A 57,671-nucleotide genomic window follows, 5' to 3' on the forward strand; every position below is an offset into this window, starting at 1 on the left:
AACCAGGGAATGCCGGTATCAAAAACCGGTGCCTTACCGCTTGGCGATACCCCAACAAAAAAACTTTTACTTACAACGCGAACAAGTAAATGGTGCGGGAGGCGAGACTTGAACTCGCACACCTTGCGGCGCCAGAACCTAAATCTGGTGCGTCTACCAATTTCGCCACTCCCGCAAAAAAGATGGTGGCTACGACGGGATTCGAACCTGTGACCCCATCATTATGAGTGATGTGCTCTAACCAGCTGAGCTACGTAGCCATCTTTTTTTTCGCGTTACCTTATCGGCGTTGCGGGGCGCATTATGCGTATTGAGCTTTGAAGCGTCAACCTCTTTTTCATTGAAAATGGGCTGAAAGTAACTGTTTGGTTAGGTTGCGAACAGCGTGGCGCAATAATCGGCAATTATTGCTTATTTATCGTTTTTAGCGGCTTAAATAAGGCTCAAAATAAAAACGGACTCCGAAGAGTCCGTTTGGCAAAAAACGAGGCTTAGTAGGCCGACTGGTGTACGCCCACCGCGCGTCCGGACGGATCGTTCATTTTTTTGAAAGATTCATCCCACTCGATCGCTTTTGCGGAGGAGCAGGCGACGGACGGGCCGCCAGGCACGCATTCTGCGGCGCTCGGTACCGGGAACAGCTCTTCAAAGATCTCACGATACAGATAGGCTTCTTTCGACGATGGCGTGTTGTACGGGAAGCGGAAGCTGGCCGTTTCCAACTGCTGATCGGAAATTTGTTCAGCGGCCACCTCTTTTAAGGTGTCGATCCAGCTGTAACCGACGCCGTCAGAGAACTGCTCTTTCTGCCGCCAGGCGACGCTTGCTGGCAGATAAGATTCAAAACATTCGCGCAGAATATGTTTTTCCATTTTACCGTTGCCGCACATTTTATCCTGCGGGTTGATACGCATTGCCACATCAAGGAACTTCTTATCGAGGAACGGCACGCGGGCTTCAACGCCCCAGGCGGACATCGCCTTGTTCGCACGGGCGCAGTCGAACATGTGCAGCGCCTGCAGTTTGCGTACCGTCTCTTCATGCAACTCTTTGGCGTTTGGCGCTTTATGGAAATAGAGATAGCCGCCGAACACTTCATCAGAACCCTCGCCGGAGAGCACCATTTTGATGCCCATCGCTTTGATTTTACGCGACATCAGATACATCGGCGTCGAAGCGCGGATGGTGGTGACATCGTAAGTTTCAATGTGATAGATAACATCGCGAATCGCGTCCAGCCCTTCCTGGACCGTAAAGTGGATCTCGTGATGCACGGTACCCAGATGGTTAGCCACTTCCTGCGCGGCTTTCAGATCGGGGGCGCCTTCCAGCCCAACGGCGAAAGAGTGCAGCTGCGGCCACCAGGCTTCGGATTTTTCCTGATCCTCGACGCGGCGGGCGGCAAATTTCTTGGTGATAGCGGAAATTACCGATGAGTCCAGGCCGCCGGAGAGCAGTACGCCGTACGGAACATCGGACATCAGGTGGCTTTTCACCGACTCTTCCAGCGCCTGACGCAGTTCGTTTTTGTCCGTGACGTTGTCTTTCACCGCGTCATAGTCGAACCAGTCGCGCTGATAGTACTGGCGAATTTCGCCATCTTTGCTCCACAGGTAGCTGCCTGCCGGGAACTCTTTAATCGTGCGGCAGACCGGTACCAGCGCTTTCATTTCCGAAGCAACGTAGAAGTTGCCGTGTTCGTCGTGGCCCATATACAGCGGGATAATCCCGATGTGGTCGCGACCAATCAGGTACGCGTCTTTTTCACTGTCGTAGAGCGCGAAAGCAAACATTCCCTGCAGATCGTCGAGGAAGTCCGGACCTTTTTCCTGATACAGCGCGAGGATGACTTCGCAGTCGGAACCGGTCTGGAAGGCATAGCGATCGCCGTATTCCGCGCGCAGCGCCTGATGGTTGTAGATTTCCCCGTTGACGGCGAGCGCGTGCGTTTTTGCGGCATTATACAGCGGCTGTGCGCCGGCGTTCACGTCAACGATTGACAGGCGTTCATGCGCCAGAATGGCTTTATCGCAGGCATAGACGCCGGACCAGTCCGGGCCGCGGTGGCGCATCAGGCGGGAGAGCTCCAGTGCCTTTTTACGCAGCTCGCCTGCGTCAGTTTTAATATCCAGTACGCCAAAAATCGAACACATAGCCTTCTCCGTTACCCTGTCTTATTTGATGTTGTGCAGGCTTCGTCTCGTTGCGAAGCCCTGGTGCGTGCTTAAGAAAATGCCGCAAAGGGGCGGAGGGCGCAAGGGTTTTACGGCTGGAAAAGGAAATAATGCAATGACGATTGCTGGATAGTGAAAAAAGAGCATGTTTTAAGCGCTTTCATTGAATGATATCTAATAATGAGGGTTTTTTATTAGATGAAGGGCTTTTTTGGGGCTTTAAAAGAGAAAAACCACGTCATGAGACGTGGTTTTATTCAGAAAATATCAATTTCCGCAACGGAAGGGTAAATCCATGAGGGGCGGAACGGCATGCTGTCGATATCATCGAGCGTGGCAACGCCCGAAAGCACCAGGATAGTTTCCAGACCGGCCTGGAAGCCCGCCAGAATATCCGTGCGCAGATTATCGCCGACGATAACCGTTTGTTCCGAATGCGCCTGCATTTTATTCAGCGCGGAGCGGATGATCCACGGGCTTGGTTTACCGACATAGAACGGCTTACGCCCGGAGATTTTCTCGATGCCGGCGCACAGCGCGCCGCAGGCTGGATAGTAGCCGCGGCCGTGCGTATCCGGGTTAGTGGCGATAAAGCGCGCGCCGTTGGCAACAAAAAACGCCGCTTTATGCATCATCTCCCAGTTAAAGGAGCGGGTCTCACCGACGATAACGAAATCAGGATTGACGTCAGTGATGGTAAAGCCGGCTTTGTACAGTTCGTGAATCAGCGCGCCTTCGCCGACCACATAGGCTTTTTTACCTTCCTGACGGCGCAGAAAATCCGCCGTGGCCATCGCTGAGGTATAAAAGGCGGTATCAGGGACATCAATTCCGGCGGTCGCAAAGCGGTTCGCCAGGTCCTGGCCGGTCTGCGAAGGGTAGTTAGTCAGCATCACCAGCGGCATCTCTTTTTCGAGAATGCGCTTGATGAATTCGGCGGCGCCCGGTACGGCCACATTGTCGTGCATCAGCACGCCGTCAATATCACAAATTACGTTTTGAATGGTCATGGACTGTCCGACATCGTTAAAGAAAGGCGAAACTATAAAGCGGCTTTAGCTTTCCAGCAAACGCTGGAGCAGGATCCCGTTAAGCATCGCGCGCTTGACCAGAGCAAAAGCGCCGATGGCAGAACGATGATCGAGCGTAGAACGGACCACCGGCAGATTTTTACGAAATGCCTTCAGCGCCTGGGTGTTAATGCAGCCTTCAATAGCCGGCAACAGCACTTTTTCCGCTTCGACGATCTCACCGGCAATCACCACTTTTTGCGGATTAAACAGGTTAATGGCGATGGCGATAGTTTTACCCAGATGACGGCCAACGTGCTCGATCACCTCGCAGGCCAGCGCATCGCCTTTATTCGCGGCTTTACAGATCGTTTTGATCGTACAGTCATCGAGGGAGATTTTGCTCTGATAACCCTGTTCCAGCAGATGACGAACGCGATGTTCAATTGCCGCGTTGGCGGCGACGGTCTCCAGACAACCGAAGTTACCGCAGTGGCAGCGCTCGCCTAGGGGGTCGACCTGAATATGGCCGATTTCGCCGACGTTACCGTTACGGCCAATAAAAATCCGCCCGTTGGAGATGATCCCCGCGCCGGTTCCGCGGTGTACGCGCACCAGAATGGAGTCTTCGCAGTCGTGGCTCGCACCGAAGTAGTGCTCCGCCAGCGCGAGGCTACGGATATCGTGACCGACAAAACAGGTGACCTTAAACTTTTTTTCCAGCGCTTCGACCAGACCCCAGTTTTCAACCTGGATGTGCGGCATGTAGCGAATGACGCCGCTTTCCGGATCGACCAGTCCCGGCAGGATCACCGAGATGGCGATCAGTTCGCGGATTTTACGCTGGCAGCGCTCCATAAAGGCGGCAATGATATTTAGCAGCGCGTGTTCCAGGGTTTCCTGGGTTCTTTCCGGCAGCGGGTAGTGCTCTTCTTCAAGCGTTTTGCTGCTCAAATCATAGAGCGTCAGGGTGGCGTCATAGCGGCCCAGGCGTACGCCGATGGCGTGGAAGCTGCGGGTTTCCGCAACGATGGAGATAGCGCGGCGGCCCCCGGTGGAGGCCTGCTGATCGACTTCTTTGATCAGCCCGCGTTCAATAAGCTGACGCGTAATTTTCGTTACGCTGGCAGGGGCAAGCTGGCTTTGTTCCGCAATCTGGATACGCGAGATGGGGCCGTGCTGATCGATGAGCCGATAAACGGCCGCGCTGTTCAGCTGTTTTACGAGATCGACGTTACCAATTTGAGCCTGTCCGCCTGCTGTCATACTTTACTTACTCAGTGACGACCTCGTTACCATTAACGATGGTCTTGGTGATTTTATAGTCGCGGGTAAATGCGGTCAGGTTAGCGACCATCCCCGGGGCAATGCAGCCCAACTGTTTGTCTACGCCAATCGCACGGGAAGGGTAGAGCGTTGCCATACGTAACGCTTCGTCCAGCGCGATGCCGCAATGCTCAACGAGGTTACGCACCCCTTCAATCATGGTCAATGAAGACCCGCTGAGGGTACCGTTCTCATCTACGCACAGGCCGTTCCGGTAGTATATTGTTTTACCAGCAAAAATGAACTGCTCAATATTGGCGCCTGCCGGAGCCGTTGCATCAGTAACGAGACACAGCTTATCGCCTTTCAGGCGTTTAGCGAGGCGAACGTTAGCGTAATCGACGTGCATACCATCGACGATAATACCGCAGTAGACATCCGGCTCGTCGAAAATCGCGCCGGCGAGACCCGGTTCGCGGCCGGTGATATACGGCATGGCGTTAAACAGATGGGTAGCGAAAGTGATGCCGGAGCGGAAGCCGACTTTTGCTTCTTTGAGCGTCGCGTTGGAGTGACCGGCGGAAACGATGATGCCTGCCGCGACCAGTTTACGGATAACTTCTGGTTCCACGCGTTCCGGCGCCAGGGTGATTTTGGTGATGACATCCGCGTTTTGACACAGGAAATCGACCAGCGCGGCATCCGGCTTACGTACGTAGTCCGGATTGTGGGTGCCTTTTTTAACAATATTCAGCCACGGGCCTTCAAGATGCAGACCCAGGGCCTGGTGAGGATGTTTTTGCAGGTATTCACGCATCACGCGCACGCCCTGTTTCATCAGATCATCGCTGGCGGTAATCAGGGTGGGCAAATAGCTGGTGCAGCCGGAGCGTTCATTGGCTTTCTGCATAATTTCCAGCGTTTCAACGGTCACCGCGTCCGCCGTGTCGTTAAACTGCACGCCGCCGCAGCCGTTAAGCTGGACGTCGATAAAACCGGGGGCAAGGATTGCACCATCAACCGAGCGCTGTTCGATACCGGTTGGCAGCTCTGTTTGAGGACAGATACGTTCGATAAGGCCATTGGCGATAACAATCGCATGGTCATCCAGAATTTCATGACCGGTATAAATCCGGCCTTGGGTTAATGCATACATTACGACCCCCGGTTATCAAAAATGATTGTCCCGCGGGGGCAGCCGCGGGACGAGACTACATTACAGACCTTTGATGTTTTCAGCTTCTAATTCGTTGAAATATTTCAGGGTCTTAACTTTTAGTTCCATGGTGGACGGCTCATCGCAGACCACAACGGCTTTCGGATGCAGCTGCAGACAGGTAATAGTCCACATATGGTTAACGTTGCCTTCAACCGCCGCCTGCAGCGCCAGCGCTTTCTGATGGCCCAGTACCAGAATCATCACTTCTTCCGCGTCCAGCAGGGTGCCCACGCCAACGGTCAGCGCGTACTTCGGCACCTGATCAACGTCGCCGTCGAAGAAGCGGGAGTTCGCTACGCGAGTATCGTGGGTCAGGGTTTTAATACGCGTGCGTGAAGCCAGAGAAGAGGCTGGTTCGTTAAAAGCGATGTGGCCATCGTTACCCACGCCGCCCATGAACAGGTGGATTTTACCGTAAGAACGAATTTTTTCTTCATAACGACGGCATTCTGCATCAATATCCGGCGCGTTACCATTCAGCAGATTAATATTTTCCGCCGGGATATCAACGTGATCAAAGAAGTTGCGGTGCATAAAGCTATGATAGCTTTCCGGGTGATCTTTCGGCAGACCAACGTACTCATCCATGTTGAAGGTCACAACATGCTTAAAACTAACCTGGCCTGCTTTGTGCATCTCAACCAGCGCTTTATAAGCGGTCAGAGGCGTACCGCCGGTAGGCAGACCGAGGACAAACGGACGGTCTGCAGTCGGTTTGAACGCGTTGATGCGGTTAACGATATGCCGGGCAGCCCATTTACCGACTTGTTCAGCAGTTACCAGGGGGATCAGTCTCATTGTTCACCTCAATAGTTAAATTAGAACCTGGCGGATTGGCGCCAGCATACTAGTAAGAGTATTGCAGTTACTGCGCCGACCGGGGTCAATCCGTGTTGATTTTTTGAATGATAAAATAAGTTTTCGTTGTTAGCCAGTCAAAGGCGGAGGTGAATACGATATTTGGTGACTATTGTCACAAAAAATAGCCATTTAATTTGCGAGACGAATTAATTTTTCAGACACTTTGCAGGTAAGTTAAAAATTTAACCAGGTTACACAATAATAAAGTGGCTTTAATGAGCCTCAACGGGGTCTCATAGGGGGAATAAGATGAATATTTTAGGTTTTTTCCAGCGACTCGGTAGGGCGTTACAGCTCCCTATCGCAGTGCTGCCGGTCGCGGCGCTGCTGCTGCGATTCGGGCAACCCGATCTGCTTAACATTTCGTTTATCGCGCAGGCGGGCGGGGCAATCTTTGATAACCTGGCGCTGATTTTCGCTATCGGTGTTGCATCCAGCTGGTCAAAAGACAGCGCCGGTGCCGCAGCGCTGGCGGGGGCGGTAGGTTACTTCGTATTGACTAAAGCGATGGTCACCATCAACCCGGCCATCAACATGGGCGTCCTGGCAGGTATCATTACCGGTCTGGTCGGCGGCGCCGTGTATAACCGCTGGTCGGGCATCAAACTGCCTGACTTCCTGAGCTTCTTCGGCGGCAAACGCTTTGTGCCGATCGCAACCGGCTTCTTCTGTCTGGTACTGGCAGCCATCTTCGGCTACGTCTGGCCGCCGGTGCAGAACGCCATCCATGCTGGTGGTGAATGGATTGTCGGCGCGGGCGCGCTCGGCTCCGGTATCTTTGGTTTCATCAACCGTCTGCTGATCCCGACGGGTCTGCACCAGGTGCTGAACACCATCGCCTGGTTCCAGATTGGTGAGTTCACTAACGCTGCTGGGGCGGTATTCCACGGTGATATCAACCGCTTCTATGCCGGTGACGGCACCGCGGGGATGTTCATGTCCGGCTTCTTCCCGATCATGATGTTCGGTCTGCCGGGCGCGGCGCTGGCGATGTACTTCGCGGCGCCTAAAGAGCGTCGTCCTATGGTCGGCGGTATGCTGCTGTCGGTTGCCATCACCGCATTCCTGACCGGTGTGACTGAGCCGCTGGAATTCCTGTTCATGTTCCTGGCGCCGCTGCTGTATCTCCTGCACGCTATCCTGACCGGCATCAGCCTGTTCGTTGCGACGGCGCTGGGTATCCATGCGGGCTTCTCTTTCTCTGCAGGCGCTATCGACTATGTTCTGATGTACAGCCTGCCGGCAGCCAGCAAGAACGTCTGGATGCTGATTGTGATGGGTGTTGTCTTCTTCGTTATCTACTTCCTGCTGTTCAGCGCGGTAATCCGCATGTTCAATCTGAAAACGCCGGGTCGTGAAGATAAAGTGGATGATGTGGTCACTGAAGAAGCCAACAGCAATACCGAAGAGGGCTTAACCCAGCTGGCGACCAACTACATTGCGGCGGTTGGCGGTACTGATAACCTGAAAGCGATCGATGCCTGCATTACCCGCCTGCGCCTGACCGTTGCGGACTCCGCGCTGGTAAACGATGCGGCCTGTAAGCGTCTCGGTGCTTCCGGTGTGGTTAAACTGAACAAGCAGACCATCCAGGTTATCGTCGGTGCGAAAGCCGAATCCGTCGGTGATGAAATGAAGAAAGTGGTTGCCCGCGGCCCGGTTGCCGCAGCAGCAGCGACTTCAAACAGCGCGCCCGCAGCCGCTCCGGCCGCTAAACCGCAGGCCGTCGCTAACGCGAAAACCGTCGAAGCGCTGGTTTCGCCGATTACTGGCGACATTGTGGCCCTGGAGCAGGTGCCGGATGAAGCCTTCGCCAGCAAAGCTGTCGGCGACGGCGTGGCGGTGAAACCGACCGATAAGATTGTTGTTGCGCCGGCAGCGGGCACCGTAGTGAAGATTTTCAACACTAACCATGCTTTCTGTCTGGAGACGGAAAACGGCGCGGAAATCGTCGTCCATATGGGTATCGATACCGTTGCGCTTAACGGCCAGGGCTTTAAACGCCTGGTGGAAGAGGGCGCGGAAGTGAAAGCGGGTCAGCCGATTCTGGAACTGGATCTTGAGTTCCTGAACGCTAACGCACGTTCGATGATTAGCCCGGTCGTATGCAGCAACAGCGACGACTACAGCGCGCTGGTTATCCAGGCAACCGGCAAGGTTGTAGCGGGCCAGACGCCGTTGTACGAAATTAAAGGCAAATAAGACTCCTGAGTGGCGTTTATGCCTCGGCGGCGCAGCGAACCTGCGCCGCTTTTTTTTACCGCAAACAACCCCATAATCTCCTTCTGATACGTATTTTGCGTAACTAATAGTTGTCTCTACGCCCTGCTTGTAAGATCATGTGCCGTTATACGTTGTTTACGCTTTGAGGAACCCACGATGAGTGAGGCAGAAGCCCGCCCGACTAACTTTATTCGTCAGATCATTGATGAAGATCTGGCTACTGGTAAGCACACCACCGTTCATACCCGTTTTCCACCGGAACCGAACGGCTATCTGCACATTGGCCACGCAAAATCTATTTGCCTGAACTTTGGTATCGCTCAGGATTACCAGGGCCAATGCAACCTGCGTTTCGATGACACCAACCCGGTGAAAGAAGATATCGAATACGTTGAGTCGATTAAAAACGACGTGCAGTGGTTAGGTTTCCACTGGTCCGGGGATGTTTGCTACTCGTCCGATTATTTCGATCAGCTGCACCAGTATGCGGTTGAATTAATCAATAAAGGCCTGGCCTACGTTGATGAACTGTCAGCGGATGAGATCCGTGAGTACCGCGGCACCCTGAAAGAGCCGGGTAAAAATAGCCCGTATCGCGATCGCAGCGTGGAAGAGAACCTGGCGCTGTTTGAAAAAATGCGTAGCGGTGGATTTGCCGAGGGTAAAGCCTGCCTGCGCGCGAAAATCGATATGGCTTCGCCGTTTATCGTGATGCGCGATCCGGTACTGTACCGTATTAAGTTTGCCGATCACCATCAGACCGGAAGCAAGTGGTGCATCTACCCGATGTACGACTTTACCCACTGCATCAGCGATGCGCTGGAAGGAATTACCCACTCTCTGTGTACTCTCGAATTTCAGGATAACCGCCGCCTGTACGATTGGGTGCTGGATAACATCAGCATTCCCGTGCATCCGCGTCAGTATGAATTCTCGCGCCTCAACCTTGAATACACCGTGATGTCCAAGCGTAAGTTGAATCAGCTGGTGACGGAAAAACACGTCGAAGGCTGGGATGACCCGCGTATGCCGACCATTTCCGGCCTGCGCCGTCGCGGCTATACCGCAGAGTCTATCCGTGAGTTCTGCAAACGCATCGGCGTGACCAAGCAGGACAACACTATCGAAATCGCTGCCCTGGAATCCTGCATCCGCGAAGATTTGAACGAAAATGCTCCGCGTGCCATGGCCGTTATCGACCCGGTTAAGCTGGTGATCGAAAACTATCCGCAGGGCGGCAGCGAAATCGTCACTATGCCGAATCATCCCAATAAACCGGAGATGGGCAGCCGCGAGGTGCCGTTCAGCGGCGAAATCTGGATCGATCGCGCCGATTTCCGCGAGGAAGCGAACAAGCAGTACAAGCGTCTGGTGCTGGGCAAAGAAGTTCGCCTGCGCAATGCTTACGTCATCAAAGCGGAGCGCGTGGAGAAAGATGCGGAAGGCAATATCACCACGATTTTCTGTACCTATGATGCCGACACCCTGAGCAAAGATCCGGCCGACGGCCGCAAGGTGAAGGGCGTGATTCACTGGGTGAGCGCGGCGCACGCGCTGCCGGTCGAAATCCGTCTGTACGATCGCCTGTTCAGCGTACCGAACCCGGGCGCGGCGGAGGATTTCCTCACGGTGATGAACCCGGAATCGCTGGTTATCAAACAGGGTTTTGCCGAGCCAAGCCTGGCGCAGGCGCAGCCGGAAAAAGCGTATCAGTTCGAGCGCGAAGGGTATTTCTGCCTGGATAGCCGCTATGCAACCGCAACCAATCTGGTGTTTAACCGCACCGTCGGTCTGCGCGATACATGGGCAAAAGCCGGCGCGTAATTCTCCGCCGCGAATGACAACGCCGCTTACAGCGGCGTTTTTTTTATTCAGAATCAGAGAATTAAAATCTCATATTTTCGCGATGCGAATTAATCTTGTTTACAGATTGTAATAAACGCGATTTTTAACCCTTTCTCTTTATCCCCTGGAAATATGTAATCGCTTCCATTTCTCTTAATTTTGTCAGTTTTTGCAAGCACTTCCCCCGCTAAATGTGTGACTTCTAAGACTGAAACAAAAAGACATAAATTATGTGCGCTTTGTCATAATCTTCATCTTTGGTCGGCGAAAGAGATTGATAATTCGCGTCACGAAAAATAGTCTATAGCCAGTGGTTATGCGAATTTTTACCGCACCACTTTTAAAGTATTTTTATTTTATTTTTTGCGTGTTGCCCCTGGTAACCGCACTTTTAAAACGTCAAAGAGGATATGCATATGCGTACGTTTAGTGGCAAACGTAGTACGCTGGCGCTGGCTATTGCCGGTGTCACAGCCCTGTCAGGATTTGCAATGGTGCCGGATGCAAAAGCAGAAGGGTTCATTGATGATTCAACGTTAACCGGCGGCATCTATTACTGGCAACGTGAACGCGACCGTAAAGATGTCACCGACGGCGACAAATATAAAACTAACCTGTCGCACTCTACCTGGAACGCCAACCTCGACTTCCAGTCCGGCTACGCCGCCGATATGTTCGGCATTGACGTTGCTGCCTTTACCGCCATCGAAATGGGCGAAAGCAGCGAGAGCGGTCACCCGAACGAAATCGCTTTCTCCTCGCGCAATAAAACCTACGACGAAGACTATTCCGGCGATAAGAGCGGGATCAGCCTGTATAAAGCTGCCGCAAAATTTAAATTTGGTCCGGCGTGGGCGCGCGCGGGCTATATTCAGCCAACCGGCCAAACGCTGCTGGCTCCGCACTGGAGCTTTATGCCCGGTACCTATCAGGGCGCGGAAGCCGGCGCTAATTTTGACTATGGCGACGCGGGCGCGCTGAGTTTCTCCTATATGTGGACGAACGAGTATAAAGCGCCGTGGCATATTGAGATGGATGAGTTCTACCAGAACGATAAGAAAACCAAGGTGGATTACCTTCACTCTCTCGGCGCCAAATATGATTTTAAAAACGACCTGGTGCTGGAAGCGGCATTTGGTCAGGCCCAGGGTTACATCGACCAGTATTTTGCCAAAGCCAGCTATAAATTTGATGTTGCAGGCACGCCGTTAACCACCAGCTATCAGTTCTACGGCACCCGCGATAAAGTCAGCAACGGCGGGGCTAACGATATTTATGACGGCACCGCGTGGCTGCAGGCATTGACCTTTGGCTATAAGGTGGCCGACGTGCTGGACCTGCGTCTGGAAGGAACCTGGGTTAAAGCTGACGGCCAGCAGGGCTACTTCCTGCAGCGTATGACGCCAACCTACGCCTCTTCTAACGGTCGGCTGGATATCTGGTGGGATAACCGCTCGGACTTCAACGCCAACGGTGAAAAAGCGGTGTTCTTCGGCGCGATGTATGACATGAAGAACTGGAACATGCCGGGGTGGGCCTTTGGCGCATCCTATGTCTATGCCTGGGATGCGAAGCCGGGCAGAATGTCCTCGCCTGATGCCTACTACAACCCGGATAAACGCCTGGAAGAGTCCGCCTATAGCCTGGACGCCATGTATACCGTTCAGGAAGGGCGCGCGAAGGGCACGCTGTTCAAACTCCACTTTACGCAATACGACAACCACTCTGATATCCCGAGCTGGAGCGGCGGTTACGGCAACATCTTCCAGGATGAGCGCGACGTGAAGTTCATGGTTATCGCACCGTTCACCATTTTCTGATGCCTGAGCGGCGGGCGTGAGCCTGCCGCAATATCCCGAGGTTATTTATGAAGAAGTTACTGCTTGTCGCCATTATGGCAACAGGCCTGGTTGCCTGTACGCAGTCGCCAGCGCCGAAAGAAGACTCAAAGTTGAGAGACGCCTACAGCGCCTGCATTACTAGCGCGGAGGGGAACCCGGATAAGGTTGAAGCCTGTCAGAGCGTACTGAACGTGCTTAAGCAAGAGAAACAGCACCAGCAGTTCGCCACCCAGGAAAGCGTGCGGGTGCTGGACTATCAACAGTGTATCCAGGCGCGCAAAACCGGTAACGATCAGGCCGTGCAGGCGCGCTGCGACCAGCTCTGGAAAGAGATCCGCAGCAACAATACGCCTCGTTAATCCAGGCGGAGACGGGCAAAGCGGGCGGAGCGTAAACTCCGCCCGCGGCTATTTTAGCGGGGTATTTCTGCTGGCTGATAGCTGCGGCTCAGGCGAGTAAAGAGCATGGCGGTTGCGGCAAGTCCGCATAGCGCAGCGCACATCAGCCACCAGCCCGGCGAGCTTTTATCCCCGGTGATCTCGACCAGCGCGGTGGAAATAGCCGGCGTCAGGCCGCCAAAGATAGCGGTGGCGAGGCTAAAGGCTAACGAAAAGCCCACGGTGCGGACGTAGACCGGCATCACTTCGGTCAGCGCCGCGACCATCGCGCCGTTATACATACCGAAGAAAAACGAGAACCAGAGCAGGACCAGCGTCATACGGGTAAAATCCGGCGCGGCGGTGAGCCAGTGCATCACCGGCCAGGTGGTAAACAGCGCCAGCAGGGTGATGCCCATCAGCACCGGACGACGGCCTATTCTGTCAGAAATTGCCCCGCCAATCGGTAACCAGATAAAGTTAGAGATGCCGACCAGCATGGTAACCAGCAGGCTATCGCGAGCGCTCAGATGCAGCACGGCTCTCCCGTAGGTTGGGGTATAAACGGTAATAAAGTAAAAAGTGGTCGTGGTCATCGCCACCAGTAAGGTGCCCGCCGAGATGATGCGCCAGTTTTTTACAATCGTGCTCAGGATTTCTCGGGTATCAGGACGATGTTTACGCTGCAGGAAAGCTTCGGTTTCCTGTAGCGAACGCCGCAGTACAAAAATCAGCGGAATGATCAGACAACCAATAAAGAAGGGGATACGCCAGCCCCATTCGGCGATCTCATCATGGCCAAGCGTTTCGTTTAGCGCGTAGCCAATCAGCGCCGCGACCACGATAGCCACCTGCTGGCTGGCGGATTGCCAGCTGGTATAGAACCCCTTTTTCCCCGGGGTGGCGATTTCCGACAGGTAGACCGACACGCCGCCGAGCTCTACGCCCGCTGAGAATCCCTGCAGCAGACGGCCGACTAATACCAGAATGGGGGCGAGAACGCCGATGGTGTGATAGCCGGGGACCAGTGCTATCAGCAGCGTCCCGCAGCCCATAATCGCCAGCGTCACCATCAGCCCTTTACGCCGCCCGATTCTGTCGATATAGGCCCCCAGCACTATCGCCCCGATAGGGCGCATCAGGAAGCCCGAACCAAACACGGCGAAGGTGAGCATTAACGCCGCAAACTCACTTTCCGCCGGAAAGAACGTTCTGGCGATGTAGGTGGCGTAAAAACCGAACAGAAAAAAGTCGAATTGCTCGAGAAAATTACCGCTGGTCACGCGGAGAATAGCGCCGAAGGTACCGGCGCGCGATGATGATTGCGTCATAGGGGTTGCTCTCCATTGTCTTTATCTTGTTTTTATAGAGGTAAGAGGAGCGGACTAGTCGCCTGCGACTGCCGCCTGTTTTCCGCGCCGTTTCTCAATTGCCCACTTGAGTAACGCCGCACAGCGATAAAATCCGTGGGCAAATTTTCCGTATGGCAGGGTTAAAAACAGCGCCATCACAACGCCGAGATGAATGGCGAGCAGGACGCCCATCCACGAGGTATCGCGCCCTGCCAGCAGGGCCAGTCCGGTCAGGCTGGTCAAAAACAGCAGCAGAATAAAGCCGCGATCCATCGGCTTTTGCCGCGCATCGCCGTGCAGCGGCGAGCGGCGCAGGTTTAGCCATAGCAAACCCGCCGGGCCGACCAGCAGGCCGATACCGCCGAGCGTGCCCAGTACAACCGGTACGCTGAAGAAAGGGTAGGGGGCCTCCCAGCCGGCGATATAGTGATAACCCGTAGCCACCACGGTGGCGGCGAAACAGAGCAGAAAACCGTAGAAGGTAAAGTGATGGAAACGGCGGCGCATCAGGGTAAACGCGTCATCAGCCTCGTTGCAGCCTTTACCGTGCCCGCCGTCGAGATACTTCAGCGTGAGCGCATTATGCGAGGCTGTAGCGATGTCGATAGCCTGAGGCTGACCCGGTGAAATCTCGCGCCAGAAGCGGATCACCCCGCTCATCAGTAACCCTATGGCCAGAATGAAGACCGAGCCAAACATCCAGGCCAGCAGGTTATGGGGAAATATCCGGTAAAAATCGCCGGCCAGCGGTGGATGAAGCAGCGAGCCATTGAGCCCCATCGCCAACAGCAAAAAGAGGATCAAACCGGCGACCAGCGCCAGCACCGTGGTCACGCCGGCCCGACGGTAGAGGCTGCTGAAAGCCGCGGGCTGGGCATAGTGCTGATAGGTTTCCAGGCGGACTTCCGCCATCGCTTTCGGGACATTAATGGCAAACTCATGCGGCGGCGCATACTGGCAGGCATGCAGGCAGGCGCCGCAGTTGTGGCACAGGTTGGCCAGGTAGTTAATATCCGCTTTACCAAAAGCCAGGCGCTGAGTCATGGCCGGAAACACGGCGCAAAACCCTTCGCAATAGCGGCAGGCGTTACAGACCTGCATCACCCGTTCAACTTCTGCTTCCGGCTCGGTAATGATCTGCGCGTCGATAACCAACTTTTCAAGCGACTTCATGATGTATCTCCTGCTGTGCCGCACGGGCGGCCTGCTGGCCGGCAATGCGGCCGAACGTCGTACCAATCGACATGCCTACGCCGGCGGTATAGCCTTTGCCCAACACGTTGCCGGCCATCATTTCGCCAGCAACGAACAGGTTACGGCTGGGTTTGCCCGCAAAATGGACGGCGGCGCGTTCATTGACGTACAGTCCGAGGTAGGTGAAAGTGATCCCCGGGCGCAAGGCGTAACCGTAGTAAGGCGGCGAATCGATGGGCCGCGCCCAGTGGGTTTTCGGTGGGGTCAGGCCTGATGTTGCGCAGTTATCAAGGCAGGTATGATCGAACTGGCCCGGCACGCAGGCGGCGTTATAGTGCGCGATGGTTTGCGCCAGACGCGCCGCGTCCAGCCCCAGCTGGCGAGCCAGTTCTTCGATAGTATTGGCCTGGGCGCCGGGAAAAACCGGCGGCATAAAGTGACCGATCGCTTTGCTGTCGATAATTGAATAGCCGATTTGTCCCGGCTGGTGGGCGACCAGCCGCCCCCAGATGGCATAACGTTTGGGCCAGAAATCTTCCCCTTCATCATAAAAGCGCTCGGCGTCGCGGTTTACGACCACGCCCAGCGATACGCAGTCCACGCGGGTGCAGATCCCGCCATCATAGAGCGGTGCCCGGGCGTCAATGGCGACGCAGTGTGACTGCGAGGGATCGCCGATAACGTCAGCCCCGGCGTCGATCATATATTTCAGCAGCACGCCCTGGTTAAAGCGGGTTCCGCGGATGAGAAAGTTATCGGCTGGCCATTCGCCACGATCGTTCTGTCCCCACGCTTCGCGCAGCCACTCGCGGTTAGACTCAAAGCCGCCGGCGGCGAGGACGCAGGTTTTCGCGGCAATCCTTTCTTCACCCGCCAGCGCGGCGACGAATTCGCCGTTATACAATTCGAGCGCCTGGACCGGGGTGTTGTAGCGGATCTGTACACCCATCTGCTCCGCGCTGCGGTAATAAGCATTTATAAGAGCCTTGCCGCCGCCCATGAAAAAGGCGTTGGTGCGGGCGACGTGCAGTGCGCCGGAGAGCGGCGGCTGAAAGTTAACTCCGTGCTGGCGCATCCAGTCCCGGCACTGTGATGAGGTACGGATCACCAGCCGCGCCAGCGCTTCGTTGGTATTACCCTCGGTGACGCGCAGCAGATCCTGCCAGTACTCTTCTTCCGGATAGCTGTCGACCAGCACATCCTGCGGAGCATCGTGCATACAGCGAAGGTTCCGCGTGTGCTGAGAGTTTCCGCCGCGCCATTCTTTCGGCGCGGCCTCCAGCAGCAGCACGGACGCGCCGGATTCCCGGGCGGTCAAGGCGGCGCATAGCGCAGCGTTGCCGCCGCCAATCACCAGTACATCCACCATTTTTGGCTCCATTACGGTTTGCTTTATTGTTAAATTTGTAATGGAAATGTATGCGTTCAGGGCGGCAGGACGCTATGGCGTATTGCTAAAGAGGGGTTTAGTGTGCGTAAAGGCTGGCGCCAGGCCAGCGGCCAGATTCGACCAGCTGACGCATGACTTTTGCCAGTATGACTCGCGCGGCGAGACCCGATGGGGTCAGTTCATCATCGGAAAGACTGACGAGAAAATTAGGCCGACTGAGTATCGGATTGTTGATGCCGATCACTCTCAGGGGGTCGCCATCGAGATGAGAAATCGCTGCTCCCGGCTGCAAAGTGGCGCCGAGGCCGTCGCGCACGGCGCGCATCAGCAGGGCCAGACCGTCGATTTCAGCGACCACATCGACATTAAGCGCATGCTCCTGGCGCATCGCCTCCAGCCTGCCGCGCAGCCCATGCCCCAGGCTTGGCATAATCAGCGGGACAGCGGAAAGCTGGTCCGGCGAGATACTATCGTCGGGAAGGGGAGCCAGTACCTTATGGGTGCCAATCAGAAACAGACGCTCTTCAAGAATCGGCCTGGCGCTCCAGCGCACAAGCTTCTCCTTCTGGAACACAATCGCTAAATCGAGCTGACGGGTGTTGATCATGCGTTCAAGGTTGCCGGAGAGACTTTCTACCAGATGCAGGCGGACGTCGGCATAGCTTTCGCGCATCGCGTTGATAAAGGGTACGCCGAGCACAGAGGCGGTGCTGGGGGCCATGCCGACGCTGACGTGGCCAGATAGCCGCGCCTCGCGCGCAGCAAGAACCGCATCATCAGCGTGGCGCAGCGCCAGCTGCGCCTGTGAATAGAAGGCGAGGCCAGCGCTGGTGGGCATTACGCCGCGAGACGTCCGTTGTAGCAGGCGAATGGCGAGTTCATTTTCCAGGCGCGCCATTTGTTGGCTAAGCGCGGAGACGCCGATATTCAGGTCAAGCGCGGCACGGCCCATACTGCCGGTTTCAATAATGCGCACAAAATAGCGTAGCTGGCGAAGCTCCATAAGCACTCCGTATAAAGCAGGATGCACCGACAGTAAACGTATTCAGGCGCGAGAGGAAGAGGCGGCAGATGGCGGGCAAAAAAAAGCCAACCCGCAGGCTGGCTTTGGCTGATAAACGATGCGGTGATTATTTCTCTACCGCGTCGTGGGCATGTTCATCTTCGCGGCAGTCGCCTTCTGCACAGTGGCCGTACAGGTACAGACTGTGGTTGGTGAGGCGAATACCGTGTCTGGCGGCAATCTCACGCTGGCGCGCTTCGATGGAATCATCGCTAAACTCGATCACTTTGCCGCAGTCCAGGCAAATCAGATGATCGTGATGGTGCTGCTGCGTCAGTTCAAAAACGGATTTACCGCCTTCGAAATTATGACGGGTGACGATACCGGCGTCGTCAAACTGGTTCAGTACGCGGTAGACGGTGGCCAGGCCAATCTCTTCACCCATATCAATCAGGCGTTTGTATAAGTCTTCCGCACTGACATGATGGTTATCCGGTCCTTGCAGCACTTCCAGGATTTTTAATCTCGGAAGCGTCACTTTCAGGCCAGCTTTCTTTAATGCGGTATTGTTGTCAGTCATGCGGAATCTGTCCTGTTGCTAAACGATCTACTTCCATCAGCGGAAGTAATACAGAGAATCACCCGATGTAATGCGTCTCATTATAGAACTGCCATGGTGAAATGAAAACTGCAAGCATCGGGCCTTGTATGCTGTCAAAAACGAGGCACTCGCTACAAAGTGCTTCACGCGACCCCGTTAAATCAGAGGACATTGTACAGATATGTGATTAAAAGTTAAAAACTTGTAGCTATAACTTTGATTGCTTTTATCTATCAATTCGGCGAAATATGGTGATTACGCCGTTTAGACTCAGGCATTCTTGATTTCTTCGAGGTGCAGCTCCTCGGAAATCTGTTTTACCCATTTTTCGACGCGTTCGTTAGTCAGTTCAGGCTGACGGTCTTCGTCGATAGCCAGACCGACAAAATGATCGTCATCGGCCAGGCCTTTAGAGGCTTCAAAATGGTAGCCAGCGGTCGGCCAATGGCCAACGATAGTTGCGCCGCGCGGTTCGATGATATCGCGAATGGTGCCCAGCGCATCGCAGAAGTATTCAGCATAGTCTTCCTGGTCGCCGCAGCCAAAGAGGGCTACCAGTTTGCCATTAAAATCGATCTCTTCCAGCGTCGGGAAGAAATCGTCCCAATCGCACTGGGCTTCACCGTAGTACCAGGTTGGGATGCCGAGCAGCAGGATATCGTGAGCTTCCAGATCCTCTTTGCTGCTTTTGGCAATGTCGTGAACATCAGCAACATCTTTACCAAGCTGCTTTTGAATCATTTTTGCAATATTTTCGGTGTTGCCGGTGTCGCTGCCAAAAAAGATGCCGATGATTGCCATGAGTAAAATAACCTCTTGAAACTTAATGATGTGGTAGTGGCGTAATGCCCGCAGATAGGGGCAATGATAGCAGAACTGAGAAGGGCGCGGAAACAGCAATCACGCCCAACTGCACACTCTGCTACATGAAAGCTTATTTTTTGAGGGTTTTAGGCTTTATCCTGGCCGCGCAGGGCTGCCAGCTGGGTCATCAGCATCTCTTCGATCAGATCGCTGCGGTTCATGTTACGGGCTTCGGCCAGCTCATTGAGCGCATCGACCGCATCGGCATTGAGCTTAAGCTCCACGCGCTTCAGGCCGCGGCTCTTGTCGCGTTTAAGCTGATTGCGTTTGTTGATGCGCAGCTGTTCATCGCGCGAAAGCGGATTCGTTTTCGGTCTTCCCGGCCGACGCTCAGTTGCGAACAAATCTAATGTCGTACGGTCCGTTTGTTCTTTTGCCATGATTCAGAGTGACTTCGGGGGAAACAAGCTATCGGGCATAGCCGACGCAGACAGCGCGCCATAATACATCAGGCGGCGGGCTGCGCCAACGGCCGCGGACATTAAGCCGCGCGGTCGAGTATATTTTAGGCAGTTACGCGGCGATAGAGGTCAAATAACGGCGAATGGCGCGGATCACAGCCTCCGGTTTTTCAGCATGCACCCAGTGTCCGGCGCCGGCGATAACGTGCGCCCGAGCTTCGGGAAACTGCGCCAGCAGCGCGTCACGACAGGCATCGGTCACGTAAGGGGAGTTGCCGCCGGGGATAAACTGCGCCGGATGCGGCCATGCCGGGACGGTTTGCCAGCCGACGATGTTGTCGTACTGCTCCCACAGCACCGGTACGTTAAAACGCCACTGGCCATCCACAAAGGATTTCAGCAGAAACTGAACCACGCCCTCTTCATTAAGGTGTTGACGCATGACCGTCGCTGCCTGCTGACGCGTAGCGGCGCGCGCATCGGTAACGGCGTTGATGGCAGCAAAAATTTCATCATGGCGGCGGACGTGATAATCCACCGGGGCGATATCAATAGCTACCAGGCCTGCGATGCGCTCTGGCGCCAGCGCGCTCAGCGCCATCACCGCTTTGCCGCCCATAGAGTGACCAATAAAGGTGGCTTTCTCAATCTGCGATTCATTGAGAGTATCAAGCAGATCCTCAGCCATCGCGGCGTAGGTCATCTCCGGCGCGCGCGGGGAGAGACCGTGGTTTCGCATGTCGACCTGCACCGTATCGTGATCGACAACCAGATCGCGGGCGAGGATCCCAAGGTTGTCCAGGCTGCCAAAAAGGCCGTGGACCAGGACGATAGGGGGATTATTGTGCTGATTCTGTGCAGATTGCGCTCGGCTATTTAATTTCATGGCAAAGTTCTTTTTTTCGCTCCGTCGGGTTAGGGTATTATGTTGAACATTCTGCCATCCGGCTGCAAGACCCGGAAGATTTCTGAGTTTTGCCGTCATCCTGGTTTGACGCTATCCGCGGTTGGGATTTGTCCCTATAATCCCGACAACTTGTATTCAGAAAAAGATATCGCACTGGATTAAGATGAAAACAATTGAAGTTGATGATGAACTCTATAGCTATATTGCCAGCCACACCAAGCATATTGGCGAGAGTGCATCCGACATTTTACGGCGCATGTTGAAGTTTTCCGCCGTTTCCCAGCCCGCCGCACCGGTAGCGAAAGCCGCTCCGGCACCGGCGCCAACGCCTGTCGTTGACGTGAAGCCCGCTAATCCTCTGAAGGATAAAGTTCGCGCGATGCGTGAGCTGCTGTTATCTGATGAGTATGCCGAACAAAAGCGCGCGGTAAACCGATTCATGCTGGTTCTGACTACCCTCTACACCTTAGACAGCAAAGCGTTTGCCGAGGCCACCGAGTCTCTGCACGGGCGCACCCGCGTCTATTTCGCTGAAGATGAGCGCACGCTGCAGAAAAACGGTAATCAGACTAAGCCTAAGCAGGTCCCCGGTACGCCGTGGTGGGTTATCACAAATACCAATACCGGTCGCAAATGCAGCATGATCGAACACATCATGCAGTCCATGCAGTTCCCTGCGGAATTGATCGAAAAGGTTTGCGGTACGATCTAGTCATTTAACTTTTGCACCAGAAGGATCAGGCAATGGCAATCGATAAGCGCGCAGGTCAACCTGCGCAACAGAGTGATTTGATTAACGTCGCCCAACTGACTGCCCAGTACTATGTGCTGAAGCCGGAAGTAGGCAATGCGGAACATGCGGTGAAGTTTGGCACCTCCGGCCATCGCGGCAGCGCGGCGCGCCATAACTTCAACGAGCAGCATATTCTGGCGATTGCCCAGGCAATTGCTGAAGACCGCGCGAAGAACGGGATCACCGGCCCATGCTACGTCGGGAAGGACACCCACGCGCTCTCCGAACCTGCCTTTATTTCCGTACTGGAAGTGCTGGCGGCGAACGGGGTTGACGTTATCGTGCAGGAAAACAACGGTTTCACCCCGACGCCGGCGATTTCCAATGCGATTCTGGTGCACAACAAAAAGGGCGGCCCGCTGGCTGACGGTATTGTTATTACGCCGTCCCACAACCCACCGGAAGACGGCGGTATCAAATACAACCCGCCGAACGGCGGCCCGGCTGATACCAACGTCACCAAAGTGGTAGAAAACCGCGCCAACGAACTGCTGGCGGCGGGCCTGCAGGGCGTGAAGCGTATGACGCTTGATGCGGCGCTGGCCTCCGGTCACGTCAAAGAGCAGGATCTGGTGCAGCCGTTTGTTGAGGGATTAGCGGATATCGTCGACATGGCGGCGATCCAGAAAGCCGGACTGACGCTGGGCGTCGATCCGCTGGGCGGCTCCGGTATCGAATACTGGAAGCGTATCGCCGAGCATTACAACCTAAACCTGACTATCGTGAATGACCATGTGGATCAGACTTTCCGCTTTATGCACCTCGATAAAGACGGCGCAATCCGCATGGACTGCTCCTCCGAGTGCGCGATGGCGGGCCTGCTGGCGCTGCGCGACAAGTTTGACCTGGCTTTCGCCAACGACCCGGATTACGACCGCCACGGTATCGTCACGCCGGCCGGGTTAATGAACCCGAACCACTACCTGGCGGTGGCGATTAACTACCTGTTCCAGCATCGCCCGCAGTGGGGCAAAGATGTTGCGGTGGGTAAAACCCTGGTCTCCTCGGCGATGATTGACCGCGTAGTCAACGATCTGGGCCGCAAGCTGGTGGAAGTACCGGTTGGCTTTAAGTGGTTCGTTGATGGCCTGTTCGACGGTAGCTTCGGCTTCGGCGGCGAAGAGAGCGCGGGGGCGTCGTTCCTGCGCTTTGACGGGACGCCGTGGTCCACTGACAAAGACGGCATCATCATGTGCCTGCTGGCGGCGGAAATCACCGCGGTGACCGGGAAAAACCCGCAGCAGCACTACGACGAGCTGGCAGAGCGCTTCGGCGCGCCAAGCTACAATCGTCTGCAGGCTTCCGCGACTTCAGCCCAGAAAGCGGCGCTGTCTAAGCTCTCTCCGGAAATGGTGAGCGCCAGCACCCTGGCAGGCGATCCGATTACCGCGCGTCTGACTGCGGCTCCGGGCAACGGGGCGGCGATTGGCGGTCTGAAAGTGATGACCGACAACGGCTGGTTCGCCGCGCGTCCGTCAGGTACCGAAGATGCCTACAAAATCTACTGTGAAAGCTTCCTCGGCGCTGAACACCGTCAGCAGATTGAAAAAGAAGCGGTGGAGATTGTCAGCGAAGTGCTGAAAAACGCCTAATCTCCCTCATGATAATCAGGCCCGTTTCAGGGCCTGATTTTTTTTCGCAAGGCAGCGATGAAACTAAAACGTAAACACGTCTTCCGGTTCTGGGGCGGGATGGATCTCTTTTATCTCATCCAGTTTCTCGGCTGGAATCTTTACCATCAGCGCCTGCCTTTCTACGACGACATCCTCTCTTATCTCCAGCTTGTACCCACCCTTGGCCTCGCGGCCGCCTGGCTGTTCCCGCTGAATGTGCTGCTGATTGTCTCTATTCCCGTGTCGATGGTTCTCCTCTGGCGGCAGAGCCGCTATGCCCTGCGGTTGGCCTGTGCGCAAACGCCCCTGCGGCTGGCCTTTATGCTGCCCTCACTTTCGCTGGTGCTATGGGGCGCGCAGGTCCTGGGAGTTAAAGGCGCGGCTTTCTTTATCGCTCTGCTGCTGGTCTCTGAGGCGGCAAAATTGATGACGTTATGGCGATGGCGAAAGATTTAACTTTTCGCGTTATCTTCACGGGGCAGGGGTATCCGGTAACACGGTGACCGAATCGGGCATAAACGGGTATCAGGTCGTTGACCGGGTTTGCCCGTTTTGCCGAATTAACTACCGGAGCAGGTGAACAATCACGGCTAATTCTGCGATTTTAGTCACAAATTTATCGTGATTAAAATGAAATTTCCCATATATATATGATCTACTTCAAATTAAAAAAAGCTAAAAGCTTGTTTTGATTTTGTATGATTTATGTCACTTACTGATATGGATGATTTTGTTATATTTATGTCATTAAATCCTGGATGCTTTCTTGAGAACTTATATGTTACAAGTTAAACGTCACTCATTAATTGTGGAATATGTCGTAGAAAAGGGATGTGCCAGAGTTAATGAGCTGTCGCGATTATTTGGCGTATCTCCGGAAACTATTCGACGTGATTTAACTGCGCTGGCCAGGAATAAGAAACTAGTGCGCAGCTTTGGCGGCGCAATGATTTCCGAAAATACGGCATCGTTTTTAGCTGCCGATATGCCGGCAAATAACGGAAACTTTGTCGATAAAGCCGAAGCCTTTATTAAGCGCACGAAAGAACAGCCAGAACGTAAGATGCGCATCGCCAAAGGCGCGCTGCAATTTATTCATGAGCATGAGTGCATCATTATGGATAATAGCAGCTCCTGCTGGTTTTTAGCCCGTCAGCTACCTGACATTGAATTGACCGTTATTACTAATTCTTTGAATATTATTCAAACCTTAGCCTGTCGCAAAAAAATAAGAATTGTCAGCGTTGGTGGTGAATATTCTGAGCGTCACGGTGACTTTCACGGTCCGGTTGCTGAGTTCATTATCAACAATTTTAAGGTCAATAAGCTGTTTTTCTCCTGTCAGGGCCTGGACTCCGGTCTGGAAATTAAAGACAGTAATGAAGTCAACGTCCGGCTAAAGCAAGAGATGCTGAAAGTTGCCGATCAAAAAATTCTGATGGTCGATAGCAGTAAATTTGAACGCTATTCGCTTTATAAAATATGCGATCTGGCGGATATTGATATCTTGATCACTAATGAGTTACCCGGCGATATCTATCGCCAGCATCAGGTACATATTGTAGAGACCAAATAAGGCTCTGAATAATAATCTAATTGCATCATCATTTAATCGCTCTGTACCAGTTGGAGGAGTATTGCATTAGCAATACTGTCCCTCTTCATTATTTATCCGAAAAAGAGGTTTACGATGGAACAATTACCTGAAGATATGAAAGCGGTTGTCTGCCACGGTCCCCAGGATTATCGCTTTGAGAAAATTCGCCGCCCGATCGCCAAAGAAAAGGAAGTGGTCATTAAGGTTGACGGCTGTGGAATATGCGCCGGTGATTGCAAGGCCCAGGACGGTGCGCCGATGTTCTGGGGTGATAATCCGTGGGTAAAAACGCCGGTAGTGCCCGGCCATGAGTTTTACGGTCGGGTTGCTGAATTAGGCCCGGGTTCCGCTGAAAAATATAAATTAAAAATTGGCGATCGCATTCTCGCTGAACAGATTGTTCCCTGCCATGAGTGCCGTTTCTGTAAAACCGGAAAATACTGGATGTGTGAAACCCATGATATTTACGGCTTCCAGAAAGATGTCGCCGATGGCGGTATGGCTGAATATATGCGTTTCTCCGAACGCGCGATTATTCATAAAATTCCTGAATCATTAAGTGAAGAAGATGCGGCGCTGATCGAACCTATGGCCTGTGCAATCCATACGGTACGCCGCGGGGATATCGAACTGGATGATGTGGTCGTTATCGCCGGCGCCGGGCCGCTGGGGCTGTGCATGGTGCAGGTCGCTCATCTTAAGACGCCGAAGAAACTGGTGGTCATCGATACCATGGAAGATCGCCTGGCGCTGGCTAAAGCGTTTGGCGCCGACGTGGTCATCAACGCGGCGAAAGAGGACGCCGTCGCCATCGTTAAATCCATGACGGACGGATACGGCTGCGACGTTTATATCGAAGCGACCGGCGCGCCTGTTGGCGTGACTCAGGGGCTGGAGATGATACGCAAGCTGGGGCGCTTCGTTGAATTTAGCGTGTTTGGGAAAGAAACCACCGCCGACTGGTCGATCATCGGCGACCGCAAAGAGCTCGATATTCGCGGTGCGCATCTCGGCCCCTACAGCTATGAAATCGCTATCGATCTTTTTGAGCGTGGCCTCTTGACCGCCAAAGGCGTGGTAACGCATTTCTATTCTATCGATGAGTGGAAAGCCGCTTTTGAGATGGCCAAATCGCTGGATTCCATCAAGGTCGTTATCAAGCCATAAATTTATCATCATTCACTCGCGTCATTTATATTTATTGTTCTGCACTTTCATAAATGGCTGCTAAATCAATACTGGATTTCTTCAATCATGGGGATTGCTGAGATAAATGTCGGTAGCCTCTGCTAATTACCAGTGGTGAATTTATTGCTCAGTAAATCAGGCAACATTAGTACCATGAAAACGCTGCTGAATAATTTATATTCCGCAGCGCACAACTCAATAAGGAGATATTGAATGCCTGTAAAATTTAATACCAAAGCATTACTCTCAGGACTTCTGGCTATGAGCATGGTCGCCTGCGTTAATGCTAAGCCTTTGACTATCGGCATGTCCTTCCAGGAATTAAACAACGAATATTTCGTGACCATGAAAGAGTCGCTTGAACAGTCGGCAAAAGATATTAACGCGACCGTCTATACTGCGGATGCGGCGCATGATGTCTCCAAGCAGATTAGCGATGTTGAGGATATGCTGCAAAAGAAAATTGATATTTTACTGATTAACCCGGCAGATAGCGTTGGCGCGGAAACCGCCGTCCTGGCCGCCAAAAAAGCCGGCGTGGTGGTGGTGGCGATAGATGCTCAGGCTAACGGTCCGATTGATTCTTTTGTGGGTTCAAAAAACTATGATGCGGGCTTTATTGCCGGAGAGCATTTAGCCAAAGCGCTGGGAGATAAAGGCAACGTGGCGATTCTCGACGGAATTCCGGTGGTGCCTATTCTGGAGCGCGTGCGCGGCTTTGAAGATGCGATGAAAAAGCATCCCAATATTAAAGTGCTTACCAAACTGAATGGTAAACAAGAGCGCGATACCTCCATGAGCGTGACGGAAAATATGCTGCAATCCAACCCGACGCTCAACGGTATTTTCAGCGTCAATGATGTTGGCTCACTCGGTGCCCTGGCGGCTATTCAGTCATCTGGACGCGATGTCAAGCTGGTCAGCGTCGATGGTTCTCCGGAAGCGGTGGCTGAAATTGCCAAAGGTAATACGCCGTTTATTGCTACCGCAGCACAGTTCCCGCGCGATCAGCTGCGTATTGGCTTAGGTATTGCCCTGGCAAAACACTGGGGGGCGAATATTCCTAAAGAGATTCCTGTTGATGTGAAGCTTATCGATAAAAACAACGCCAAAGATTTCCACTGGTAATCGCGTTATTACGCCACAGCGGCTCTCGCTTATTCAGGTGAGCCGTGCCGGATTCTTATTAAAGTATGGCTCGCTATTTTATCGAGCCATTATGGAGCGATGTTTATGCCCAGCCTACTGGAAGTCAAAAACGTCAGTAAAAGCTTCCCCGGAGTCAAGGCGCTGGATAATGTTAATATCACCCTTGCTCGTGGAGAAGTTCACGCTTTATTAGGTGAAAACGGCGCGGGTAAATCGACGCTGATGAAAATCCTGTGCGGGATCTATCAACCTGACGCCGGTAATATTTATATTGATGGTAAGCAGCAGCATTTTCATAACTATCGCGATGCGATTGCCTGCGGCGTAGGGATTATCTTTCAGGAGTTTTCTCTTATTCCCTATCTGAACGCTTATGAGAATATTTTCCTTAATCGTGAAAAGGTAAATCGTTTTGGCCTGTTAGATCGTAAAGCGATGCGTCGGGAGGCGTTACGCATTTTTAAAGAGCTTGGCGTCACGCTCGATCCCGACGAGCAAATCTGCCATCTCAGCGTCGCCGAGCAGCAATTCGTGGAAATTGCCAAAGCGCTGTCGCTGGATGCGCAAATTCTCATTCTGGACGAACCCACCGCGACCCTAACTCCTGGCGAGGCGGAACATCTTTTCCGCGTGATGCGCGATTTAAAGGCCAAAGGCGTCGGCATGTTCTTTATCTCGCATCATCTGGAGGAGATATATGAAATCTGCGACAGCCTGAGTATTCTGCGCGACGGCAAATATATCGGATCGGCAAAGGTCGACAATATCGATATCGCAGAGATGATCCAGATGATGGTCGGCCGTGAGGTGGAGAACATCTATCCCGAGCGGCGGACGCTGGCGCATGATGAAATACTGCTGGAGGCGGAAATTCAGCTGACCGAAAGTAGTCAGGTTAATCGGCTGACGTTGCGCAAAGGGGAGATTTTAGGCCTTGCCGGGCTGGTGGGGTCGGGGCGTTCCGAAGCGATTCTGGCTCTGACCGGCGCGGATAAATGCTACAAAAAACGCGTCCGTCTGGCCGGAAAAGAGGTGACGATAAATTCAACCGATCGGGCTCTGCGTCTGGGTATCGGCCTGTTGCCGGAAAGCCGCAAAACGCAGGGACTGGTACTGCCTTTTTCGGTCAAAGACAATATCTGGCTTAACAAACACGCCTGCCAGTTCTCGCTTATCCGCGATAACGAAGAGCGCCTGACCGCCGAGCGTTTAATTAGCCACGTTGGTGTGAAAACGCCAGATGCCGGGACCGCGGTGGGGACATTGAGCGGCGGTAACCAGCAGAAAGTCGTTATTTCTCGTTGGTTAAATCATGACGTCAATATTCTTATTTTTGACGAGCCGACTCGCGGTATTGATGTCGGAGCAAAATCAGAAATCTACCAGATTATGCGCGACCTCACCGCCCAGGGGATTGCGATAATTATGATTTCATCTGAGCTTCCAGAGGTCATAGGCGTCAGCGATCGGGTGATGGTTTTTCGCGACGGTAATATCGTTGCGGAGCTTGAGAACGACCAAATTAATTCCACCGTCATTATGCTGCATGCTGCCGGTAATATTATTTAGGGAGTATTAAATGAGTAATGAAAACGTATCATTAGCGCCAGCCGTGTCTCCTGATAAAAATAAAAAGATGCTGCATAGTTTATTAAAAATGCCTGCATTCCTGCCGTTCGTTGGTCTGGTACTCCTGTTTTCCTGTATGGCTATTTTTAATGACTATTTCTTAACGGTTGATAACTTATCTACCGTCGCCCGTCAGGTCTCGATCAATGCCATCATCGCCATCGGAATGACCTTTGCCATCCTGACCGGCGGGATCGACCTCTCCGTCGGCGCGGTCATGGCCCTGGCCGGTACGCTGATGGCGGGATTAATGAAGTACTATGGTTTAGACCCGTGGTTAGCCATTCTTATCGGCCTGGGTTCCGGCGTCGCCTTTGGCGCGCTGAACGGCTTTTTAACCGCCTACGGCAAAATGCCGCCGATTATCGTAACCCTCGGCGCGATGATTATTGCGAAGGGGCTGGCACTGATCTATACCGGCGGCTATCCCATCTCCGGCTTACCGGATTCATTCGCTTTTTGGGGCCGTGAATATCTGTTCGGTATTCAGGTACCTATTATTCTGATGGTGGTTTTATATTTCATCTTTTATATCGTGCTGAATCATATGCCGTTTGGCCGCTATGTTTATTCTCTTGGCGGCAATGAAGAAGCGGCGCGCCTGAGCGGACTGCGGGTTAAATATTATAAATTGCTGGTTTATGTGATCAGCGGTTTTACCGCCAGTTTTGCCGGTCTTATTTTTACCTCACGGGTGATGAGCGGTCAGCCTAATGCGGGCGTCGGTTTTGAACTGGATGCTATTGCCGCCGTGGTGCTCGGCGGGGCATCGATTGCCGGTGGGCGCGGAATGATTATTGGCACGCTGATCGGCGCCATGATGCTCGGCGTACTGAATAATGGATTAAACCTGTTAGGGATCTCACCTTACGTTCAGTACGTGGTGAAAGGGCTTATTATTTGGGGCGCCACCTTTATTAGCTCAGCCAGACGTTAACTTATATTAATTATGGGACGAAGGGATATGAATTTTATCGGAGTGGATATCGGTGGTACGGTCACCAAAGCCGGGATATATACTGAGTGCGGGCAGGAGATCCACGTGGCTTCGCAATATGCACAGGTATTATCCGAACAGCCGGGTTTTACCGAGAGGAACATGCATGAGCTATGGGATACCGTTTGCAGCGTAATAAAAAAAGCGCTGTTTGAAAGCCAGGTGCCAGCGTTAAGTATTGGCGGGATCGGCTTCTCCTCGCACGGCAAAGGGCTGTACGCGATTGATAAAAAAGGCGAGCCGGTGCGCAACGGAATTATCTCATCCGATACCCGGGCGCTGGCGTTCGTCAAAAAATGGTACCGCGAAGGGGTCGATAAACTGGCCTATCCCAAAGGGCTGCAGCAGTTGTGGACCGGGCACCCGGTATCGCTGCTGGCGTGGTTAAAAGCACATGAGCCCGCCAACTACGACAGAATCGACGCCGTTTTAATGGTGCACGACTACATTCGCTTTCGTCTGACCGGCGAGGCGACGGCGGAAATTACCAATATTTCCGGCAGCAATTTTTATAACCAGCTTTCCTCCCGCTACGACCGCGACATGATGGCGCTTTTCGGCATTGAGGAAGTGGCGGATAAGACCGCGCCTGTGGTCAACTCGACGGACTGCGTGGGCCACATTACCCTGCAGGCCTCGCTGGACTGCGGATTATGTCCCGGAACGCCGGTATTCGGCGGCTTTTTCGACGTGGTGGCCTCCGCCGTCTCATCGGGCATTGACCGGGCGGATACCCTGAGCGCAGTGGCCGGTACATGGAGTATCGCCACCTCGGTGACGGACAGCATTATTGCCAGCGACTATCCCTACATTTGGGGAAAATACTGCATTCCGGGCAAATATTTTGTTCATGAGGGCAGCCCCACTTCGGCGAGCAATCTCTCCTGGTTTGTGAAACAGTTTTTCCCTGACGATGACCGCTGCTACGACCATTTCGAAAGCTGGATTGCGCAAGAGACCGACAGCAACCTGATTTTTTTACCTTATCTGTTCGGTTCCAATCTGGCGATGGATCTGCCGGGTGCGCTGGTAGGTCTGGCGGGACATCATACGAAAAAGGATATTATTGCGGCCATCTACCGCGGGATCGTTTTTTCTCACCTGATACATCAGGACCGCATTATTGAACTCAATCGGGGTATTGAAAAAATTCGCTTTACCGGCGGGCCGAGCCAGTCGAGAGGCTGGACCCAGATGTACGCCGACGCGGCCAATCTTCCTCTGGAAGTCGTGGACATCGAACAGGCGGGATGTCGAGCCGCCGCGCTGTGCGCAGCCGCCGGCAGCGGAACCTACGCCAACTTCAGCGAAGCGATAGCGGCCACGCAGCCCGAGGTGGTCAGTTATCAACCGGACGGCAAGCGGCATCAGCAGCTGCGCGAAGGTTATGCCCGTTACGTAGAGGTCGCGCAAAGCCTCTCCAGGGCAACGGGGGCGGCGCAATGAAACCGAGACTTGGTATCTACGAAAAAGCGCTTCCCGCTGCGCTGGACTGGCCGAAACGCTTCGAAATGGCGGCTGGCCTGGAGTTTGATTTTATCGAAATCTCCGTTGATGAGAGTCCTGAACGCCAGGCCAGGCTGCGCTGGAACCGTGGACAGCGGCTGGCATTTGTGGCCGACAAAATTAACAGCGGTATCGATGTGCCGAGCATGTGCCTCTCCGCGCACCGCAGCCATCCCTTTGGTAGCGTCAATCGTGAGACCCGGCTCAAGGCGCGGGAACTGATGCTTGATGCGCTGGATTTTGCCAGCCACGTCGGTATTCGCAACATCCAGCTGGCAGGCTATGACGTCTATTACGAATCCTCTTCGGCGCAGACCCGGGAATACTTTATTGAGGGCATCAACTGGGCGGTAGCCGAAGCGGCGAAAGCGCAGGTGATGCTGTCGATGGAGATTATGGATACCGCCTTTATGAGCAATATCTCCCGCTGGCTGGATCTCGAAAGGAAGGTCTGTAGTCCGTGGTTTTGCGTCTATCCGGACGTCGGCAACTTAAGCGCATGGCAAAACGATGTTCCCGAAGAGTTGAGTAAGGGAATTCATAAAATCACCGCCATTCATTTGAAGGATACGCAGCCGGTGTCCCACGCTTCGCTGGGGCAGTTTCGCGATGTGCCATTCGGTACCGGCTGCGTCGATTTCACGGAGATATTTCGTACGCTCTCGGCGCTGAACTATCGCGGCGCCTGGCTGATTGAGATGTGGGCCAAAAACGACGGGCTGGATAGCGAGAGAATCGCCGACGCTAAAGCGTGGCTAACGGATAAATACCAGCAGACATTTCGTCCACCGCACTATGAAGGCATTGTGAATTCAGGAGTGAAGTATGTTGGATAACCTCAAGCAGGCGGTTCTTGATGCCAATCTGGCGCTGCCGAAATTTAATCTCGTGACCTTTACCTGGGGCAACGTCAGCGGCATCGATCGCGACGCCGGGCTGGTGGTGATCAAACCCTCCGGCGTGGAATACGCCGTGATGACCGCTGACGATATGGTGGTGGTGGAGCTGGCGACCGGCAGCGTGGTGGAGGGACGCTATAAGCCCTCGTCGGATACGCCGACCCATCTCGAGCTGTATAAGGCATTCAGCGGCGTGGGCGGAATTGTGCATACCCATTCGCGCCATGCGACGATTTGGGCGCAGTCGGGGAGGTCGCTGCTGGCGATGGGCACCACCCATGCCGACTATTTTTATGGGCCGATCCCGTGTACCCGTCCCCTTAGCGATGATGAAATCCGCAGTGATTATGAAACCAATACCGGTCACGTGATTATCGAAACGCTGGGCGCGCAGCATACCGATCCGCTCAGCGTGCCCGCCGCGCTGGTTCACGGCCACGGCCCATTTGCATGGGGAAAAGATCCGGCGAACGCGGTGCATAATGCCGTGGTGCTGGAAGAGATTGCCTATATGAATATGTGGACCCGCCAGTTAAGCGCTGACGAACAGCCGGTCTCTGCGACCCTGCTGGATAAACACTATTTGCGTAAACACGGCGCGGGGGCCTACTACGGGCAGTAATTGCCTGCATTCCCCGGATGGCGGCGTAAACGCCTTATCCGGGCTACCGGTCCGCAGTCGACGGTGAACCCGTAGCCCGGTCAGCGCAGCGCCACCGCGATGAAACAGCGCAGGAACTGTAGCCCGGCTAAGCGAAGCGCGAGCCGGGGACAACGGCTAGGGCATAAACCGATAGCCGATCCCCGTTTCGGTCAGCAAGTGCTGCGGACGGGCCGGGTCGGCCTCCAGCTTTTGCCGCAGGTGCCCCATATAAATCCGCAGGTAGTGGCTGTGCTCCACCGCATTTGGCCCCCAGACCTGGTTGAGCAGCTGTCGCTGGGTCAGCACTTTGCCAGGGTTGTTGAGCAGGACCACCAGCAGGCGAAACTCAATCGGCGTCAGGTGGATCTCTTCATCGCCGCGCACGATGCGGCGGGCGGGGATATCAACGTCAATATCGGCAAAACGCACCCGCGGCTCGTCGGCCTGGGCGCCGGCATGGCGACGCATCGCCACCCTCAGTCGCGCCTGCAGCTCGCCAATGCCAAAGGGTTTACTGAGATAGTCATCGGCTCCTGCGTCAAGGGCGGCGATTTTGTCCTGCTCCTCGGTGCGCGCCGACAGCACGATAATCGGCATCTGGCTCCACTGGCGAACCTCGCGAATAAACGCGTTGCCGTCGCCATCGGGCAGACCCAGATCGAGAATAGCTAAATCCGGCTTGCGGGTCGCGGCTTCGATCAGCCCGCGCTGCAGCGTCTCTGCTTCAAATACGCGCATGCCGTCGGCTTCCAGCGCGGTGCGCAGAAAGCGGCGGATAGCGTTTTCGTCTTCGATAATCAGAACGTTAATCACATTTCCTCGGCTAACTCTTCCAGTTCAGGGGGCGCTTCTCGCGGCAGTGTAACACGGAAACAGGCGCCGCCTTGCGGGCGCGTCTCGGCGCTAATCGTTCCGCCGTGCACCTCAACGATGGCCTGACAAATCGCCAGTCCCAGGCCTACGCCGGGGATCGCCGACTCTTTATTGCCGCGGGCGAATTTATCAAAGATAGCCTGTTCCTGCCCTGGAGGAATACCCGGCCCGTTATCCCACACCTCAAGCAATAAATGGTGCGGGTCGACATGCGCCGCGATGCCGATTTGCGCCTGCGGCCCGGTGTACTTCACCGCGTTTTCCAGCAGATTAATCAGCACCCGTTCAAATAGCGGGCCATCGACGTGTACCAGCAGCAGCGGGTCCGGCAGATCGAGCTGAATATGCCGCCCACCGAGCCCCGGTTCCAGCATGCGCAGCGCGCTGCCGACCACCTCTTCGAGGGTTAACCACTCTTTATGCAAATTAAAGCCGCCGGACTGGATCCGCGCCATATCCAGCAGATTATTCACCAACCGGGTGGTGTTCAGTACGTGCTGGCGTATCTCATTGGCCTGCGGCGCGTGCTTCGACCCTTCGCTGGCAAGATCGAGGGTCAGGATCTCCGCCTGGCCGAACAGCACCGTCAGCGGGGTGCGTAAATCATGGGACAGCGCCGCCAGCAGCGAGTTGCGCAGGCTTTCCCGCTCGCTGTTCAGCCGCGCCTGCTCTTCGCTGGCGGTGAGCGTCAGTCTCTCCAGCGCGCTGGCGACCAGCAGGGTAAAGGTTTCCAGCAGGCGCTGTTGTTCGGGGATCATCAGCTGGTGCAGGTTAGCCGGCTCCACCACCACCAGCCCCCAGGTACGGGCGGCGCTTTTCAGCGGCAGGATTTGGTAGGGGACGCCGGGTAACGTATCGGTACCCGCCCCGGCGGGCAGCCCCTTATCGAAGCTCCAGCGGGCGATCGCGTCGTCCCAGGTGATGGCCGCGGTGGGTTGAGTCAATGGAGAGAGCCGGTTCATCTCATCGGGCAGCAGTAGCTGACTGCGCGCCTGAAACGTCGAGGCGATAAACCGTTCGCTGGTGGCGGCGATATCTTCACGGCTGCGGCCCACCGCCAGCGCTTTGGACATTTCGTACAGATGCCGGGTGCGCCGCTCGCGATAGCGCGCCACCCGCGCCTGGTAGCGAACGCCGGCGGTGAGGTTGCCGATAAGCAGCCCGACGGTCAGCATCACGCCAAAGGTGAGTAAATACTGTACATCTGAAACCGCCAGCGTACCGCGCGGCGCAACGAAAAACAGATCGAAGCTGACCACGTTAATCACCGTCGCCAGTACCGACGGCCAACGGCCATACACGAGAGCGATAATCACCACGCCAAGCAGATACAGCATCACCAGGTTGGCGGCCTCAAAGGCCATCAGCCACTGCATGGCGACAACGGTAATCACCGCGCACAGCGCGATGGCGACGACGCAGCCCTGGAGCTGTAGACGCCATTTATCCATCGCCGTCCGGCTATCGCTGGCGCGAGCCGGCAGGGAGGCGGCTTTTTCATCCAGCGCGATCACCACCAGATCGAGATCCGGGGCGTGACGGGCCAGCCGATCGGCGAAGCCGCCGCGATCCCACCAGCGCCTTTTCTGCTGGCGGCCAATCACTATCTTGCCGAGATTATGTTCGCGGGCGTAGTGCAGAACGGCCTTCTCTTCGGAGGGATCGGAGAGGGTGGCGGTTTCCGCTCCCAGCTCCTGCGCCAGCCTGAGCGCGGCGAGAATCGCCCGCCGCTTCGCCTCCGACAGGCGGTGCAGCGACGGGGTTTCAACATACACCGCATGCCAGACGCTGCCCAATCTGGCGGCCAGCCGGGCGGCGGCGCGCACCAGCTTTTCGCTGCCGGTGTTATGGCCGATGCAGAGCAAAATGGCGTCGCGGGTATGCCAGACTTTTTCCTGGCCCTGGCGATCGCGCCAGGCGCGCATCTGCTCATCGACTCGATCGGCAGTACGGCGTAGCGCCAGCTCGCGCAGGGCGATGAGATTGCCCTTGCGAAAGAAGTTTTCAATGGCCCGCTCAGCCTGACCGCCGATATAGACTTTACCTTCATTGAGCCGCTGACGCAGATCGTCCGGAGGCAGGTCAACCAGCACCACATCGTCGGCGGCGTCGAAAAACGGATCGGGGACGGTTTCGCGAACCTGCACGCCGGTGATGCCGCTGACGACATCGTTCAGGCTCTCGAGGTGCTGAACGTTAACGGTGGTAAACACATCGATGCCGGCTTCCAGCAGCTCTTCGACGTCCTGCCAGCGTTTAGGATGACGCGATCCGGGCGCGTTGCTGTGCGCCAGCTCATCGACCAGGATCAGCGCCGGGCGGCGGGCCAGGGCGCCGTCAAGGTCAAACTCCTTCACGTAGCGCCCGCGGTGGGAAAGGCGGCGCTGGGGCAGGGTACTCAGCCCCTCAAGCATCGCCGCCGTCTCTTTACGCCCGTGGGTTTCCGCCACGCCAATCAGGATATCCAGCCCCTGGGCGCGCAGCCGCTGCGCTTCCGCCAGCATTGCCCAGGTTTTACCGACCCCGGCGCAGGCGCCGAAAAATATCTTTAGCTTACCGCGGTGCGGGGCGGCGGCGTGTTGCAGCAGGCGATCAGGGTCCGGACGCAGCGGCTCATCACTCATCTTACTTATCCTTCAGGGCATCCAGCGACATATTCAGCTGCAGTATATTTACCACAGGTTGGCCGAGAAAACTGAGCAACGGTTTTTGCGTTGCCTCGTTCAACAGTTGCGTGACCTGCTCCACGCTGAGCTGTCGCGCTTTGGCGACGCGCGGCGCCTGCCACAGGGCGGCGGCAGGCGTCAGGCTGTAATCCAGCCCGCTCGCCGAGGCGGTGACCAGCTCCACCGGAACCGCGGCACTGGCGTCCGGATTGGCGGCGCGCAGGGCCTGCACCCGTTCGCTGATGGCGTTGTCCAGCGCCGGATTGCTGGCGGCGAGGTTGCTGCCGCCGGAGGCCAGCGGGTTATCCGGCATCTCCGCCGTGGCGGAAGGGCGGCCCTGGAAATAGCCCGGCGCGGTAAAGTTCTGCCCGATGAGACGGGAACCGCGCACTTCGCCGTCAATCCGCACCAGCGAGCCGTTGGCCTGCTGTGGGAACCACCACTGTCCCAGCGCGGTGGTCAACAGCGGGTAGACGCCGCCGGTGAGCAGCGTTAACAGAATAAACAGTACAAGAGCAGGACGAATGAATGACATGGTTTTTTCCTCACAGCAGCCCGGTCAGGGTCAATAACAGGTCGATAGCTTTGATACCGATAAAGGGCACCAGCAATCCGCCCAGGCCGTAGACCCACAGGTTGCGGCGCAGCATCGCCGAGGCCGTCAGCGGCTTATAGCTCACGCCCTTCAGCGCCAGCGGGATCAGGAAGATGATAATCAGCGCGTTAAAAATCACCGCGCTCAGGATCGCCGAAGAGGGCGAGTGCAGATGCATCACGTTGAGCATCGCCAGCGGCGGATAGACGGCGGCAAAGGCGGCCGGAATGATGGCAAAGTACTTCGCCACGTCGTTGGCGATACTGAAGGTGGTCAGGGATCCGCGGGTCATCAGCATCTGTTTACCGATATGTACGACCTCGATCAGTTTGGTGGGGTTAGAGTCGAGATCCACCATATTGCCCGCCTCTTTCGCCGCCTGGGTACCGGAGTTCATCGCGACCGCCACGTCGGCCTGCGCCAGCGCCGGGGCGTCGTTGGTACCGTCGCCAGTCATCGCCACCAGCCGACCTTCCGCTTGATACTGGCGGATCAACGCCAGCTTGGCCTCCGGCGTCGCTTCGGCGAGAAAGTCGTCCACTCCGGCTTCCGCGGCGATAGCGGCGGCGGTCAGTCGGTTATCGCCGGTGATCATCACCGTTTTAATCCCCATTTTACGCAGTTGGGCAAAACGCTCTTTGATGCCGCCTTTCACGATATCTTTCAGCGAGATAATCCCCAGCACCCGCTCGCCTTCGGCGACCACCAGCGGCGTCGCGCCAAGACGCGCCACTTCTTCAACCTGCTTATCGACATCGGCCGGAAAGTGGCCGCCGTTGGCCTCAACGTGGCGGCGGATGGCATCTACGGAACCTTTGCGGATCATCCGCTGGTCGATGTTGATGCCGCTCATCCGGGTCTGGGCGGTAAACGGCACAAAGGTGGCATGCAGCGACTGGAGATCGCGCTCGCGCAGGTTAAAGCGCTGTTTGGCCAGGACGACGATGCTGCGGCCTTCCGGCGTTTCATCGGCCAGCGACGACAGCTGGGCGGCATCGGCAAGGGTTTTTTCTTCCACGCCATGCGCAGGCAGGAATGCCGAAGCCTGGCGGTTGCCGAGGGTAATGGTGCCGGTTTTATCCAGCAGCAGGACATCGACATCGCCCGCCGCCTCAACCGCGCGGCCGCTGGTGGCGATGACGTTCGCGCCGAGCATGCGGCTCATTCCGGCAACGCCGATGGCCGACAGCAGGCCCCCAATAGTGGTGGGGATCAGGCATACCAGCAGCGCCACCAGTACCGTTACGCTGACCGCATTACCGCTCCAGGCGGAGAAGGGCCAGATAGTGGCGGTGGCCAGCAGGAATACCAGCGTCAGGGCAATAAGCAGGATGGTTAGCGCAATTTCGTTCGGCGTCTTGCGGCGCTGAGCACCTTCAACCATGGCGATCATCCGGTCAAGGAAGGTTTCGCCCGGGTTGACGCTACAGCGGATCACCAGCCAGTCGGAGAGAATACGCGTCCCGCCGGTCACCGAGGCGAAGTCGCCGCCGGATTCGCGGATAACCGGCGCGGACTCACCGGTAATGGCGCTCTCATCTACCGATGCGCCGCCTTCGATAACTTCGCCATCGCAGGGGATAATATCTCCCGCTTCCACCAGCACCACGTCACCTTTACGCAGCTCTTCGGCGGGGACGTGGTCAATTTGCGCATCGTGCTGCGGCGCGCGCAGCTTACGGGCAAAGGCGGTCTTTTTGACACCTTTGAGGCTGTTGGCCTGCGCTTTACTGCGGCCTTCCGCCATCGCTTCGGCGAAGTTGGCGAACAGGACGGTGAACCACAGCCAGAGACTAATAGCGGCGGTAAATCCGGCGCTGCCGGCGATTTGCCCGCTCGCCATGGCAATGGCCAGCAGGGTGGTGAGCAGGCTGCCGATCCAGACGATAAACATCACCGGGTTACGCCACTGTACGGCAGGGCTCAGTTTTTTCACGGCGTCGAGCAGGGCCTGACGCACCAGCGTCGGCTCCAGCAGGGCTAATGATTTGCGACTCATAACAGGTTGCTCCGCAATCGCTTAAAGTAAGGAAAAATGTTCTGCCAGCGGGCCGAGCGCCAGCGCGGGAATAAAGGTCAGGGCGCCGACCAACAGTACGGTGCCGATCAGCAGGCCGATAAACAGCGCGTCATGGGTGGCGAGCGTGCCGCTGCCGGCGGGCTGAATTTTCTTCGTCACCAGCGAACCGGCAATCGCCATCACCGGGATAATCACCGCGAAGCGGCCGACCAGCATGCAGAATGCCAGTAGCAGGTTCCAGAACGGTGTTGCCGCGCTGAGGCCGCCAAAGGCGCTGCCGTTGTTGTTCGCCGCTGAGGTGACGGCATACAGTACTTCGCTGAAGCCATGCGGCCCGGGGTTAAACATGCCCGCGCGACCGGCCTCGGTCAGCATCGCCAGCGCCGTGCCGAGGAGCACCAGCGTCGGGGTAACGAGGATCGCCAGCGCGATCATTTTCATTTCGCGGACGTCGATTTTTTTCCCGAGGTATTCCGGGGTGCGGCCAATCATCAGCCCGGCGATAAACACGGCCAGCATCACGAACAGCAGCATGCCGTACAGACCCGAGCCGACGCCGCCGAAGACCACTTCGCCTATCTGCATCAGCCACATAGGGACCATCCCGCCCAGCGCGGTAAAGGAGTCGTGCATGGCGTTGACTGCCCCACAGGACGCGGCGGTGGTGACCACGGCAAACAGGCTGCTGGCGAGAATACCGAACCGGCTCTCTTTGCCTTCCATGTTGCTACTGCTGTCGGCGCCAAGGCTCAGCAAGTGAAGGTTGCCGCGGGTTTCTGCCCACATCACTACCGCCACGCAGACGATGAAGATGAGCGTCATCGCCCACAGAATCGCCCGACCCTGACGGCGATCGCCCACCGCCTCACCGAAAGCGAAGCACAGCGCCGCCGGAATGAGAAAGATCGCCAGCATCTGCACCAGGTTGGTCAGCGCGGTGGGGTTTTCAAAGGGATGCGCCGAGTTGGCGTTAAAGAAGCCGCCGCCGTTGGTACCCAGCATTTTTATCGCTTCCTGCGAAGCCACCGGCCCCAACGGCAGCATCTGGCGTACCCCTTCAAGCGAGGTAAATTCCTGATTCGGCGATAAACTTTGCGGCACGCCCTGCTGGATAAAGAACAGCGCAATCAGCAGCGAAATCGGCAGCAGCACCCAGAGAGTAATGCGGGTCAGATCGACCCAGGCGTTGCCCAGAGCGGTGACTTTCTGCCGGGCGTATGCGCGGGTGAGGGCAAAGATCACCGCGATGCCGGTAGCGGCGGAGAGGAAGTTTTGCACCGCCAGCCCGGCCATCTGGCTAAGGCTACTCATGGTGGCTTCACCGGCATAGGCCTGCCAGTTGGTGTTACTGACAAAGCTCACCGCCGTATTCAGCGCCAGATCCCATGACAGACCGGGCAGATGCTGCGGGTTGAGCGGCAGAGAGCCCTGAAATATCAGCAGAGCGAACAGCGCCGCCAGACCCAGCGCGTTAAACAGCAGAATCGCCACTAAATACTGGAGCCAGTTCATCTCCTGCGAACGAATCCCCGCTGCCTGCCATAAACCGCGTTCAATCCGGGCCAGACCCGGTAGCGGCATATCATTGATCATCCTCGCCAGCGCCGTACCCAGCGGACGAGCGAGGATCATTAGTAGCAGAATAAAAGTCGCGATGAGTAAAAAACCTTGAGCGGCCATCAGAATGCCTCCGCATGTATCAGGGCATAAACCAGATAAACCAGCAACAGGAACACCAGCGCTACGCCAGCGATTACGCCTGTAGTCACAATCCACCTCCGGATGTCTTTTTTGATTTACGAGGAGAATAGGAAGTCGGGCGCAAAGATTTCGCAAAAATCAGCCACGGGGGTGTAAAAAAAATATAAAAATGGCCAAAACCACAATTTAACTAATGATTAGTATTAATTTAACCTTTATGTAACTTAATTACCGGATGAATGTAAATAAATCCTGAATAGGCGTTTTTAGTGGTCGGATGAGTAGTAAAATTACAGCCAAAGCGGTACTATTTTAAGCAGAGAAACAGATTAACTTTACCGGCTTTACTTGCCGGCCTGACAAAGGGGAGAGAAATTATGGCGTTGTACAAAACTTATCCTGCTCATATCATCTTTGCGCGTCGCGCTTTCGCCGTGGCGGCTGGCGTACTGGCGCTGCCGGTGATGCTGTTCTGGAAAGATCGCGCCCGTTTTTACAGCTGGCTGCACCGCGTGTGGGCAAAGACCAGCGAACAGCCGGTATGGATGGCGCAGGCCGAAAAAGCCTCCGCAGATTTTTATTAATAACGGCTTATGGCTCAGCGCGTGCGCGCCGCGGAAACAGGCAATGCATTGAGATTGCAGTTTATTTACCCTGTCTCCTCCGCCAGACTCGCGACACAGCGTGCCAACAGATTGCTTTATCATCATGCCGCCGGTTTATCCGGCGGTTTTTTTTTGCCATGAGTGGCTTACACTTATTCACTCCCCGAAGGTTAACCTGCGGGAGGATCAAATATACGTCGAACTTATCAATTTTCATCATGAAAGGAATGTTATGGCCACCCATCTGGTCTGGTTTCGCGCGGATTTGCGCATCCACGATAACCTGGCGCTCGCCGCCGCCTGCCGCGATCCGCATGCCAGGGTGCTGGGATTATTCATCGCCACGCCAGGGCAATGGCGTCAGCACGGTATGGCGCCGCGCCAGGCGGCGTTTATGGTCAGCCATCTGCACAGCCTGCAAGCGGCGCTGGCCGAAAAGGGGATCCCGCTGCAGATTGAACATGCTGAAGATTTCACCGCCAGCGTAGAGCTACTCGTCAGCATTTGCCGGCAGCAGCAGGTGACGCATCTGTTTTACAACTACCAGTATGAAATCAATGAGCGCCAGCGCGATGCGGCGGTGGAGAGAACCTTAGCAGAGGTGACCTGTCAGGGGTTTGATGACAGCGTGCTGCTGCCGCCCGGCAGCGTGCTGACCGGCAGCCGCGAAATGTATAAGGTATTTACGCCGTTTAAAAATGCTTTTATTCGGCGTTTACAGGAGGCGCTGCCGGAGTGCGTCGCCGCGCCGAAAGTCCGTGCGGGTGGGCCCATCACAGCCTCGTCTGCAGTAAAAATAGATTTTCCACAGACGTCATTTGATAGCGAACTGTTCGCCGCGGATGAAAAAAGCGCTATCGCCCGGCTTCGCGGCTTCTGCCAGCAAAAGGCCGCCGAATATGAACAGCAGCGCGATTTTCCGGCCATCGAAGGGACCAGCCGGCTGTCGCCGTGCCTGGCGGTGGGCGCGCTCTCGCCGCGCCAGTGTCTGCACCGCTTACTGGTGGAGCTGCCGCGGGCGCTGGATGGCGAAGCCGGAGCGGTATGGCTCAACGAGCTTATCTGGCGCGAGTTTTATCGCCACCTGATGGTTTACTACCCGGACTTGTGTAAAGGTCGGCCTTTTATTGGCTGGACCGATAAGGTTGCCTGGCTGGACGATAAAACCGCGCTTCAGGCCTGGCAGCGTGGGCAAACCGGCTTCCCGATTGTCGACGCCGCGATGCGTCAGCTTAATGCGACCGGCTGGATGCATAACCGCCTGCGGATGATCGTCGCCAGTTTTCTGGCGAAAGATCTGCGCATCGACTGGCGGCTGGGGGAGCGCTATTTTATCGAACAGCTTATAGATGGCGATTTGGCGGCGAATAACGGCGGCTGGCAGTGGGCGGCTTCGACCGGCACCGATGCCGCGCCCTATTTTCGTATTTTTAACCCTACGACCCAGGGAGAGCGCTTCGACAAAGCGGGGCAGTTTATTCGTCAATGGCTACCGGAGTTGGCCGGGGTGCCTGAGAAAGCGCTGCATCAACCGTGGCTGTGGGCGGAGAAACAGGGCGTAACGCTGGATTATCCGCGCCCGATTGTCGATCACAAACAGGCGCGGCTGGAGACGCTGGCGGCCTGGGAAGCCGCCAGAGAAGTTAAGACTCCATCGCCAGGCGGCGAGCCCTGATCTTAACGGAGTGATACAGCCAGATAGCCAGCACCAGGCCGACGCAGGCCAGCGAGCCCCAGGTTATCTGGCTGAACACCTCAATGTAGGCATTAATTGAATAGTTGATGGCTCCGGCGGCGTCGAACGATCCCTGCGAGGTTTGATCGGCAATAACCCCAGCCAGATAGTTGGCGATAGCGCCGGAGAGCAGCATATATATGCCGGTCAGCACGCCGGTCACGCCGGGGATCTCGATACGGGTAATCTGCGACATCGCCACCGGGTCGATAAACAGTTCGGCAAACCCCATCACCGCCAGGCCCAGCACCATCAGCGGCATTGAGGAGTGCCCATAGGCGGCTGACCAACGTGCGCTAAGGGTCAGGATGCAGAACCCGGCGCTCATCAGGCCAAGGCCCAGCGCGAACTTACCCCAGATGCGCACGGTACGGTTGCCGTTGATGTTTTCTTTCACCAGCCACGCCAGAACCACCCCGCAGAGCATCACCGCAAAGGCATTGACCGACTGGAACATCGCGGTCGGTATCTCATAGCCCATAAAATGACGGTTAACAAAACGGTCGATGTACAGGCTGATGGAGCTGCCGCCCTGCTGCGCAAAGGCCCAGAACAGCAGGCTGAAGCAGGTGAGCACCATAATCAGGCGCAGCTCTTTACGCTGCCTGGCGGTCTCTGCCCGCAGGTAGATCCGCGCCAGTACCGCCAGACCAATCACCGTCGCGACAATCAGCGCGTACACCGACCACTCCTGCCAGAACAGCACGGTGATCAGCAGCGGCGCGGCGATCAGCAGAACCAGCAGCCAGCCCCAGTTCGGTAAGACAAAACTCCGCGCCCGCAGCGCTTCGCGATTCACGCCCCGGGTGTGGCGGAAATGGTGATTGCCGCTGAGGAAAATCACCAGCCCGGCAATCATGCCAACGGCCGCCAGCGCGAAGCCCATCGCCCAGCTGTACTCTTGCTGTACGTAGCCGCAGGCGATTGGCGCGACGATAGACCCGACGTTGCCCGCCGCGTACATCAGCGAAAAACCGCCATCGCGACGCGGGTCTGTGGGTTCATACAGTTCACCGAGCAGACAGCTGACGTTGGATTTAAACAGCCCGTAGCCGCAGACAATAATCGCCAGCGACAGATAGAGAAAGGTGGGGGCGATTTCGCTGGCGCCGAGCACCAGATGGCCGATGGCCATCAGCAGCGCGCCGAGCATCACCGCCATACGGTTGCCCAGCAGCTTATCGGCCAGGAAGCCGCCGAGAATCGGCGTGACGTAGACTAAAGAACAGTAGGCGCTGAACAGCGCATAGGCATGATTATCGTCATACTTGAGCTGATTGGTGAGATAAAGAATGAGCAGCGCGCGCATGCCGTAAAAACTGAAGTATTCCCAGATTTGCAGCGCGACGACGTAATAAATCGCCCGCGGCTGTGAAGATTGTGTGTTCATGAAACGCTTTGTCCTGCCATAAAAATGAAAGTCGATCTTTCTGCATGAATAGCTACTCGCTAGTGATATTCATGGCCTTATAGGCTTTCTGGTTATTTAATATGCTGTAATAGTGCATAAATATACACGAATGCGCGAGGAGGTGAGTAGACAAATTGCGGGATTTTGTGAATGGGCAAAATTGACGGCGACGCGGCAGGACTATCGACTGATTGGGCGGATACCGTTATGTTATTCCTCTGCATAAAACGATGACCTGGTGGAACGGCAATGAAAAATAGTGAACTGGAACAACTGATTAATGAAAAACTCAATAGCGCGGCCATCAGTGATTACGCACCCAATGGGCTCCAGGTGGAAGGTCGCGAGACGGTTCGGAAAATCGTCACCGGCGTAACCGCCAGCCAGGCGCTGCTTGATGAGGCCGTCCGTCTTGAGGCGGATGCGGTCATCGTCCACCACGGCTACTTCTGGAAAGGCGAGTCGCCGATTATTCGCGGCATGAAGCGTAATCGCCTCAAAACGCTGCTGGCTAACGACATCAACCTTTACGGCTGGCATCTGCCGCTTGATGCCCATCCGGAGCTGGGCAATAACGCCCAGCTGGCGTCGCTGCTCGGCATTAACGTGATGGGCGAAATTGAACCGCTGGTGCCGTGGGGCGAACTGTCGATGGCGGTCTCGGGCCTGGAACTGGCGTCGTGGATTGAAGCGCGGCTGGGGCGCAAACCGCTGTGGTGCGGCGACACCGGGCCGGACAAAGTGGCCCGCGTGGCGTGGTGTACCGGCGGCGGCCAGAGCTTTATCGACAGCGCAGCCCGCTTTGGCGTTGATGCATTTATTACCGGCGAAGTTTCAGAGCAAACCATCCATTCGGCGCGCGAGCAGGGGCTGCATTTTTACGCCGCCGGACATCATGCCACCGAGCGTGGCGGAATTCGCGCGTTAAGCGAATGGCTGACGGAAAATACCGAGCTGGATGTCACCTTTATTGATATCCCGAACCCGGCCTGATGAACGGAGGTAAAAGTGCAGCGAGCGCGTTGTTATCTATTAGGTGAAACGGCAGTCGTACTGGAGCTTGAACCTCCGGTGACGCTGGAGAGTCAGAAGCGGATCTGGCGATTAGCCCAACGGCTGGTTGGTCATACCGAGGTGGTGGAAGCCGTTCCGGGTATGAACAACATTACCGTGATACTGCGAAATCCCCAGCAGACGGCGTGGGACGCGATCGAGCGCCTGCAAATCTGGTGGGAGGAGTGCGATACGCTCGAACCGGAATCGCGGGAGATTCTGGTGCCGGTCGTTTACGGCGGCGAAGGCGGTCCGGATTTGGGGGAAGTGGCTCGCCACAGCGGACTGAGCGAAAAGCAGGTGGTGGAGCTGCATTCATCGGTGGAGTACGTGGTGTGGTTCCTCGGCTTCCAGCCGGGGTTCCCGTACTTCGGCGGCCTGCCAGAGCGCCTGGCGATGCCGCGGCGGGCGGAACCGCGCCTGCTGGTGCCGGCGGGTTCGGTAGGGATCGGCGGAGCGCAGACCGGGATTTATCCGCTGGCGACGCCGGGAGGTTGGCAGCTGCTGGGCCGAACGCCGCTGGCGCTATTTGATCCGAAGCGCAAGGAGCCGGTGCTGCTGCGCTCCGGCGACAGAGTGCGTTTCGTCCCGCAAAAGGAGGGCGTATGTTAAAAATCATCCGTGCCGGGATGTATACCTCGGTGCAGGACGGCGGGCGTGAAGGTCTGCGTCAGCTGGGCATCAGCCGCTGCGGTGCGATGGATAAACCGGCGCTGGTTACCGCGAATCTGCTGGTGGGCAACGGGGCCAATGCCGCGGCGCTGGAGATCACGCTGGGCCAGGTGGATATTCAATTTGAACGCAGCGGCTGGTTCGCGCTCACCGGCGCCGCCTGCGAGGCGAAGCTTGACGGCGAGCCGGTGTGGGTGGGCTGGCGGACGGCGGTCAAGGCCGGGCAGCGTCTGGTGCTCAAGAATCCACAGCACGGCGTGCGCAGCTATCTGGCAGTGGCGGGCGGTATCGCGGTGCCGAAGGTGCTGGGCTCGCGCAGTACCGATCTGAAAGTGGGTATTGGCGGTCTGGAAGGTCGACGTTTGCAGGATGGAGACCGACTGAAGCTGGGGAAATCGGATAAGCAGTTCCGCGGGCCGCGCGGGGTGAAGCAACTGCCCATCGGCAACCGCATCCGCGCGCTGCCCGGCCCCGAGTATCAGGAGTTTGACAGCGTGTCGCAGGACACCTTCTGGCGCTCGCCGTGGCAGCTTAGCCCGCAGAGCAACCGCATGGGCTATCGTCTGCAGGGGCAACCGCTGAAGCGGACGACCGATCGCGAGATGCTTTCGCACGGTCTGCTGCCTGGCGTGGTGCAGGTTCCGCATAACGGTCAACCTATCGTACTGATGAACGATGCCCAGACCACCGGCGGTTACCCGCGCATCGCGACGATTATCGAGGCCGATATGTATCAGCTGGCGCAAATCCCGCTGGGGCAGCCGATCCACTTTGTTCCCTGCTCTCTGGAGGAGGCGCTGAAGGCGCGCGCCGACCGGCAACGTTATTTTGAACAACTGGCATGGAGACTGAACGATGAAGATTGATTTAAACGCCGACCTTGGCGAAGGCTGCGCCAACGATAGCGCGCTACTGCAGCTGGTCTCTTCCGCCAATATCGCCTGCGGTTTCCATGCGGGCGATGCGGTGATGATGCTGCAGTGCGTGCGCGAAGCGCTGAAATATGGCGTCGCGGTGGGCGCGCACCCCAGCTTTCCTGACCGGGAAAATTTTGGCCGCACGGCGATGCAGCTGCCGCCGGAGACGGTTTATGCGCAAACGCTGTATCAGGTGGGCGCGCTGGCGGCGCTGGTGCGCGCGCAGGGCGGCGAACTACAGCACGTCAAACCGCACGGCATGCTCTATAACCAGGCGGCAAAAGATCCGCAGCTTGCTGACGCTATCGCCAAAGCGGTATATGACGTTGACGCCGGTCTGGTGCTGGTGGGCCTGGCGGGCAGCGAGCTGATTCGCGCCGGGCAGCGTTATCAGCTGACCACCCGCCAGGAGGTCTTCGCCGACCGCGGCTATCTGGCGGACGGTAGCCTGGTGCCGCGCACCCAGCCTGGGGCATTGATCGAGAGTGAAGAGCAGTCGCTGGCGCAAACTCTGGAAATGGTGCAGCACAGCCGGGTACGCAGCATCACCGGCGAATGGGCGCACGTGGTGGCGGAAACCGTTTGTCTGCACGGCGACGGCGAGCATGCGCTGGATTTTGCGCGTCGCCTGCGCGCGGCGTTCGCCGGACGTAACATTCAGGTGAGCGCGGAAGCAGAAGAATAAAAATAATATTATTAATCAATAAATTAACAACAAACAACACTTCACAACAACATACAGGATGTAATTATGGGAGAGTCATTATCTCTCTGGCCGCTGATCGGCATTGCCGCGATCGTGGTCGGATTTGTTCTGCGTTTTAACCCGGTGCTGGTGGTTATTGTTTCCGGGATCATCACGGGTCTGACGGCGCATATGCCGATCGCGACCATTCTGGAGAAGCTGGGTGAAGGATTTCTCAATACCCGCAATCTGCCGTTTATTCTTCTGTTGCCGCTGGCGGTGATTGGCCTGCTGGAGCGGCACGGTCTGAAAGAGCGCGCGCAGACGTGGATCGCGAAAATCCGCAGCGCCACCGCTGGTCGTCTGCTAATCGTCTATCTTTTTGTGCGTGAAGTGACCGCGGCGATGGGCCTTACCAGCCTGGGCGGTCATCCGCAGATGGTGCGCCCGCTTCTGGCGCCGATGGCGGAAGGGGCGGCGGAAAAAAACTTTGGCGCCTTGCCGGGAAATGTCCGCTATCGCCTGCGCGCGATGTCGGCGGCCACCGACAACGTGGGCCTGTTCTTCGGCGAAGATATTTTCGTTGCCTTCGGGGCGATTATCTTTATGCATAACTTTATGCTGGAGTCGGGGGGCATTCAGACTGAGCCGCTGCATATTGCCCTGTGGGGGATCCCAACGGCGGTATGCGCCTTCCTGATCCACTCTGCCCGCCTGTGGCGCCTCGACCGTCATCTCCAGCGCGAGCTGGACAAGGTTAACGCCGGACAGGCGAAAGGCGGTGCCGCATGAATTTTCAGCAAACCTGGCTGTACTGGCTGGCGGGCGTCGTTCTGCTGGTGGTGGCGGTGATGTCATGGCGCGATAAGGCTAATCCGCGCAGGCTGACAACCGGTCTGTTCTGGGGTCTGTACGGCGTGGTCTTTCTGTTCGGCGACTGGACCTATGCGCTGGTCGGCGACAAGCGCCTCGTCAATATCGGCGTTGGCGTGGTGGTCGTGGTGCTGGCGCTGATCGCCGGATTTGGCGGCGTGCGTCTCGGTCGTTATCACCAGCGCTCGCAGGAAGAACGCAGCGCCAGCGCCGCGCGCCTCGGCAATCGGCTGTTTTTCCCGGCGCTGGCGATCCCGGTAGTGACGGTGATCGGCGTCCTGCTGTTTAATAATTTGCCCTCGCTGCAGGTCGTCATTTTTGGCCCGGGCAATCACGCCACGCTGATTACGCTGTTTTCAATGACCGCGGGCACGTTGATTGGTCTGGTGATGGCTATCCGCATGACCCATGAAACGGCGGTTCAGCCGTTACAGGAAGCTCGCCGTCTGCTGGATTCTGTGGGCTGGGCGTTTATTTTGCCGCAAATTCTGGCGGTTCTTGGGCTGCTGTTTACCGCCGCGGGCGTCGGCAACAGCATCTCCTGGCTGACGCAGCACTATCTGGCGGTGGACAGCCGGTTTATCGCCGTCGCCGTCTATACCCTTGGTATGGCGCTGCTGACGATGGTGATGGGCAACGCGTTTGCCGCTTTCCCCATCGTGACGGCAGGGGTCGGGATCCCGATTCTGGTGCTGCAGCACGGCGGTAACCCGGCGGTGATGGCGGCAATTGGCATGTTCTCCGGCTACTGTGGAACGCTGATGACGCCTATGGCGGCGAACTTCAATATCGTCCCGGCCGCGCTGCTGGAGCTGCCGGACAAAAACGCGGTGATCAAAGCCCAGGTGCCGACCGGCATTATGTTGCTTATCGTGAACGTATTTTTGCTCTATTTCCTGATGTTCCTGTAAGGAGGGATGATGGCTGGCGTATTGATTACCGGTTTTGAACCGTTCGGCGGTGAAGCGGTTAACCCTTCGTGGGAAGTGGTAAAGCAGCTGGATGGCGCTATCATTGCCGGGCAACCGGTGGTGGCGCGGCAGCTGCCCTGCGTCTTCGGCGATGCCCTGATGGCGCTGAACACCGCGCTGGATGAGCTGCAGCCGCGCCTGATCCTGGCGATTGGCCAGGCGGGCGGTCGTGTCGACATCACCGTTGAAAGGGTAGCGATCAACGTCGATGATGCGCGGATCCCGGACAATAAAGGTCTGCAGCCCATTGACGTACCGATCGTGGCTGACGGTCCGGCGGCGTACTTTAGCACGCTGCCGATCAAAGCGATCGTTGCCGCGCTGCGCAGCAAGGGGATCCCGGCGTCGGTATCGCAGACGGCGGGGACGTTTGTCTGTAATCACGTGATGTACGGTCTGCTGCATAGCCTGCATAACAGCAGCGGCGTGAAGGGCGGGTTTATCCATATTCCGTATTTGCCTGAGCAGGCCGCGGCTCACCCCGGGGCCGCCAGTATGGCGGTAGAGACGGTGCGTGCGGCGCTGGAAACGGCTATCGCCGTTGCCCTGCAGCAGGATGGCGACGTAAAAATCGGCGGCGGCGCAACGCATTAACACAAGGATATTATTATGCCGGAAGGTCCGGAAATTCGCCGTGCGGCGGATAGCCTGGAAGCGGCGATTAAAGGCGAACCCCTGACTGAGGCGTGGTTCGCCTTCCCGCAGTTACAACATTACCAATCTCAGCTTGTCGGCCAGCGAGTGACGCGCATTGAAACACGCGGTAAGGCGCTGTTGACCCATTTCTCCGGCGGATTAACGCTGTATAGCCACAACCAGCTGTATGGCGTCTGGCGAGTGGTGGATGCGGGGGCGCAGCCAGAAACCACGCGCGTGTTGCGCGTTCGGCTGCAGACGGCGCTTAGAGCGATTTTGCTCTACAGCGCCTCCGATATTGAAATGCTGACGCCCGAGCAGCTCGCCCGACACCCATTTTTGCTGCGGGTCGGACCGGATGTGCTCGATATGAGCCTTAGCGTTGAACAGGTTAAAGAGCGGCTGCTGTCGGCGAAATTCCGCAACCGCCAGTTCTCCGGACTGCTGCTGGATCAGGCGTTTCTTGCCGGATTGGGCAACTATCTGCGCGTGGAGATCCTCTGGCAGGTCGGGCTAACCGGTCGTCATAAAGCCTCTGAACTGGATGAAAAGCAGCTCGATGCGCTGGCCCATGCGCTGCTGGAGCTCCCGCGTTTGTCCTATAACACGCGCGGTCTGGTGGACGACAATAAGCACCACGGCGCGCTGTTTCGCTTTAAGGTTTTTCATCGCCAGGGTGAGGTCTGCGAGCGCTGCGGCGGGATTATCGAGAGGACCATGCTATCGTCGCGGCCGTTTTACTGGTGCCCGGGCTGCCAGCAATAAAAAAACGCGCCTTCAGGCGCGTTTTTTGTCGCTGCGAAAGCTGACTTAGCGGGCGATATCGTTCTTGAAGTCGCGTTTTTCGTAGCCGGTATAGAGCTGACGCGGGCGGGCGATTTTCATGCCGTCGCTGTGCATTTCGTTCCAGTGCGCAATCCAGCCCACGGTACGCGCCATCGCGAAGATAACGGTAAACATCGAAGACGGAATGCCCATCGCTTTGAGGATGATACCGGAATAGAAATCGACGTTCGGGTAGAGTTTCTTCTCGATGAAGTACGGATCGTTGAGCGCAATGTGCTCAAGCTCCATGGCCACTTCCAGCAGATCGTCCTTCGTTCCCAGTTCTTTCAGCACTTCATGACAGGTTTCACGCATCACGGTGGCGCGCGGGTCATAGTTTTTGTACACGCGGTGGCCAAAGCCCATCAGGCGGAAAGAGTCGTTTTTGTCTTTCGCGCGACGGACGAATTCCGGAATGTGTTCAACGGAGCTGATCTCTTCGAGCATCTTCAGCGCCGCTTCGTTGGCGCCGCCGTGTGCCGGTCCCCACAGGGAAGCAATGCCTGCAGCGATGCAGGCGAACGGGTTGGCGCCGGAAGAGCCGGCAGTCCGCACGGTGGAGGTGGAAGCGTTCTGTTCGTGGTCGGCGTGCAGGATCAGAATACGGTCCATTGCGCGTTCCAGAATCGGGTTCACTTCATATTTTTCACACGGCGTGGAGAACATCATATTCAGGAAGTTACCCGCGTAGGAGAGGTCGTTGCGCGGATAAACGAAAGGCTGGCCGATGGAATATTTGTAACACATTGCCGCCATCGTCGGCATCTTGGAGAGCAGACGGAATGCGGCGATATCGCGGTGGCGTGGGTTATTTACATCCAGCGAATCGTGATAGAACGCAGCCAGAGCGCCGGTAATACCGCACATTACGGCCATCGGATGAGAATCGCGGCGGAACGCGTGGAACAGACGAGTGATCTGCTCGTGAATCATGGTGTGGCGCGTCACGATGGTTTTAAATTCGTCGTACTGTGCCTGGGTCGGTTTCTCACCGTTTAACAGGATGTAGCATACTTCCAGATAGTTAGAGTCGGTTGCTAACTGATCGATCGGGAAACCGCGGTGCAGCAGGATACCTTCATCACCGTCGATAAAGGTGATTTTAGATTCGCAGGATGCGGTTGAGGTGAAACCAGGGTCAAAAGTAAATACGCCTTTTGAACCAAGACTACGAATATCAATAACATCCTGACCGAGAGTGCCCTTTAGCACATCCAGTTCAATAGCAGTATCACCACCCAGGGTGATTTTTGCTTTAGCATCAGACATTTATGGTCTCCTTAGCGCCTTTATTGCTTAAGACTGCCGGGGTGGTGGATTTGCATTCGGCCCGTAGCAGATGACGTTACCAGTTTGTTATGTTGCACATCGCTCTGCGTCGCGAAAGGGGCAGGGTACAGAGCAAGGGCGCTTGATGGTACGTCTTCAGCCTACGATGAAACAGCAGCAAATCAGCGTTTTAGCAGCCCGAATATTATAAAACTATATACCACTAATAACTGTCCTGATTACATCGGTCAATACTCTCTCACTGTTGCATAACTTATTCTCAGGTAAAAGAGTGACCCCATAACTTTTGCGTATTATTGCATTTATCTGGTAATGGTTGTAACAATAATGTTTAATATTTGTCAAATCAGATGATTAAAAATTAAAAATATGTTGTTATCGTGACATAGATCACTGTTCGGGAGAAAACCCGACAAACTATATGTAGGTTAATTGTAATGATTTTGTGAACGGCCTATACTGCCGCCAGGTCTCCGGAACACCCTGCAATCCCGAGCCACCCAGCGTTATTTTGTCACGCTTTAACTCCTGGAAAGGCGTTTTAACATGACTTTTAGTTATAGATAAGGACGCTGTCTGACCCGCAAGCAGACCGGAGGAAGGAAACAATAAGAACAGCATGTGGGCGTTATTCATGGTAAGAAATGTGAAAAAACAAAGACCTGTCAATCTGGATCTGCAAACGATCCGGTTCCCAATCACGGCGATAGCGTCCATTCTCCATCGCGTATCCGGAGTGATCACCTTCGTGGCGATCGGGATTCTGCTTTGGCTGCTGGGCACCAGCCTTTCCTCTCCCGAAGGTTTCCTCACAGCGGCATCTATTATGGATAGCTTCTTTGTGAAATTCATCATGTGGGGCATCCTGACCGCGCTGGCGTATCACGCGGTGGTCGGTATCCGCCATCTGCTGATGGATTTTGGCTATCTTGCAGAAACTCTCGAATCAGGGACACGCTCCGCCAAAATTTCTTTTGTTATTACTGTCGTGCTTTCACTTCTCGCAGGAGTCCTCGTATGGTAAGCAACGCCTCAGCACTAGGACGCAACGGCGTACATGACTTTATTCTGGTCCGTGCTACCGCTATCGTTCTGACCCTCTACATCATCTATATGGTTGGCTTCTTTGCCACCACAGGTGAAATTTCATGGGAAGTCTGGACGGGCTTTTTCTCCTCCGCGTTCACTAAAGTCTTCACCCTGCTGGCTCTCGTTTCCATTCTGATCCACGCCTGGATCGGCATGTGGCAGGTGTTAACGGACTACGTTAAACCACTGGCCGTGCGCTTAATTCTGCAACTGCTGATCGTTGTTGCGCTGGTGGCTTACGTTCTTTATGGATTTGTTGTGGTGTGGGGTGTGTAATGAAATTGCCTGTCAGAGAATTTGATGCAGTTGTGATTGGTGCCGGTGGCGCAGGTATGCGCGCGGCGCTGCAGATTTCCCAGAGCGGCCAAAGCTGTGCGCTGCTCTCCAAAGTTTTCCCGACCCGTTCCCATACCGTTTCCGCACAGGGCGGTATCACCGTCGCGCTCGGTAATACCCATGAAGATAACTGGGAATGGCACATGTACGACACCGTTAAGGGGTCGGACTACATTGGCGATCAGGATGCCATCGAATATATGTGTAAAACCGGCCCGGAAGCGATTCTGGAGCTGGACCATATGGGTCTGCCGTTCTCGCGTCTCGATAACGGCACGATTTATCAGCGCCCGTTCGGCGGCCAGTCGAAAAACTTCGGCGGCGAGCAGGCGGCACGTACCGCTGCGGCGGCTGACCGTACCGGTCACGCCCTGCTACATACTCTCTATCAGCAGAACCTGAAAAATCACACCACGATTTTCTCCGAGTGGTACGCGCTGGATCTGGTGAAAAACGCCGATGGCGCGGTGGTCGGCTGTACCGCCCTGTGCATCGAGACCGGTGAAGTGGTTTACTTCAAAGCCCGCGCCACCGTGCTGGCGACCGGCGGCGCCGGCCGTATTTATCAGTCCACCACCAATGCGCATATCAATACCGGCGACGGCGTTGGCATGGCGATCCGCGCCGGCGTTCCGGTACAGGATATGGAAATGTGGCAGTTCCACCCGACCGGTATTGCCGGGGCGGGGGTTCTGGTGACCGAAGGCTGCCGCGGCGAAGGCGGCTATCTGCTGAATAAACACGGCGAGCGCTTTATGGAGCGTTATGCGCCGAACGCGAAAGACCTGGCGGGTCGCGACGTGGTGGCGCGTTCCATCATGATCGAAATCCGTGAAGGTCGCGGCTGTGACGGTCCGTGGGGCCCGCACGCCAAGCTGAAACTCGATCACCTCGGTAAAGAAGTGCTTGAGTCCCGCCTGCCGGGTATTCTGGAACTCTCCCGTACCTTTGCCCACGTCGACCCGGTGAAAGAGCCGATTCCGGTCATTCCAACCTGCCACTATATGATGGGCGGTATTCCGACCAAAGTGAGCGGCCAGGCGCTGACCGTCAACGAGCAGGGCGAAGACGTGGTGATTCCGGGGCTGTTTGCGGTAGGCGAAATCGCCTGCGTATCGGTACACGGCGCAAACCGTCTGGGTGGCAACTCGCTGCTTGACCTGGTGGTCTTTGGCCGCGCGGTAGGTCTGCATCTGCAAGAGTCTATCGCCGAGCAGGGCGTACTGCGCGATGCGACGGATGACGAGATCGACGCTTCTCTGGAACGTCTGAACCGCTGGAACGGCAACCGGAATGGCGAAGATCCGGTCGAAATCCGCAAAGCGCTGCAAGAGTGTATGCAGCATAACTTCTCGGTATTCCGCGAAGGGGATGCGATGGCGAAGGGCCTTGAGCAGCTGAAAGCCATCCGCGAGCGCCTGAAAAACGCCCGTCTGGATGATACTTCCAGCGAGTTCAACACCCAGCGCGTTGAGTGCCTGGAGCTGGATAACCTGATGGAAACCGCTTACGCCACCGCAATGTCTGCAAATTATCGTACCGAAAGCCGCGGCGCGCATAGCCGCTTCGACTTCCCGGATCGTGATGATGAAAACTGGCTGTGCCATTCCCTGTATCTGCCAGAGTCGGAATCCATGACGCGTCGTAGCGTCAATATGGAACCGAAACTGCGTCCGGCATTCCCGCCGAAGATTCGTACTTATTAATGCGGAGACAGGAATATGAAACTCGAGTTTTCAGTTTATCGTTATAACCCGGACGTAGACGATGCTCCGCGTATGCAGGATTACACCCTGGAAGCGGAAGAGGGTCGTGACATGATGCTGCTGGATGCGTTAATCCAGCTGAAAGAGAAAGATCCGTCGCTGTCGTTCCGTCGCTCCTGTCGTGAAGGGGTATGCGGTTCCGACGGTCTGAACATGAACGGTAAAAATGGTCTGGCGTGCATCACGCCGATCTCCGCGCTGAATCAGCCGGGTAAGAAAATTGTTATCCGTCCGCTGCCAGGATTACCGGTTATCCGTGATTTGGTGGTAGACATGGGGCAATTCTATGCACAATATGAGAAGATTAAGCCTTACTTATTGAATAATGGGCAAAATCCTCCGGCTCGTGAGCATCTGCAGACGCCAGAGCAGCGTGAGAAACTCGATGGTTTGTACGAGTGTATTCTCTGCGCATGTTGTTCGACTTCTTGCCCGTCGTTCTGGTGGAACCCGGACAAGTTTATCGGCCCGGCTGGCCTGCTGGCCGCGTATCGCTTCCTGATCGACAGCCGCGATACCGAAACCAGCGATCGCCTCGAAGGGCTGAGCGATGCTTTCAGCGTATTCCGCTGTCACAGCATTATGAACTGCGTCAGTGTGTGTCCTAAGGGGCTGAACCCGACGCGCGCCATCGGCCATATTAAGTCGATGCTGCTGCAGCGCAGTGCGTAAGTAACCCGGTCTGTCCCGGATGGCGCTACCGCGTATCCGGGCAATCCGAAGCAGTAGCCCCGGCAAGCGTTCGCGCCGCCGGGGGATATAGCAGGAAATCTTTAAAAACCGCCAAATATGTACCAGTAATCAAGGCGTTCAGAGCGAGGTAAGGCGGCAACTGAACGCATCCCCGGGAGCATAGTGAACTATGTGACCGGGGTAAGTGAAGGCAGCTAACGCAACCGCAGCCTGAACGCCGAAGATTAATGGCAGTTTTTAAAGGTTCCTTAGCGGACGAAACCACAACTCCTCCGCAACAAGTGAACCCCGGCACGTACAACTTCTGTGCGTGGTAGTTTCTACGGCGAAATAAGCATATAAATGCTTAAGGGATCACGATGCAGAACGGCGCAATGAAAGCCTGGCTGGACTCTTCTTACCTCTCTGGTTCGAACCAGAGCTGGATAGAACAGCTCTATGAAGACTTCTTAACCGATCCTGACTCTGTTGACGCCAACTGGCGTTCTATGTTCCAGCAGTTACCTGGCACCGGAGTCAAACCGGATCAATTTCATTCCAAAACGCGTGATTATTTCCGCCGCCTGGCGAAGGATGCCTCGCGTTACACTTCTTCGATTTCCGACCCTGACACCAATGTGAAGCAGGTTAAAGTCCTGCAGCTCATCAACGCATACCGCTTCCGTGGTCACCAGCATGCGAATCTCGATCCGCTGGGACTGTGGCAGCAAGAGAGAGTGGCGGATCTCGATCCGGCTTACCACGATCTGACCGAGGCCGATTTCCAGGAGATCTATAACGTAGGTTCTTTCGCCATCGGCAAAGATACGATGAAGCTGGGCGATCTGATCTCCGCCCTTAAGCAGACCTACTGCGGCTCCATCGGCGCGGAATATATGCATATTACCTCCACCGAAGAAAAACGCTGGATCCAGCAGCGCATTGAGTCGGTAGCAGGCAAAGCGAACTTTAGCGCCGAAGAGAAAAAACGCTTCCTCAGCGAATTGACCGCGGCGGAAGGCCTGGAGCGCTACCTCGGCGCGAAATTCCCGGGCGCTAAACGCTTCTCGCTGGAAGGCGGCGACGCGCTGATCCCGATGCTGAAAGAGATTATCCGCCACGCGGGTAAGAGCGGCACCCGCGAAGTGGTGCTGGGTATGGCGCACCGCGGACGTCTGAACGTGCTGGTCAACGTGCTGGGTAAAAAACCGCAGGACCTGTTCGACGAGTTCGCCGGTAAACATAAAGAACACCTCGGCACCGGTGACGTGAAGTACCACATGGGCTTCTCTTCCGATATGGAAACCGAAGGCGGCCTGGTGCACCTGGCGCTGGCGTTTAACCCGTCGCATCTGGAAATCGTCAGCCCGGTGGTTATCGGCTCCGTCCGCGCTCGTCTCGATCGTCTCGACGAACCGAGCAGCAACAAAGTTCTGCCGATCACCATTCACGGCGACGCCGCGGTAACCGGCCAGGGCGTGGTTCAGGAAACCCTGAACATGTCCAAAGCGCGCGGTTACGAAGTCGGCGGTACCGTACGCATCGTTATCAACAACCAGGTGGGTTTCACCACTTCCAACCCGCTGGATGCGCGTTCTACCCCGTACTGTACCGATATTGGTAAAATGGTCCAGGCGCCTATTTTCCACGTGAATGCCGACGATCCGGAAGCGGTCGCTTTCGTGACTCGCCTGGCGCTGGACTTCCGTAACACCTTTAAACGCGATGTCTTCATCGA

At 55.8% G+C, this 57,671-nt stretch carries 51 protein-coding genes and 2 tRNA genes (1 of these 53 running past the window's edge); 30 read left to right on the plus strand and 23 right to left on the minus strand.

Translation table 11 applies throughout. The features are described 5' to 3' along the window. Positions 1-90: 90 nt before the first annotated feature. The 7 genes from ABLV11_RS22455 to nagB all read right to left on the minus strand — a co-directional run bounded on the left by ABLV11_RS22455 (position 91) and on the right by nagB (position 6,467). Positions 91-175, minus strand: a tRNA-Leu gene (locus ABLV11_RS22455). A gap of 8 nt (positions 176-183) precedes the next feature. Continuing rightward, a tRNA-Met gene (locus ABLV11_RS22460) sits at positions 184-260 on the minus strand. 231 nt (positions 261-491) lie between these two features. Further along, positions 492-2,153 (minus strand): asparagine synthase B, encoded by a 1,662-nt coding sequence (gene asnB, locus ABLV11_RS22465; protein ID WP_004100213.1) that lies wholly within the window; start codon positions 2,151-2,153, stop codon positions 492-494. Between the two features lie 278 nt (positions 2,154-2,431). Beyond that, a complete protein-coding gene (locus tag ABLV11_RS22470; RefSeq protein WP_004100215.1) occupies positions 2,432-3,184 on the minus strand; it encodes an HAD-IIA family hydrolase in 753 nt (250 codons plus the stop codon). Between the two features lie 45 nt (positions 3,185-3,229). Next, positions 3,230-4,450: an N-acetylglucosamine repressor gene (locus ABLV11_RS22475; protein WP_004100216.1), complete on the minus strand. Its 1,221-nt coding sequence runs from the start codon at positions 4,448-4,450 to the stop codon at positions 3,230-3,232. Positions 4,451-4,457: 7 nt separating this feature from the next. Beyond that, entirely contained in the window at positions 4,458-5,606 is a 1,149-nt protein-coding gene (nagA, locus tag ABLV11_RS22480; RefSeq protein ID WP_004100218.1) for an N-acetylglucosamine-6-phosphate deacetylase, read from the minus strand. A gap of 60 nt (positions 5,607-5,666) precedes the next feature. After that, positions 5,667-6,467 carry a glucosamine-6-phosphate deaminase gene (gene nagB / locus ABLV11_RS22485; RefSeq protein ID WP_004100220.1) on the minus strand — a complete coding sequence of 267 codons (801 nt, stop codon included), beginning with the start codon at positions 6,465-6,467 and terminating at the stop codon, positions 5,667-5,669. A gap of 312 nt (positions 6,468-6,779) precedes the next feature. On the opposite strand from nagB, the gene nagE reads away from it, so the two are divergent. The 4 genes from nagE (at position 6,780) to chiQ (ending at position 12,798) form a co-directional block, all read left to right on the plus strand. After that, positions 6,780-8,732 (plus strand): PTS N-acetyl glucosamine transporter subunit IIABC, encoded by a 1,953-nt coding sequence (gene nagE / locus ABLV11_RS22490; RefSeq protein WP_004100222.1) that lies wholly within the window; start codon positions 6,780-6,782, stop codon positions 8,730-8,732. Between the two features lie 177 nt (positions 8,733-8,909). Then, positions 8,910-10,577 carry a glutamine--tRNA ligase gene (gene glnS, locus ABLV11_RS22495; protein WP_004100223.1) on the plus strand — a complete coding sequence of 556 codons (1,668 nt, stop codon included), beginning with the start codon at positions 8,910-8,912 and terminating at the stop codon, positions 10,575-10,577. A 437-nt stretch (positions 10,578-11,014) separates the two neighbouring features. Continuing rightward, on the plus strand, positions 11,015-12,418 hold the full coding sequence (gene chiP, locus ABLV11_RS22500; RefSeq protein ID WP_004100225.1) for a chitoporin: 1,404 nt from the start codon (positions 11,015-11,017) through the stop codon (positions 12,416-12,418). A gap of 47 nt (positions 12,419-12,465) precedes the next feature. Next, positions 12,466-12,798, plus strand: coding sequence for a ChiQ/YbfN family lipoprotein (gene chiQ / locus ABLV11_RS22505; RefSeq protein WP_004100227.1), 333 nt, complete (start codon positions 12,466-12,468; stop codon positions 12,796-12,798). Between the two features lie 53 nt (positions 12,799-12,851). On the opposite strand, the gene ABLV11_RS22510 is transcribed toward chiQ, so the two are convergent. The 8 genes from ABLV11_RS22510 to ybfF all read right to left on the minus strand — a co-directional run bounded on the left by ABLV11_RS22510 (position 12,852) and on the right by ybfF (position 20,507). Then, the gene (locus ABLV11_RS22510) at positions 12,852-14,147 is read right to left on the minus strand and encodes an MFS transporter (RefSeq protein WP_049094124.1); all 1,296 of its coding nucleotides are present in this window, start codon (positions 14,145-14,147) and stop codon (positions 12,852-12,854) included. Between the two features lie 54 nt (positions 14,148-14,201). Continuing rightward, entirely contained in the window at positions 14,202-15,341 is a 1,140-nt protein-coding gene (tcuB, locus tag ABLV11_RS22515; RefSeq protein ID WP_224329948.1) for a tricarballylate utilization 4Fe-4S protein TcuB, read from the minus strand. Continuing rightward, positions 15,328-16,731 carry an FAD-dependent tricarballylate dehydrogenase TcuA gene (gene tcuA, locus ABLV11_RS22520; RefSeq protein WP_004100231.1) on the minus strand — a complete coding sequence of 468 codons (1,404 nt, stop codon included), beginning with the start codon at positions 16,729-16,731 and terminating at the stop codon, positions 15,328-15,330. Before tcuA ends, tcuB begins: the two co-directional genes overlap by 14 nt. 97 nt (positions 16,732-16,828) lie before the next feature. Next, entirely contained in the window at positions 16,829-17,755 is a 927-nt protein-coding gene (gene tcuR, locus ABLV11_RS22525; protein WP_142475386.1) for a tricarballylate utilization LysR family transcriptional regulator TcuR, read from the minus strand. Between the two features lie 127 nt (positions 17,756-17,882). Next, positions 17,883-18,335 (minus strand): ferric iron uptake transcriptional regulator, encoded by a 453-nt coding sequence (fur, locus tag ABLV11_RS22530; protein ID WP_004100233.1) that lies wholly within the window; start codon positions 18,333-18,335, stop codon positions 17,883-17,885. Between the two features lie 291 nt (positions 18,336-18,626). After that, complete coding sequence (fldA, locus tag ABLV11_RS22535; protein ID WP_004100234.1) at positions 18,627-19,157, minus strand: flavodoxin FldA; 531 nt, start codon at positions 19,155-19,157, stop codon at positions 18,627-18,629. A gap of 149 nt (positions 19,158-19,306) precedes the next feature. Next, positions 19,307-19,600, minus strand: a complete 294-nt coding sequence (gene ybfE / locus ABLV11_RS22540; RefSeq protein ID WP_004100235.1) for a LexA regulated protein — start codon at positions 19,598-19,600, stop codon at positions 19,307-19,309. A gap of 133 nt (positions 19,601-19,733) precedes the next feature. Continuing rightward, a complete protein-coding gene (gene ybfF / locus ABLV11_RS22545; RefSeq protein WP_134882504.1) occupies positions 19,734-20,507 on the minus strand; it encodes an esterase in 774 nt (257 codons plus the stop codon). A gap of 184 nt (positions 20,508-20,691) precedes the next feature. Between ybfF and seqA the strand changes: the two genes are divergently transcribed. From seqA to araD, 11 genes are all read left to right on the plus strand, one after another. Then, positions 20,692-21,240, plus strand: a complete 549-nt coding sequence (gene seqA / locus ABLV11_RS22550; protein ID WP_004111417.1) for a replication initiation negative regulator SeqA — start codon at positions 20,692-20,694, stop codon at positions 21,238-21,240. Positions 21,241-21,272: 32 nt separating this feature from the next. After that, positions 21,273-22,913: a phosphoglucomutase (alpha-D-glucose-1,6-bisphosphate-dependent) gene (gene pgm / locus ABLV11_RS22555; RefSeq protein ID WP_024273919.1), complete on the plus strand. Its 1,641-nt coding sequence runs from the start codon at positions 21,273-21,275 to the stop codon at positions 22,911-22,913. A 57-nt stretch (positions 22,914-22,970) separates the two neighbouring features. After that, entirely contained in the window at positions 22,971-23,390 is a 420-nt protein-coding gene (locus ABLV11_RS22560) for an arginine:ornithine antiporter (protein WP_134882505.1), read from the plus strand. 322 nt (positions 23,391-23,712) lie between these two features. After that, on the plus strand, positions 23,713-24,510 hold the full coding sequence (locus ABLV11_RS22565; RefSeq protein ID WP_064345066.1) for a DeoR/GlpR family DNA-binding transcription regulator: 798 nt from the start codon (positions 23,713-23,715) through the stop codon (positions 24,508-24,510). Between the two features lie 114 nt (positions 24,511-24,624). After that, positions 24,625-25,698 carry an erythritol/L-threitol dehydrogenase gene (locus ABLV11_RS22570; protein ID WP_004100247.1) on the plus strand — a complete coding sequence of 358 codons (1,074 nt, stop codon included), beginning with the start codon at positions 24,625-24,627 and terminating at the stop codon, positions 25,696-25,698. Positions 25,699-25,980: 282 nt separating this feature from the next. After that, complete coding sequence (locus tag ABLV11_RS22575) at positions 25,981-26,847, plus strand: ABC transporter substrate-binding protein (protein WP_049595825.1); 867 nt, start codon at positions 25,981-25,983, stop codon at positions 26,845-26,847. Between the two features lie 105 nt (positions 26,848-26,952). Continuing rightward, on the plus strand, positions 26,953-28,437 hold the full coding sequence (locus tag ABLV11_RS22580) for a sugar ABC transporter ATP-binding protein (RefSeq protein ID WP_126488796.1): 1,485 nt from the start codon (positions 26,953-26,955) through the stop codon (positions 28,435-28,437). A gap of 67 nt (positions 28,438-28,504) precedes the next feature. Further along, positions 28,505-29,434, plus strand: coding sequence for an ABC transporter permease (locus ABLV11_RS22585; protein ID WP_047721089.1), 930 nt, complete (start codon positions 28,505-28,507; stop codon positions 29,432-29,434). 27 nt (positions 29,435-29,461) lie between these two features. Continuing rightward, a complete protein-coding gene (locus tag ABLV11_RS22590; RefSeq protein ID WP_348855806.1) occupies positions 29,462-30,940 on the plus strand; it encodes an FGGY-family carbohydrate kinase in 1,479 nt (492 codons plus the stop codon). Continuing rightward, on the plus strand, positions 30,937-31,836 hold the full coding sequence (locus tag ABLV11_RS22595) for an L-ribulose-5-phosphate 3-epimerase (protein WP_004100254.1): 900 nt from the start codon (positions 30,937-30,939) through the stop codon (positions 31,834-31,836). Before ABLV11_RS22590 ends, ABLV11_RS22595 begins: the two co-directional genes overlap by 4 nt. Next, on the plus strand, positions 31,826-32,521 hold the full coding sequence (gene araD / locus ABLV11_RS22600) for an L-ribulose-5-phosphate 4-epimerase (protein ID WP_004100255.1): 696 nt from the start codon (positions 31,826-31,828) through the stop codon (positions 32,519-32,521). Before ABLV11_RS22595 ends, araD begins: the two co-directional genes overlap by 11 nt. Before the next feature lie 156 nt (positions 32,522-32,677). Here araD and kdpE read toward each other — a convergent pair whose 3' ends face one another. Genes kdpE through kdpF form a run of 6 tightly spaced genes read right to left on the minus strand, consistent with a single transcriptional unit; the run spans position 32,678 to position 40,465 of the window. After that, positions 32,678-33,355 carry a two-component system response regulator KdpE gene (gene kdpE / locus ABLV11_RS22605; protein ID WP_004100256.1) on the minus strand — a complete coding sequence of 226 codons (678 nt, stop codon included), beginning with the start codon at positions 33,353-33,355 and terminating at the stop codon, positions 32,678-32,680. Further along, the gene (gene kdpD / locus ABLV11_RS22610) at positions 33,352-36,039 is read right to left on the minus strand and encodes a two-component system sensor histidine kinase KdpD (RefSeq protein WP_126488798.1); all 2,688 of its coding nucleotides are present in this window, start codon (positions 36,037-36,039) and stop codon (positions 33,352-33,354) included. The genes kdpE and kdpD overlap by 4 nt, the downstream gene beginning before the upstream one ends. A gap of 1 nt (position 36,040) precedes the next feature. After that, positions 36,041-36,616, minus strand: coding sequence for a potassium-transporting ATPase subunit KdpC (gene kdpC / locus ABLV11_RS22615; protein WP_126488799.1), 576 nt, complete (start codon positions 36,614-36,616; stop codon positions 36,041-36,043). Positions 36,617-36,626: 10 nt separating this feature from the next. Then, the gene (gene kdpB, locus ABLV11_RS22620) at positions 36,627-38,675 is read right to left on the minus strand and encodes a potassium-transporting ATPase subunit KdpB (protein ID WP_126488800.1); all 2,049 of its coding nucleotides are present in this window, start codon (positions 38,673-38,675) and stop codon (positions 36,627-36,629) included. Positions 38,676-38,696: 21 nt separating this feature from the next. Continuing rightward, positions 38,697-40,376 (minus strand): potassium-transporting ATPase subunit KdpA, encoded by a 1,680-nt coding sequence (gene kdpA, locus ABLV11_RS22625; RefSeq protein WP_126488801.1) that lies wholly within the window; start codon positions 40,374-40,376, stop codon positions 38,697-38,699. Further along, a complete protein-coding gene (gene kdpF, locus ABLV11_RS22630) occupies positions 40,376-40,465 on the minus strand; it encodes a K(+)-transporting ATPase subunit F (RefSeq protein ID WP_016807944.1) in 90 nt (29 codons plus the stop codon). Before kdpF ends, kdpA begins: the two co-directional genes overlap by 1 nt. A 309-nt stretch (positions 40,466-40,774) precedes the next feature. Between kdpF and ABLV11_RS22635 the strand changes: the two genes are divergently transcribed. Then, positions 40,775-40,981: a DUF2517 family protein gene (locus ABLV11_RS22635; protein ID WP_004100261.1), complete on the plus strand. Its 207-nt coding sequence runs from the start codon at positions 40,775-40,777 to the stop codon at positions 40,979-40,981. Positions 40,982-41,234: 253 nt separating this feature from the next. After that, positions 41,235-42,677, plus strand: a complete 1,443-nt coding sequence (gene phrB / locus ABLV11_RS22640) for a deoxyribodipyrimidine photo-lyase (protein ID WP_016807945.1) — start codon at positions 41,235-41,237, stop codon at positions 42,675-42,677. On the opposite strand, the gene dtpD is transcribed toward phrB, so the two are convergent. Continuing rightward, positions 42,646-44,127: a dipeptide permease DtpD gene (gene dtpD / locus ABLV11_RS22645; RefSeq protein ID WP_004100264.1), complete on the minus strand. Its 1,482-nt coding sequence runs from the start codon at positions 44,125-44,127 to the stop codon at positions 42,646-42,648. The genes phrB and dtpD overlap by 32 nt on opposite strands. A gap of 270 nt (positions 44,128-44,397) precedes the next feature. On the opposite strand from dtpD, the gene ABLV11_RS22650 reads away from it, so the two are divergent. From ABLV11_RS22650 to nei, 8 genes are all read left to right on the plus strand, one after another. Next, on the plus strand, positions 44,398-45,141 hold the full coding sequence (locus ABLV11_RS22650; RefSeq protein WP_004100265.1) for a type 2 GTP cyclohydrolase I: 744 nt from the start codon (positions 44,398-44,400) through the stop codon (positions 45,139-45,141). Positions 45,142-45,156: 15 nt separating this feature from the next. Then, positions 45,157-45,813 (plus strand): 5-oxoprolinase subunit PxpB, encoded by a 657-nt coding sequence (gene pxpB, locus ABLV11_RS22655; RefSeq protein ID WP_004100266.1) that lies wholly within the window; start codon positions 45,157-45,159, stop codon positions 45,811-45,813. Further along, the gene (pxpC, locus tag ABLV11_RS22660; RefSeq protein ID WP_004100268.1) at positions 45,807-46,739 is read left to right on the plus strand and encodes a 5-oxoprolinase subunit PxpC; all 933 of its coding nucleotides are present in this window, start codon (positions 45,807-45,809) and stop codon (positions 46,737-46,739) included. The genes pxpB and pxpC overlap by 7 nt, the downstream gene beginning before the upstream one ends. Next, on the plus strand, positions 46,729-47,475 hold the full coding sequence (gene pxpA / locus ABLV11_RS22665; protein ID WP_004100269.1) for a 5-oxoprolinase subunit PxpA: 747 nt from the start codon (positions 46,729-46,731) through the stop codon (positions 47,473-47,475). Before pxpC ends, pxpA begins: the two co-directional genes overlap by 11 nt. Before the next feature lie 66 nt (positions 47,476-47,541). After that, positions 47,542-48,267 carry a DUF969 domain-containing protein gene (locus tag ABLV11_RS22670; protein ID WP_023320579.1) on the plus strand — a complete coding sequence of 242 codons (726 nt, stop codon included), beginning with the start codon at positions 47,542-47,544 and terminating at the stop codon, positions 48,265-48,267. Next, the gene (locus ABLV11_RS22675) at positions 48,264-49,259 is read left to right on the plus strand and encodes a DUF979 domain-containing protein (protein ID WP_023320580.1); all 996 of its coding nucleotides are present in this window, start codon (positions 48,264-48,266) and stop codon (positions 49,257-49,259) included. The genes ABLV11_RS22670 and ABLV11_RS22675 overlap by 4 nt, the downstream gene beginning before the upstream one ends. A gap of 9 nt (positions 49,260-49,268) precedes the next feature. Further along, positions 49,269-49,913: a pyroglutamyl-peptidase I gene (pcp, locus tag ABLV11_RS22680; RefSeq protein WP_023320581.1), complete on the plus strand. Its 645-nt coding sequence runs from the start codon at positions 49,269-49,271 to the stop codon at positions 49,911-49,913. Between the two features lie 15 nt (positions 49,914-49,928). Continuing rightward, positions 49,929-50,720 carry an endonuclease VIII gene (nei, locus tag ABLV11_RS22685; protein WP_126488802.1) on the plus strand — a complete coding sequence of 264 codons (792 nt, stop codon included), beginning with the start codon at positions 49,929-49,931 and terminating at the stop codon, positions 50,718-50,720. A 45-nt stretch (positions 50,721-50,765) separates the two neighbouring features. Here nei and gltA read toward each other — a convergent pair whose 3' ends face one another. Continuing rightward, positions 50,766-52,049: a citrate synthase gene (gltA, locus tag ABLV11_RS22690; RefSeq protein ID WP_004100276.1), complete on the minus strand. Its 1,284-nt coding sequence runs from the start codon at positions 52,047-52,049 to the stop codon at positions 50,766-50,768. 640 nt (positions 52,050-52,689) lie between these two features. Between gltA and sdhC the strand changes: the two genes are divergently transcribed. The 5 genes from sdhC to sucA all read left to right on the plus strand — a co-directional run. After that, a complete protein-coding gene (sdhC, locus tag ABLV11_RS22695) occupies positions 52,690-53,094 on the plus strand; it encodes a succinate dehydrogenase cytochrome b556 subunit (RefSeq protein WP_004100277.1) in 405 nt (134 codons plus the stop codon). Beyond that, the gene (gene sdhD / locus ABLV11_RS22700) at positions 53,088-53,435 is read left to right on the plus strand and encodes a succinate dehydrogenase membrane anchor subunit (protein WP_004100278.1); all 348 of its coding nucleotides are present in this window, start codon (positions 53,088-53,090) and stop codon (positions 53,433-53,435) included. The genes sdhC and sdhD overlap by 7 nt, the downstream gene beginning before the upstream one ends. Continuing rightward, positions 53,435-55,201: a succinate dehydrogenase flavoprotein subunit gene (gene sdhA, locus ABLV11_RS22705; RefSeq protein WP_004100279.1), complete on the plus strand. Its 1,767-nt coding sequence runs from the start codon at positions 53,435-53,437 to the stop codon at positions 55,199-55,201. The genes sdhD and sdhA overlap by 1 nt, the downstream gene beginning before the upstream one ends. Positions 55,202-55,216: 15 nt before the next feature. After that, positions 55,217-55,933: a succinate dehydrogenase iron-sulfur subunit SdhB gene (sdhB, locus tag ABLV11_RS22710; protein WP_004100281.1), complete on the plus strand. Its 717-nt coding sequence runs from the start codon at positions 55,217-55,219 to the stop codon at positions 55,931-55,933. Between the two features lie 380 nt (positions 55,934-56,313). Next, a protein-coding gene (sucA, locus tag ABLV11_RS22715) for a 2-oxoglutarate dehydrogenase E1 component (protein ID WP_004100282.1) crosses the window boundary here: on the plus strand, positions 56,314-57,671 show its beginning. Its footprint extends 1,450 nt past the window's final position; 1,358 of the gene's 2,808 nt are visible here — the first part of the coding sequence; it begins with the start codon at positions 56,314-56,316; the stop codon falls past the right edge of the window.

This window comes from Klebsiella sp. GW_Kp181 (assembly GCF_040062315.1).
Classification (GTDB): domain Bacteria; phylum Pseudomonadota; class Gammaproteobacteria; order Enterobacterales; family Enterobacteriaceae; genus Klebsiella; species Klebsiella oxytoca.

What these genes read in the sequence shown, in the direction of transcription:
- asnB (WP_004100213.1), bottom strand. Translation starts at nt 2,153, where the DNA reads ATGTGTTCGATTTTTGGCGTACTGGATATTAAAACTGACGCAGGCGAG.
- ABLV11_RS22470 (WP_004100215.1), bottom strand. Translation starts at nt 3,184, where the DNA reads ATGACCATTCAAAACGTAATTTGTGATATTGACGGCGTGCTGATGCAC.
- ABLV11_RS22475 (WP_004100216.1), bottom strand. Translation starts at nt 4,450, where the DNA reads ATGACAGCAGGCGGACAGGCTCAAATTGGTAACGTCGATCTCGTAAAA.
- nagA (WP_004100218.1), bottom strand. Translation starts at nt 5,606, where the DNA reads ATGTATGCATTAACCCAAGGCCGGATTTATACCGGTCATGAAATTCTG.
- nagB (WP_004100220.1), bottom strand. Translation starts at nt 6,467, where the DNA reads ATGAGACTGATCCCCCTGGTAACTGCTGAACAAGTCGGTAAATGGGCT.
- nagE (WP_004100222.1), top strand. Translation starts at nt 6,780, where the DNA reads ATGAATATTTTAGGTTTTTTCCAGCGACTCGGTAGGGCGTTACAGCTC.
- glnS (WP_004100223.1), top strand. Translation starts at nt 8,910, where the DNA reads ATGAGTGAGGCAGAAGCCCGCCCGACTAACTTTATTCGTCAGATCATT.
- chiP (WP_004100225.1), top strand. Translation starts at nt 11,015, where the DNA reads ATGCGTACGTTTAGTGGCAAACGTAGTACGCTGGCGCTGGCTATTGCC.
- chiQ (WP_004100227.1), top strand. Translation starts at nt 12,466, where the DNA reads ATGAAGAAGTTACTGCTTGTCGCCATTATGGCAACAGGCCTGGTTGCC.
- ABLV11_RS22510 (WP_049094124.1), bottom strand. Translation starts at nt 14,147, where the DNA reads ATGACGCAATCATCATCGCGCGCCGGTACCTTCGGCGCTATTCTCCGC.
- tcuB (WP_224329948.1), bottom strand. Translation starts at nt 15,341, where the DNA reads ATGAAGTCGCTTGAAAAGTTGGTTATCGACGCGCAGATCATTACCGAG.
- tcuA (WP_004100231.1), bottom strand. Translation starts at nt 16,731, where the DNA reads ATGGTGGATGTACTGGTGATTGGCGGCGGCAACGCTGCGCTATGCGCC.
- tcuR (WP_142475386.1), bottom strand. Translation starts at nt 17,755, where the DNA reads ATGGAGCTTCGCCAGCTACGCTATTTTGTGCGCATTATTGAAACCGGC.
- fur (WP_004100233.1), bottom strand. Translation starts at nt 18,335, where the DNA reads ATGACTGACAACAATACCGCATTAAAGAAAGCTGGCCTGAAAGTGACG.
- fldA (WP_004100234.1), bottom strand. Translation starts at nt 19,157, where the DNA reads ATGGCAATCATCGGCATCTTTTTTGGCAGCGACACCGGCAACACCGAA.
- ybfE (WP_004100235.1), bottom strand. Translation starts at nt 19,600, where the DNA reads ATGGCAAAAGAACAAACGGACCGTACGACATTAGATTTGTTCGCAACT.
- ybfF (WP_134882504.1), bottom strand. Translation starts at nt 20,507, where the DNA reads ATGAAATTAAATAGCCGAGCGCAATCTGCACAGAATCAGCACAATAAT.
- seqA (WP_004111417.1), top strand. Translation starts at nt 20,692, where the DNA reads ATGAAAACAATTGAAGTTGATGATGAACTCTATAGCTATATTGCCAGC.
- pgm (WP_024273919.1), top strand. Translation starts at nt 21,273, where the DNA reads ATGGCAATCGATAAGCGCGCAGGTCAACCTGCGCAACAGAGTGATTTG.
- ABLV11_RS22560 (WP_134882505.1), top strand. Translation starts at nt 22,971, where the DNA reads ATGAAACTAAAACGTAAACACGTCTTCCGGTTCTGGGGCGGGATGGAT.
- ABLV11_RS22565 (WP_064345066.1), top strand. Translation starts at nt 23,713, where the DNA reads ATGTTACAAGTTAAACGTCACTCATTAATTGTGGAATATGTCGTAGAA.
- ABLV11_RS22570 (WP_004100247.1), top strand. Translation starts at nt 24,625, where the DNA reads ATGGAACAATTACCTGAAGATATGAAAGCGGTTGTCTGCCACGGTCCC.
- ABLV11_RS22575 (WP_049595825.1), top strand. Translation starts at nt 25,981, where the DNA reads ATGAGCATGGTCGCCTGCGTTAATGCTAAGCCTTTGACTATCGGCATG.
- ABLV11_RS22580 (WP_126488796.1), top strand. Translation starts at nt 26,953, where the DNA reads ATGCCCAGCCTACTGGAAGTCAAAAACGTCAGTAAAAGCTTCCCCGGA.
- ABLV11_RS22585 (WP_047721089.1), top strand. Translation starts at nt 28,505, where the DNA reads ATGCTGCATAGTTTATTAAAAATGCCTGCATTCCTGCCGTTCGTTGGT.
- ABLV11_RS22590 (WP_348855806.1), top strand. Translation starts at nt 29,462, where the DNA reads ATGAATTTTATCGGAGTGGATATCGGTGGTACGGTCACCAAAGCCGGG.
- ABLV11_RS22595 (WP_004100254.1), top strand. Translation starts at nt 30,937, where the DNA reads ATGAAACCGAGACTTGGTATCTACGAAAAAGCGCTTCCCGCTGCGCTG.
- araD (WP_004100255.1), top strand. Translation starts at nt 31,826, where the DNA reads ATGTTGGATAACCTCAAGCAGGCGGTTCTTGATGCCAATCTGGCGCTG.
- kdpD (WP_126488798.1), bottom strand. Translation starts at nt 36,039, where the DNA reads ATGAGTGATGAGCCGCTGCGTCCGGACCCTGATCGCCTGCTGCAACAC.
- kdpC (WP_126488799.1), bottom strand. Translation starts at nt 36,616, where the DNA reads ATGTCATTCATTCGTCCTGCTCTTGTACTGTTTATTCTGTTAACGCTG.
- kdpB (WP_126488800.1), bottom strand. Translation starts at nt 38,675, where the DNA reads ATGAGTCGCAAATCATTAGCCCTGCTGGAGCCGACGCTGGTGCGTCAG.
- kdpA (WP_126488801.1), bottom strand. Translation starts at nt 40,376, where the DNA reads ATGGCCGCTCAAGGTTTTTTACTCATCGCGACTTTTATTCTGCTACTA.
- ABLV11_RS22635 (WP_004100261.1), top strand. Translation starts at nt 40,775, where the DNA reads ATGGCGTTGTACAAAACTTATCCTGCTCATATCATCTTTGCGCGTCGC.
- phrB (WP_016807945.1), top strand. Translation starts at nt 41,235, where the DNA reads ATGGCCACCCATCTGGTCTGGTTTCGCGCGGATTTGCGCATCCACGAT.
- dtpD (WP_004100264.1), bottom strand. Translation starts at nt 44,127, where the DNA reads ATGAACACACAATCTTCACAGCCGCGGGCGATTTATTACGTCGTCGCG.
- ABLV11_RS22650 (WP_004100265.1), top strand. Translation starts at nt 44,398, where the DNA reads ATGAAAAATAGTGAACTGGAACAACTGATTAATGAAAAACTCAATAGC.
- pxpC (WP_004100268.1), top strand. Translation starts at nt 45,807, where the DNA reads ATGTTAAAAATCATCCGTGCCGGGATGTATACCTCGGTGCAGGACGGC.
- pxpA (WP_004100269.1), top strand. Translation starts at nt 46,729, where the DNA reads ATGAAGATTGATTTAAACGCCGACCTTGGCGAAGGCTGCGCCAACGAT.
- ABLV11_RS22670 (WP_023320579.1), top strand. Translation starts at nt 47,542, where the DNA reads ATGGGAGAGTCATTATCTCTCTGGCCGCTGATCGGCATTGCCGCGATC.
- ABLV11_RS22675 (WP_023320580.1), top strand. Translation starts at nt 48,264, where the DNA reads ATGAATTTTCAGCAAACCTGGCTGTACTGGCTGGCGGGCGTCGTTCTG.
- pcp (WP_023320581.1), top strand. Translation starts at nt 49,269, where the DNA reads ATGGCTGGCGTATTGATTACCGGTTTTGAACCGTTCGGCGGTGAAGCG.
- nei (WP_126488802.1), top strand. Translation starts at nt 49,929, where the DNA reads ATGCCGGAAGGTCCGGAAATTCGCCGTGCGGCGGATAGCCTGGAAGCG.
- gltA (WP_004100276.1), bottom strand. Translation starts at nt 52,049, where the DNA reads ATGTCTGATGCTAAAGCAAAAATCACCCTGGGTGGTGATACTGCTATT.
- sdhC (WP_004100277.1), top strand. Translation starts at nt 52,690, where the DNA reads ATGTGGGCGTTATTCATGGTAAGAAATGTGAAAAAACAAAGACCTGTC.
- sdhD (WP_004100278.1), top strand. Translation starts at nt 53,088, where the DNA reads ATGGTAAGCAACGCCTCAGCACTAGGACGCAACGGCGTACATGACTTT.
- sdhA (WP_004100279.1), top strand. Translation starts at nt 53,435, where the DNA reads ATGAAATTGCCTGTCAGAGAATTTGATGCAGTTGTGATTGGTGCCGGT.
- sdhB (WP_004100281.1), top strand. Translation starts at nt 55,217, where the DNA reads ATGAAACTCGAGTTTTCAGTTTATCGTTATAACCCGGACGTAGACGAT.